Genomic DNA, 56,895 nt, shown 5'->3' with positions numbered 1-56,895 from the left:
GACAGCTTTGGACATCATGACAGATGGTCCTTTAGGTGGCGCTGCCTTTAACAATGAGTTTGGTCGTCCAAATATTTTGGGTTACTTCCGTACTTACGAAGAAAAAGTACCAAGCCACAATGGCGAAGAAGTACGTGGTTACCACAAGCCTATTATGATTGCCGGTGGTTTAGGCAATATCCGTGCTGAACATGTGCAAAAAGGTTTGTTACCTGTTGGCGCCAAACTGGTGGTGCTGGGTGGCCCGGCGATGAACATTGGTTTAGGTGGCGGAGCTGCTTCTTCTATGGCTTCAGGCCAGTCGGCTGAAGATTTAGATTTTGCGTCAGTGCAACGTGAAAACCCTGAAATTGAACGCCGTTGTCAGGAAGTGATCGACCGCTGCTGGCAGCTGGGCGATAAAAACCCTATTTGTTTTATCCATGACGTAGGCGCAGGTGGTTTATCCAACGCCTTCCCAGAGCTGGTGAATGACGGTGGTGTCGGTGGTAAGTTCGAATTACGCAACGTGCCAAACGACGAGCCGGGTATGTCACCACTGGAAATCTGGTGTAACGAATCACAAGAACGTTATGTGATGGCCATTCCTGCCGATCAAATGCCAGTGTTTGAAGAAATTTGTAAGCGTGAACGTGCACCTTATGCTGTAGTGGGTGAAGCCACTGCCGAACATCACCTGACCTTGTCCGATCAGCATTTTGGTAATACGCCTATTGATTTGCCACTGAACGTGCTGCTGGGCAAAGCGCCTAAAATGCACCGTGATGTGAAAACTCAAGTCACAGAAGGCAAAGCTTTAGATCTGAACGGCGTGACAGTAGCTGATGCGGCTGAGCGTTTGTTACGTTTACCTACTATTGCTGAAAAAACTTTCCTGATCACCATTGGCGATCGCACAGTCACAGGTTTAGTGGCCCGCGATCAAATGGTCGGTCCATGGCAGGTGCCAGTCGCGAACTGTGGTGTGACTGCAGCGTCCTACGATACTTACCATGGTGAAGCCATGTCGATGGGGGAACGTACCCCTGTGGCTTTACTGGACTTCGCAGCTTCTGCCCGTTTAGCTGTGGCTGAGTCTATTACTAACATTGCAGCGACTCAGATTGGTGATATCAAGCATATCAAACTGTCGGCGAACTGGATGTCGGCCGCAGGTCACCCTGGTGAAGATGCAGGTTTGTATCAGGCGGTGAAAGCTATAGGTGAAGAGTTATGTCCTGCTATGGGTTTAACTATCCCTGTAGGTAAAGATTCGATGTCGATGAAAACCAGCTGGCAACAGGATGGTGAACAGAAGACAGTGACCTCACCTTTATCTTTGATCATCACAGCTTTTGCCCGTGTTGAAGATGTACGCCGTACTGTGACACCACAGCTGCGCACTGACAAAGGCGCAAGCAGCCTGATCCTGTTGGATTTAGGTCAGGGCGCGAACCGTTTAGGTGCATCCTGTTTAGCTCAGGTCTATAAGCAGTTAGGCCAGACAGCACCAGATCTGGAAAGCCCGGAATTACTGATGAACTTCTATCAGGCGGTACAGGCTTTAGTGGCTCAGCAGAAATTACTGGCCTACCATGACAGGTCTGACGGTGGTTTATTTGTCACCCTGGCTGAAATGGCCTTTGCCGGTAAAGCTGGTGTCAAAGTGGATATCCAGAGCTTAGGCACAGATAACTTAGCTGTACTTTTCAGTGAAGAGTTAGGCGCTGTGCTGCAAGTAGCGAACAGCGATTTACCTGTAGTGCAGGCGATTTTAGCTCAGTATGATTTATCTGCTGTGGCGCATTTATTAGGTGAAGTGACAACTGACGATCAAATTCAGATCAGTCACGGTGATCAGTTGGTGTACAGCAACAGCCGTACGACCTTACGTACCATCTGGGCCGAAACCACCTATCAAATGCAGCTGATGCGTGATAACCCTGAAGGTGCTCGTCAGGAATTTGTGGCTAAAGCTGATGTGACGGATCCTGGCTTAAATGCAAAATTAAGCTTCGACCTGAACGAAGATGTGGCAGCCCCTTATATCCTGAAAGGCGTGTTGCCTAAAGTCGCTATTCTGCGCGAGCAGGGTGTCAACTCTCATGTCGAGATGGCAGCTGCTTACAACAGAGCTGGCTTTAATGCGGTTGACGTGCATATGAGCGACATCTTATCTGGTCGTCGTTCATTGGCTGAGTTTAATGGTTTAGTGGCGTGCGGTGGCTTCTCGTACGGTGACGTATTAGGTGCTGGTGAAGGCTGGGCAAAGTCAGTGCTCTTTAACGACAAAGCCCGTGCTGAGTTTGCGGCGTTTTTTGAACGTGAAACGACTTTCAGCTTAGGTGTCTGTAACGGTTGTCAGATGATGTCGAATCTGAAGAGCCTGATCCCTGGTGCTGATTTATGGCCACGTTTTGTTCGCAACAAGTCTGAGCGTTTTGAAGCCCGTTTCAGCCTGGTCGAAGTGCAGGAAAGCGCCTCTTTATTCTTTAAAGGTATGGCCGGTTCCCGTATGCCTATCGCCGTGTCCCACGGTGAAGGTCACGCAGAGTTTGCATCGCAAACAGCACTGCAGGCCGCCGATCAAAGTGGCACTGTGGCCTTACGTTTTGTCGATAACTACGGCAATGTGACGACACAATACCCGTCGAATCCAAACGGTTCGCCGCTGGGTATTACCTCGTTAACTACGACCGATGGCCGCGTCACTATTATGATGCCTCACCCTGAGCGGGTATTCCGCACTGTGGCGAACAGCTGGCATCCGGATGAATGGCAGGAAGACAGCCCATGGATGCGGATGTTCCGTAATGCCAGAGTCTGGTTAGGCTAATACTGTAAAAATGATATAAACAAGACCTGCTTCGGCAGGTTTTGTCATTTTTGTAGCGATATTTTTAAATTTTCATCGTAAATTTGTTTTGTTTGCAGATATTTTCATTTTCTTCTTGATCCCTGACACATTTTTTCACAAACTAGTTGTATCTCTTTTTATTCACCTGTTTGAGTGAGATGTCCGACATGAAGTCGGTGAAGCCTGAAGGATGAGGTATGCAAGTAGCTGTTAGTTCTGAACAACCTGACAATAAAGAATGGCTGTCGCATGTTAAAATTGGCCAGCGTTTTGATCTGGAATTGCTGGATCAGCGCAAAAGCCGCTGCAACTGTGAGCTGGTGGGATATAAAGCCGGTAAATATGTGTTGTTCAGAGTAGATGACGATTCTTTGCCTGATCGGTTTTTTATTAACGGTCTGGCTGTGGTCTGTCGTTTTTTAGTCGAAGATTCAGTCGGCGAATGTTTCGCTTTTCGATCTGAATTACTTCAGCTGAGCCGCTTTCCGGATAAATTGGCAGTGATCAGCTTTCCCTCTGTGATACAACGTCGTGCTTTACGTAACGAACGACGTAACAGTATTTTTATTCCTGCTTCGGTGCGGTTAAATCTGGAAGTAGTGCAGAATGCCCGTAGTTTTCAGGGCCATTTGATTGATGTATCCAGCGGTGGTTGTCGTTTTTTGTTTGACCCGTCGCATCAGGGCAGTAAGGTGAATTTGGCACCTGTAGTCCTGCATATCCAATGTGAAAAAATAGGCATTGATCAGAAAATTCAGGGTGAAGTGCGTAATTCCAGACTGGAAGAACGGGGTTTGTCTATTGGTATTCAGTTTAACTTACCTCAGCTGTATTTAGATAAATTAGCTGTGGCGTCCTGAACAAGCACCGGACAGCCATAAAAGCTGTCCGGAACTTAGTTATCTATTAAGTATTAGAAAGAGTAACGAGCACCGATCATCCAGACATAAGGATCGATAGTCACGTCCACAGACTGAATCGTGTTGCCATTCACCTGCACCCGACCTTCAGTGTCGATATTCATTTTGCTCAGCATCAGATGGGCGCTCCAGCTATCCGCTAGTTTGACATTGACACCGGCCTGTATAGCCAGACCCACTGAGTCTTTTAATTTCAGCTCTACTTTGTCATCGGCATCGGTCACATTCAGTGCTTGTAAGGTGCTGATCAACTCGCCTGATACTTCTTCCTGAAAGAAGTTGGTGTAATTGATGCCTAAACCTACAAAGGGGTCAAATCTGCTGTCACCCAAATCAAAATGATACTGAGCCACTAAAGTTGGTGGTAAATGCTTGGTGCTGCCTACAGACAAACCATCGATAGCTGAACCTTTCACCTTCACATCATGATTAAAGGGTGTGGCTGCAATCAGCTCAATGGTCCAGTTTTTAGTCAGTTGATAGTCGATAGTAATGCCCAACTGAGTATTGTTATTTACAGACACTTCAGTGGAATTCGCCGGTAAACCAGCAACAGTTTCCACTACATTCAGGTGGCTGCTGGAATCTTGTGGTGCCACAGTAATAGCGCCTATATTGACTGACCAGTTCGCCAGAGCCGGGGCAGCAGAGACTGCTAATAACAGAGATGCGATGGTTTTATAACTTGTTTTCATCAGAATGATCCTTAGCTTAAGAAACTGGCGTCATTCTGCGCTTCTGCTGTGGTGAAACTTTGCCCCAGATCAATAATGCACAAGGCTGAGCTCTGGCTTTGCTTGTTTTATTGATTTAAAACAACAAATGCAGAGTTCAAAAACAAAAAGCCTGAATGAACAGGCTGCTTTGTCTAAAACAGAGCGCTGGAAATCAGGAGATATAACGGGCCTTTTTATTGTCTTTCAGCATAGTCATATCCACCAGTACTAAACCATCCACACAATCAGCAAAGTCCGGGTCAACACCAAAAGCCAGAAAACGTACACCACCAGGTTCGGTCAGTTCGCTGTATTGCTTATACAAGGTAGGAATACTGACGCCCATATTGGCCAGTAAGTGCTTTAACTGTACAAAATCCTGACTGTAGTTATCACCGCTAAAATGTTGCTGTAGCTGACTTAACGTATCCATTGGTAATTCATAGGGAATATTTGGTACGGCACTTTGTTCAGGGCAGCGGAAATACAGGCTGTAAAAATACACCATCAGATCCCGTGCTGCTTTAGGGTAACTGTTGGATAAACTGACGCCACCAAATAAATACCGGATATCCGGGTTTTGTTTTAAGTAGGCACCTATGCCATACCATAAATAATCCAGACTACGTTTGCCCCAATACCGAGGTTGCACGAAGCTGCGGCCCAGTTCCAGGCCTTGGTCTAAATAAGGTGTCATCTGTGAATTAAACTGGAATAAAGAGGCTGTATACAAGCCAGCCAGGCCCTTTTCTGCCATCACTTTGGCGGTATTGGCAAAACGGTAGGCACCTACTATTTCCAGGTCTTCCTTGTCCCATAAGATCAGTTGCTCGTAGTAGCTGTCGTACTGATCGATATCACGGCGCTGACCACTGCCTTCACCTACAGCTCTGAAGGCGATTTCGCGTAAGCGGCCAATTTCACGCAGCACAGGTGAGCTCTGTTGGTACTGGTATAAATAAATTTGTTTACCATCACTGGTTTCACCCAACAGAGGGCAGGCTTCGACGGCCTTTTTCAGCAAAATACGATCTTCAGGATGCGCTATAGCAGTTTGAGTCTTAAACAGCGGCGATTTGTCTTTGGCGAGCCGGTACAAGTGTTTTTTAAAGAGTTTTACCTTGGCCTGAGTTTCCAGCGCCAAATGAGCGAAGCTGTCGTAAGGAATTTGTTCACCAATACGCATCGCAATGTTTTTATGCTTCTGGTTAAACATTTCCTGCACCAGCAGCATAGTGGCCAGAGGCTTGTAAATCATCGAAGCACCATAAAACATGGCTGAGTTACGGCCATCGATATAAATAGGCAGAATAGGGGCTTTGGCATTCATCGCAAAACGTAAAAAACCACCATGCCATTTGCCATCACGAATACCGTTTGGTTTTAAGCGTGACACTTCACCGGCTGGAAATAAAATCAGTGCACCTTCTGCTGCTAAGTGATCACTGATGCGATCGATGCGGCTACGTTCAGTGCCACCACTCATATTATTCACAGGTAGCAATAAAGAATGCAGAGGTTCAACCGCCATTAATAGCTGGTTAGCTATGACTTTCACATCAGGCCGGATATCCCGCACCAGTTTAATCAGAGCTAAACCGTCTAACGAACCAATAGGGTGGTTGGCAATAATCACAACACGGCCAGTGCTTGGGATACGTTCTACTTCGTTATCACGCACCGCATAGGCAAAATTAAAGTAATCCAGTACTTGTTCTACAAATTCAATCCCTTGCAAATGCGGATAACGTTTAGCGAAGGCAATAAATTCCTGTTCGTGCAAAAGTTGGCGTAAGGCCCCTTTGACCGGTTTGGCTAACCAGGGTTTTTGTTCGAGTTTTGGCAGATGCGTTTGCATCATTTGGTCAACACTGATCATAGCGATACCTCTGTAAGGACCTTTGTCCGTACAGAGAGTAGGGGGTTAACATGACAAAAATGCGTCAGATTTATGGCTTTTTGTAGAAGTTTTAACCGGCTCAGGCAACTTTGCTTTGAGCTGGTTGTTCTTCCGCCGGCACGGCTATTGGCATTGCGGCTAAGGTATGGCTTTGTTCTGTCCAGTGGTACAGCGTTAATGAGCCATCTTGTTGCTCTATCAGGGCTGTGCAGTTATCAATCCAGTCACCATCGTTGCAGTAAATAATGCCATCCTGCAAGCTGATTTCCGGATGATGGATATGACCACAAACCACGCCATCAAAACCTGACCTTTTGGCTTTCGCCACAGCTGCATCCCGGTAACGGGCAATGGCTTGCTGAGCGCCTGGTACTTTGCTTTTAATATAAGCGGCTAAACTGAAATAACGCCCACCTAAAGCACGGCGAATGCGGTTGCTCCAGCGATTTAAAAACAATAAAAAATCATACAGATTGTCGCCCAGCCAGGCGTGAAAGCGGCCAAAGTTCACTTCTTTATCAAATTCATCGCCATGCAACAGCAGCAATTTTTTGCCTAAAGCCGTGGTATGGCAGCCACGTAATTGCAGTTTGATAGTGCCAAACTGGCGACCTGCCCAGTGGCGGAACTCTTCATCATGATTGCCGGGTATATAAATCACTTCAGTGCCCTGATCGGCTTTCGCCAGCAGCGTTTGGATCACGGCATTTTGCTCCGGACTCCAGCACACTTGTTTTTGCATAGCCCACAGGTCAAGGATATCGCCCAGCAGGTAAATGGTGTCGGCTTTGGTTTGATTGAGGAAGTTCAGCAGATAGGTGGCCTGACAGTCTTTATTTCCTAAATGAATGTCAGACAAGAAGATCGTTCGACAATGCAGCATACAAAGCTCCTGCGAATTGTTGGCCTTGGTTCTTCAGGCTCGGGTAGAATGTAGTTTGCCCATGTCAGAGATATGACGAAAACTTGAAACTTTGGTGAACAGATGTCGATAGCTTTGGTGATCCCCGATCGTAAGTTAGATTCTTTAGTTGAAAAATTAACGGCCTTATTGCCTGGAGTTTTAATCCAACAATGGCCGGATTACAGTGCACCTGAACAGGTGCAAATGGCTGTGGTCTGGAAGCAACCCCATGGTTCGTTAGCGGCGTTAAGTCATTTAAAAAGCCTGCAGTCTTTTGGCGCTGGTGTGGATAGTATTGTGTCGGATCCAACTTTGCCTGACTTGCCGTTAAGCCGTATTGTCGACCCTGCTTTGGCGTCTTCTATGGTGAATTATCTGGCCGGTATAGTGCTGCATTACCAATTGCGGCTGGATTTATTTCAGCGCCAGCAGCAACAGAAGCTATGGAAACCCAAAAGCCCTCGCACTATTCAACAAATTTGTGTGTTGGGTTTAGGTGAATTGGGGCAGGCGGCGGCGCAGTATTTTTTACAACAGGGTTATCAGGTTAATGGCTGGTCACGCAGTTTAAAAAAGCTGGATGGGGTTCAGTGCTACGCCGGCGATCCAGGGTTTAAACAGGCTGTTGCTGGCGCCGATGTAGTGATTTGTTTATTGCCTCTGACGCCAGACACCACTAATTTCTTAAGTACAGAGCGTCTTAATGCTTTTAAACGAGGGGCGATTCTGGTCAACGTGGCTCGTGGTGCCATAGTCGATGACGCCGCATTATTAGCTGCTTTGGACTCTGGCCAGTTACAAGCCGCTTGTCTGGATGTATTCCGTGAGGAGCCTTTGCCTGCCTCTGATCCTTATTGGCAGCACCCGGCTGTATTGGTCACTCCCCATTGTTCTGCTGTGACCAATGTGGACACTGCTATTCATCAGATTGTTGAAAACTATCAACGCACCATAAATGGGCTACCTTTAAAGCATCTGGTCAACAGGGAAAGGGGCTACTGATGAGTAGTTTTACTATTGAAAAACAGGGTCATGTTGCTGTATTGCAGCTGACCGCAGCTGAAAAACGTAATTTATTAACGCCTGAAATTGCCTTACAAATTGCAGCCGCTGTGCATCAACTGAGTTTAGATCCAGAGCTGAAAGTCTTATGTGTAATAGGAACTGAACGGGCTTTTTGTGCTGGTGCTGATTTAGCCGTGTTGCAACATGCAGTGGATGGGGACGGTTCTGAACTGAAACAGTTGTATCAGGCTTTTAGTCAAGTGGCAGATTGCCCACTTTTAACTATAGCTTTAGTAAATGGCCCGGCCGTAGGTGCAGGCATGAATCTGGCGATGGTGTGTGATATTCGTTTAGCCAGCAAAGACGCCTGGTTTGATAGTCGTTTTTTCCAGTTGGCTTTGCATCCAGGCGGTGGGCATGGCTGGTTATTACCGCAATTGATCGGCTGGCAACAAGCGATGGCCATGTTATTTTGTGGTGAAAAACTCAATGCAGAACAAGCATGGCAATATGGTTTAGTCAAAGAAGTGTTGGCTGCTGATCAATTATTACCCCGGGCTTTGACAATGACAGCCGATTTAGCTACGGTTCCCACAGAGTTAGTGCGGCAAACCAAAAGCTCGATGCGACAATTGTTGCAATGCAAAGAGCATAGTCAGGCTGTTGAATTTGAATATCAGCAACAATTTTACAGTCTGCAACAGGACGCAGCCCGTCAGGCGATTGCCGCTTTACAGCATAAACTCGCCACAAAAAGCTAAAACTCACCACAAAAAACCTAAAAGCGGGGACTATTTTGCGTCTCTGCTTGTCTCTCTATCAGAAAATTAGCTGTAATTGATTGTAAATCTTGTAACTAAACAACAAGTTGTCTACACTGGTTTTGGATTGCTCAAGATCCACAAAAAAGCAAGAACAATAACAATATTTTTTTAGCCTGAGGTTTTATATGCGTAAAGCGTCCAGTCGCGGTCTTGGCTTTACAGCAATCGCCATTTTGGTGTTATTAATGGCATTGTCGGCTTTTTTAACAAAAGCTGAAGCTACACAAGTGACTTATAGCTCACAAGGACAGCAGTCGGTCGATGGATTGCACTGATCAGGTACCCCCGCAGTTTGGGGGTATTTGTATACAGCCTCCTAACCTGAATATTGGCTATCTGATCTTCTGAAAAGAAGTTCGCCGCAGCAGTAATTCAAATGCAAAACGGGCAGGGATAAACCCAGCCCTTACCTGACCCAATTAATTTGGGTACAGTTGTTATTTCTTCTGATGCCGCTCACGGTTTTCCCGCTTTTGTTCCGCATTTTTCTGCAACAACACGTAAGTCGCAGCGTAACCGCCATGAGGTTTTAAGGCGGTATGGCAGGCCAGAACTTCTGGTAGTTGTGGTAACCATTTAAAACAGTAACTTTTTAAGATCGCCGGATGAGGTTTGCTATCGCGTCCCATGCCATGATGGATCAATACAGTCCTGATGCCACGCTGATGGCAATCAGCGATGAAGCTATATAAAGCAGCACGGGCCTCAACCAGGGTTTTTCCCAGCAGATTCAGAGTGGCATCCATTTGGTATTTACCCAGTCGCAGGTTTTTGTATACACCATCCTGCACTCCATCTTTTTTATAGGCAATCACATCGTCAGGCGCAACCAGATCTACGTACTCCATACTCAGATAGTTAGGGTCGTATTCCATTTCTTGTTCTGCAGCTTTACGCCGTGCCAGTTGAGCCAGACTCGGATTGTGTTCACCATTAGGGTCGGCAATAGCATCGGCATTTAAGCGTTTTACTCCTGCCATTTCCTGTAAAAATAAGTCCAGATCTTCATCATGCATTATTACTACTCCGCCTTAAGCTGACCGGGAATTGCCGCATTATATACCCGTCTTATTTGAAGCCGCAGTGCTTTGCATCGGGTTTTTTACATCCAGGCCAGTGCATCACTCTGGGCTTTTCTACCTTATCTGAATTGATATCCAAGGGTTGAGAAAATTGATTAATTAAAATGCAATTTGTTTAACAACTATTTTACTTTGCTCTATGCTTAAACTGACTTTCATTCCAGCAAGGAGAGCATCATGATCCCCGAACGGCTTTATGAAACTTTGCCTTATCTTTATGTGATCAGTGGTTCACAAAGCGTGTTATGGCTACCACATTGGACAGCTGCTTTATTTGGTGTGGTACTGATATTTGTCGGTGCAGTGGTATGGGTTATACGCACCGACAAACGCCGCAGCCCATACGGTATTAAATTTAAAGAGCAGGGTGTTTTGCCATTTTGGTGTTATGAATTGCAGCCTTTTATTTATCTGAGCTGTGGTGTGTTGCTATTTAGCTATGCGCAGAGTTTCCTGTTGTATCCATCGGCCGTTATTCTGCTGGTGCTGGGCATACAACTTTGGTTATGCCGCATTTGCTGGCGCAGCCATTCCTGAATGCAGAGCTCTGTATTAGGGTCGTGATGAGTACCAGAAGATCGCTGCGGCAATAAAGCCTTGTTGTTTACGTAGGCGGTATTTCGCACATTGCTCATTGCTTTGGCCTTCAAAACACAAATATAAGCTTTGCTCTTCTTCTGCCAATACTGCGCGTTGGTTGGTGTCAAGAATGACACCAGGCTTACCAAACCAGCCTGGCATATAGACACTTTGAGTGGTCAATCCTGCACTTTGGTATTCAATTAATTGGGGTTTAGGGGCCAGAATAAACGCAACTAAAAGGACCATACTGATACCTGCCCACACTTTGAAACTTTTGGCAGTTGAAGTGCTTGTCTGTTCCTCATTATTTGACCGTGTTGCTGAGCGCGTCACGGTGCGCGCAGCCGGAATTGCAGTGGTTGTAGTCTGAGCTTGAGTGAGCGGCTTTTTGTTGCCGGCTTTTTTTAGTAGTTTTTGCTTGTCGGCCTCGCTTAAAAGCGAGGCCTTTTTGAGTTGTTTGGCCATTAGTGACGTAAGTTAACTGAACTGTTAGCAACAGTTTCGGTCATGATGAGCCAGGCTTGCAAGTTTTGTTTTAATGAATCGGGATCTATTTTGTCCAGCGTATCATTGGGTGTATGGTGATAATCAAAATAGTCTGTACCATCTTGCGATAAAGCCAGCACTGGCACTCCGGCAGCAGCCAATACCGAAACATCAGGGCCGCCGTAGGTTGTATTGCCACCTAAGCCAATATTCAGATGCGCCAGTTTTTGCTGTAACTCTTTAGCAAAAGGCAGTGATTTATCACCAAAACGACTTTCGATTTGCCAGATGCGACCTGCACCAAAGTCAGACTCTGCAGCTAAAATGTGCTTCCCTAATTCCTTATGATATTTAGCAGCATAAGCCCGGGCTCCAATCAGTCCACCTTCTTCGTTACCAAAAAGCACAACCCGGATGGTGCGTTTAGGTTTGGCTTTTTGTTGGATTAAAGCACCTGTTGCCATCACCAAAGCCACACCAGCACCGTCATCCAAAGCGCCTGTGCCCTGATCCCATGAATCAAGGTGACCGCTGATCAGCACTATTTCATCCGGCTTTTCTGTTCCGGTGATTTCTGCGATGACATTGTGGCTGGTGGCAGTTTGCAGCTGGTTGTCCATTTGTAGTTTTAATTCTACTTTTGGCGAGCGTTCCAGCATTTTCGCCAGATTCTGCGCATCTGGCACTGAAATGGCCACGGCAGGAATTTTGGTGATGGCTTCGTCGTACTTCATGGTGCCAGTATGAGCAAATCTGTTGTTACTGGTGCCGACAGAACGAATCACTATAGCTACAGCACCCAACTTCGCAGCTTCTACAGCACCACGCGAGCGTGCTGCAACCACCTGCCCATAAAAAGATCCTGATTTGTCTTTAGCCATTGGCTTATTAATAAAGACAATCTTGCCTTTAACTAAAGCCGGGTCGGCCTTTTCCAAAGCTTCAATACTGTCAAACATCACGACAGAGCTGGTGATGCCTGCTGCAGGTGTTCCGACTGAGCCACCTAATGAAGTTAATACAAAAGGCTGAGCGAAAGGGGAAACGACTTCAAGGCTTGCCTGCCCCCGGGTCCAGCCTGGCATTTCAAACTCTTCAGTCCAGACTTTGTCATAACCCAGTTGCTTTAAATTGGTAACAGCCCATTGCACGGCGCGGCGATCCGCTTCACTGCCTGCAATGCGTGGGCCCACTTCAACTGTTAAAGACTCCACCAGCTTATAAGCTAAATCCTGGTCCAAGGTGCTGGGCATTGTGGCCGCCCATACCGAAGGAGCTAATAAAGCACCGGAAATTATACTCAACCAAAACTTCATATATAACATGCTCCTTTTTTTGATTATTTGGCCAATGTAGCACGACAGCGCCAGACTAATTTGGCAGATTGCGACCAAAAGCCAAAGCAAGCAGTCTGTTGTGTACTTGAATCATAAAGATTTTGTTTTTATGTAAGCACTCCACCTTTTGTTTCCGCTCTATGAGTCAGGTACAGCTTGAAACACGACAGATGAGAATAGATCGTATTGTGTAAGCGAATGACCCGACGGCATAATGCTGTTTTTTAGATCAAAGAAGCAACAAAATGAAATTGGAAGAAATGCTGAAAAACTCGGCGCAGGCAGCCAAGCTGCTGAAGGCGGTTTCCAATGAACGCCGTTTGCTGATTTTGTGTTATTTATTAGAGTCTGAATTATCAGTCACAGAGATGAATGACAAACTGGGTTTAAGCCAGTCGGCTTTGTCTCAGCACTTAGCTGTACTCAGACGACAAAAACTGGTGAAAACCCGCAAAGAAGCTCAAACCGTGTTTTATCGTATCCATAGTGAAGAGGCCGTCGCTTTAATTGGACTGCTGCATAAACTTTATTGTGAGAAGAAATAAAGAAGGTTCTGTGGCTTATTGCACCAAGGATGGCCCTTAAGGGTGAGCACCATGGATGTTAGCGAATACAAAATTGCCAGGAGCAATTTTGAACAACGCAACGCGTTGGCCCGGAGGGTGAGCGTCATGGATGACGGCGAATAAAAAAACCACCTTGCGGTGGTTTTTTTATTGCACTGTCACAATAAGCTGTTGCGAACAACAGCGAATTGAAATTAAGCGGCTTTAGTAGCTAAAGCTTTAACATGTGCATTTAAGCGTGACTTATGACGGGCAGCTTTGTTCTTATGGATCAGACCTTTGTCTGCCATACGATCCAAAATTGGAACCATCTTTTTGAACGCTTCTTGTGAAGCAGCCAGATCAGCAGTTAACACTGCAGCGTATGTTTTCTTCATGAAAGTACGCATCATTGAGCGCTGACTTGCGTTTTGCTGACGACGCTTTTCTGATTGAATAGCGCGCTTCTTAGCAGACTTGATGTTAGCCAAGGTAACACTCCTAAAAACTAAACCGGGACCTTTAAAGGCCGCATAATATGCCTATTTTGTAGGCCCTTGTCAAATGGTTTCCTTGACAGATTACAGAATAAAATTAGCCCTTCGCTGGTAATCCACTCTGACTCGGGTGAAAATAGCAGAAATGTCGTTGCAGGAGCAGTCTGTGTCAGGAAAATTATTAAAATCAGGCATGATCGTAAGCTTTATGACCCTTATTTCACGGGTATTGGGCTTGGTACGTGATGTGATTGTTGCCAACGTACTGGGCGCAGGTGCTATGGCCGACGTTTTTTTTATGGCCAATCGAATTCCTAATTTTTTGCGCCGTTTATTTGCTGAAGGCGCATTTTCACAAGCTTTTGTGCCTGTACTGGCTGAAGTAAAAGAAAAACATGGCGATGATGCGGTGCGGGAGCTGATTGCCAAAGCAGCGGGGACCTTAGGTTTTATTGTCACTGGAGTCACTTTACTGGCGGTGATTGGCTCACCTGTGTTGATGATGTTATTTGGTGCTGGCTGGTTTAACGCTTATTTAGACGGTGCACCAGAGGGTGATAAATACATTCAGGCCAGTTTCCTGTTAAAAATCACCTTTCCTTATTTATGGTTTATCACTTTTGTCGCTTTATCTGGTGCTGTGCTGAACACCTATAACAAATTTGCCGTAGCGGCTTTTACTCCGGTATTTTTAAATATTGCCATGATAGGGGCTGCTATTTATCTGGCGCCGCAAATGCAAAACCCGGCTGAAGCCATTGCCTGGGGGGTATTTTTAGGCGGCTTAATTCAGTTTTTGTTCCAACTACCGTTTTTAGCTAAAGCCGGATTATTGGTGATGCCACGCTGGGGCTGGAAAGACCCCAACGTGACGAAAATCCGCACTTTGATGATCCCTGCTTTATTTGGTGTTTCCGTCAGTCAGATTAACTTATTACTGGATGCCATTATCGCATCCTTTTTAGTCACAGGTGCTGTCAGCTGGTTGTATTACTCTGACCGTTTACTGGAATTTCCTTTAGGTTTATTTGGTATCGCCATTGCCACTGTGATTTTGCCTGGCTTGTCACGTCATTACGCATCCGCCAGCGAAGAAGCTTTTAAATACACCCTCGACTGGGCTGTGCGTTTTATTTGCCTGTTTGGTATTCCATCCATGATGGGTTTAATAGTGCTGGCAGAACCTATTATTGCTTCGGTCTTTATGCGTGGTGAATTCAGCGCCGATGATGTAGTGAAAACCTCTTACAGCCTGATCGCTTATAACACTGGTTTGGTTGCGCTTATGTTGATTAAAGTGCTGGCACCTGCTTTTTATGCACGCCAGGATATTAAAACCCCGGTGCGCATCGCCATTATCGCTATGGTCGCCAATATGGCGTTTAACCTGATGCTGGCGCCTTTTTTAAGTTATGTTGGTCTGGCGTTAGCCACAGCTATGTCCGGTACTTTAAATGCATATTTACTTTATCGTGGCTTAAAGCAGCGCGATATTTATAGTTTCAGCAACAAAACCAGCTGGTTTATCGCCAAAGCTTTTATCGCCGCCGCTGTGATGGCAGGCTGTATTTTTTATGTGATGCCTGACCTCACTGGCTGGATTGCTTTAGGTTTATCAGGTCAGGTGCTGCATTTATTGGCTTATTTTGCTTTTGCTATTGCGGCCTACTTTGTTTTACTTTTTGTGTTTGGTGTGCGTTTGAACGATTTTAAACGCCAGACAAATGCTGAAAGCAAATGATTATGCGGTTATAATCGGGCACTTTTCGCAGCAGCAGAGTAAGAATACCGAATGGAGTTAATTCGCGGCTTACATACAATTCAACCCAGACATCAGGGCTGCGTCTTAACTATTGGCAATTTTGATGGCGTGCATCTGGGACATCAGGCAGTACTGACGCAATTAAAAGCTATTGCGGCAGAGTTGAATTTACCTGCAGTGGTGATGGTGTTTGAACCCCAACCACTGGAGCTGTTTAACCCTGAAGCTGCACCAGCGCGTTTATGCCGTTTTCGGGAAAAATACCATTGGCTGGCGCAACAAGGTGTGGATCGCATGCTTTGCGTGCCTTTTACCCGTGACTTTGCCAGTCAGCAGCCAGAGCAATTTATTCAGGACTTATTGCTGAATAAACTCGGTGTAAAGCATCTGATTGTCGGTGATGATTTTTGTTTTGGTAAAAACCGTGCCGGAAATTTTGCTTTGCTACAACAAGCTGCAGTGCAGCATGGTTTTGGTTTGAGCAGCACCGCCAGCCTGAAACAAAATGATCAACGGGTTAGCAGTACGTTAATTCGCCAGGCGTTGGAGCAGGATCAGTTAGAGCTGGCAGCACAAATGTTAGGCCGGCCATTCTCATTAATGGGGCGGGTGCGGCATGGCCAGAAAGTAGGGCGTCAGTTGGGTTTTCCAACAGCCAATGTCTGGCTTTACCGTAAGAATTTACCTGTGCATGGTGTTTATGCCATTGAAGCTGTAACCCAAATGGGCCGTTACCATGGTGTCGCCAATATTGGTTCCAGACCGACTTTGCAGGGTAAAAAAGAGCAGCTTGAAGCTCATTTTTTTGATTTTAACGGCGACTTATACGGCCAGCAGATTGAAGTGATTTTAAAAAAGAAAATCAGGCCCGAGCGACGTTTTGACGGCCTTGCGCAATTGCAGCAACAAATTGCTTTAGATGCGCAGCAGGCACGCGGCTATTTTGGCTTGCCATCGGCTTAAGTCACTGGCAACACGATAACGAATTTAAACTTAAAGAAGACGGAACAACAACGGATGACTGACTACAAGCAGACTTTGAATTTACCGGACACGGCTTTTGCCATGCGCGCCAACCTTGCGCAGCGTGAGCCACAGATGTTAGCCAGTTGGACAGAAAAAAATCTGTACCAGAAAATTCGTCAGGCCAAACAAGGTAAAAAAACCTTTATCCTGCACGATGGCCCTCCATACGCCAACGGTAACATTCACATTGGTCACGCGGTCAATAAAATCCTCAAGGATATGATTGTTAAAGCCAAGACCTTGTCTGACTTCGATGCCCCTTATGTACCGGGTTGGGACTGTCATGGTTTGCCTATTGAGCTGGTCGTTGAAAAGAAATACGGCAAGCCAGGCGTGAAGCTGAGCGCCGCTGAATTCCGTCAAAAATGCCGTGATTATGCATTGACGCAAATCGAAGCACAGAAAGTCGACTTTATCCGTTTAGGTGTTTTAGGCGATTGGGACAATCCATACCGCACTATGGATTTCACCACCGAAGCCAATATCATCCGCTCTTTAGGTCGTATCATCGACAATGGTCATTTGCAGCAAGGCTTTAAGCCAGTGCACTGGTGTACAGACTGTGGTTCTGCTTTGGCTGAAGCTGAAGTGGAATATCAGGATAAAGTATCACCGGCCATTGATGTTCGTTTTACGCTGGTGAACGAAGCTGATGTGAATAAATTCGATCACCCTGAAGGTCATACCGGTTCTGGTCCTGTGTCGGTAGTGATCTGGACGACCACACCCTGGACTATTCCGGCCAACCGTGCTGTGGCCCTGAATGCCAAAATTGATTACAGCCTGGTGCAAGTCGAACAAGGACCAAACGGCCCTGAGCGTTTAATTGTAGCCACAGATTTAGTCACTGCTGTAATGGCTCGCGCTGGTGTGGAGCATTACCATAATCTTGGATTCTGCAAAGGTCAGGCTCTGGAGCTGGTGAAATTAAAACACCCGTTGTATGACTTTGAAGTGCCGGTGATTTTAGGTGATCACGTCACAACAGATTCTGGTACCGGTGCTGTGCATACGGCGCCAGGTCATGGCCCGGAAGATTTTACTGTCGGTAAGTTATACAACTTAGAAGTCGCTAACCCTGTAGGCGCGAACGGCGTCTATCTGCCGGATACGCCACTTTTTGCAGGTCAGCACGTATTTAAAGCCAACGACTCTGTGGTGGAAGCTTTAAAAGATGCTGGCAAGCTGCTGGTGCATAAAGCCTTAACGCACAGCTACCCACATTGCTGGCGCCATAAAACCCCTATTATTTTCCGTGCTACGCCGCAGTGGTTTATCAGCATGGAACAAAAAGGCCTGCGCAGTACCTCACTGCAAGAAATTGGCAAAACCCGCTGGATCCCGGACTGGGGTCAGCAGCGTATTGAAAACATGGTGGCAGGTCGTCCGGACTGGTGTATTTCCCGTCAACGGACCTGGGGCGTGCCTATCGCGCTTTTTGTCGACAAAGACACCAGTGCGCTGCACCCAAATACTCAGGCTTTGATGGAGCAAGTTGCTAAGTTAGTGGAGCAGTCTGGTATTCAGGCCTGGTTTGATTTAGAGGCTGAAACTTTGTTGGGCGCTGATGCAGCTCAATATGTCAAAGTGACAGACACGCTGGATGTCTGGTTTGACTCAGGTGTGACTCACGCTTGTGTGATTGAGCCTCGTGCTGAGTTCCATGGTGCCACTCAGGCGGATCTCTATTTAGAAGGTTCGGATCAGCACCGTGGCTGGTTTATGTCCTCCCTGATGACTGGTGTGGCAATTAAACACCACGCGCCATACAAACAAGTACTGACCCATGGTTTTACTGTGGATGGTGAAGGCCGCAAAATGTCCAAGTCGTTGGGCAATGTGGTGTCGCCGCAGGACGTGATGAACAAGTTAGGTGCCGATATCCTGCGTTTATGGGTAGCGACTACGGATTACACCTCAGAGATGACTGTCTCTGATGAAATCCTAAACCGTGCTGCCGACAAATACCGTCGTATTCGTAACACAGCCCGTTTCCTTTTAGCGAACTTAAAAGGTTTTGAGCCAGAGACGCAACTGGTGCCATTTGAAGAGATGGTGCAGCTGGATTTGTGGCTGGTGCAACGTGCTGCCAAATTACAGCAGGAAATTGTCGATGCCTATGAGAACTACCAGTTCCATCAGGTCAGCCAGAAGTTAATGAATTTCTGTACTGTGGAGCTGGGTAGTTTCTACTTAGACGTGATTAAAGACCGTCAATACACAGCCAAAACCGATGGCTTAGCCCGTCGCTCCTGCCAGACTGCTTTATTCCATGTTGTACAGGCCATGGTGCGCTGGATGGCGCCTATTATGAGCTTCACAGCGCAGGAAATCTGGGAAGTGATGCCAGGTCAGCACAGTGAGTTTGTCTTTACTGAAGTCTGGTATCAGGGTTTAGACACCGTGCCTGCAGGTCAGTTTGATGATGCCTTCTGGCAACAACTGCTGGAAGTGCGTGATGCAGTCAACAAGGTGCTGGAAGTAGGCCGTCGTGATGGCAAAATTGGTGCTTCATTACAAGCTGAAGTGACCTTGTATGCTAAAGGCCAACTGGCAACAGACCTGACCTCTATCGGTGATGAGTTACGTTTTGCCTTGCTCACCTCCACTGCTGTGGTATCCGCTGAAGCTGCTCCTGCTGATGCAGTAGCGACCGAAATGGATAACCTCTTTGTGGTATTGAACGCATCTACTGCGCCTAAGTGTGATCGTTGCTGGCACCACAGACACGATGTGGGTTTGAATCCGGCGCATCCGCTGATTTGTATCCGCTGTGTGGATAACGTCGAAGGTGCTGGTGAAGTAAGGAAGTTTGCCTGATGCGTTTATTTGAGGGGTCGTTATTGAAAGCGGGTTTATTCAGAGAAACAGGCTGGCGCTGGTGGTGGCTGGTGCTGTTGGTGCTGGTCGCTGACCAGCTTAGCAAAGTATGGGTCATTCAGAACTTCAGCTTAGGCGAATCCGTGTCCTTATTGCCGGTATTTAATTTCACTTATGCCCGTAACTATGGCGCTGCTTTTTCATTTTTAGGTGATGCTGGTGGTTGGCAACGCTGGTTATTTACAGTGATCGCCGTAGTCGTCAGTATCGTATTAGCGATCTGGTTAAGCCGTTTACCGAAAGCTCAGGTGAAGTTGTCTTTAGCCTTGAGTCTGATTATCAGCGGTGCTATTGGTAATTTAATTGACCGTAGCCTCTATGGTTATGTGGTTGATTTTCTGCATGTGTTTTATCAGAGCTGGCAGTACCCTATTTTTAATATCGCCGATTGTGCTATCAGTATTGGCGCAGTTTTACTGATTTGGGATAGCTTTACTAACGAAAGCGAAAGCCAAAAAGTGACTTCAGGAGACAAGCAGTGATCATAGGTCCAGGCAGTACTGTGATATTTCACTTTGATATTAAATTATCCGATGGCAGCGCCGCCGAAAGCACCCGTGTGCATAACAAACCCGCCAAACTGCAAATGGGGGACGGCAGCTTGTCGCCCGCTTTTGAAGCTCAGTTAGGCGGTATGGCTGCTGGCGACAAACGTACTTTTACGCTGGCGCCGGAGGATGCCTACGGTATGCCAAACCCCGACAATATTTATTATGTCGACCGCAGTAAGTTCTCTGCAGACGCGCCGGCAACAGTCGGCATGATCGTAGGTTTTGCTATGCCAGATGGTTCTGAGCTGCCGGGTCTTATTCGTGAAGTGGTAGGAGAGTCTGTGACTGTGGATTTTAACCATCCGCTGGCAGGCCAGACTCTGACCTTTAATGTTGAAATCGTACAGGTTATCAATTAATTATGGATATCTTACTCGCCAATCCACGTGGTTTTTGTGCTGGTGTAGACCGTGCTATCAGCATCGTCTCCCGCGCGCTTGAAATTTATGAGCCGCCTATTTATGTGCGTCATGAAGTGGTGCATAACAAATTTGTGGTGGACGGCTTACGTCGTGCCGGTGCAGTTTTTGTTGACGAGCTGGACGAAGTGCCGGATGACGCCATCGTCATTTTCAGTGCTCATGGTGTGTCGCAGGCGGTGCGTGAAAATGCGAAGCAACGTGGGTTGAAAGTGTTTGATGCCACTTGTCCTTTGGTCACTAAAGTGCATATGGAAGTCACCCGCGCAAGTCGTAAAGGTATTGAATGTATTCTGATTGGTCATGCCGGACACCCTGAGGTGGAAGGCACTATGGGCCAATACGACAACGCTGAAGGTGGTATTTACCTGGTCGAGTCGGTCGAAGACGTTGAAAAGCTGCAGGTGAAAAACCCTGCAGTGTTATGCTTCAGCAGCCAGACCACTTTATCTGTCGATGATACCGCTGATGTGATTGATGCGCTGCGCAAACGTTTCCCTGATATCGAAGGGCCACGTAAAGACGATATCTGTTATGCCACACAAAATCGTCAGGATGCGGTGCGTGAACTTTCTGCTAAAACAGAATTGTTACTGGTGGTCGGTGCAAAAAACAGCAGCAACTCGAACCGCTTGCGAGAACTCGCTGAAAAAATGGGTTGTCGCTCTTACCTGATTGATACCGCTGCTGATATTCAGCAGGACTGGCTAAAAGATGTCAAATCTGTGGGGGTAACAGCTGGTGCTTCAGCACCTGAAGTACTGGTGCAGCAGGTCGTACAGCGTTTGACTGAATGGGGTGGCAAACAAGTGATTGAGCACCCAGGCCGTGAAGAAAACGTTATTTTTGCTGTGCCGGCAGAGCTTCGATAATAGTCTGTTTTCAAATAATTTTCCCTCTGTTAACCAGCGATGCCTGAAGCCTGCACTTCAGGCATCGCTGTGCTGTTGAGCTCCTAGCGTCCTGCCGATCTTTTGCTATGCTTAAACCCTTGGTCCATATCAGCAGGTGGCCTATGGGAGTAGTAAACAAATGGATGATCGTCCTTTGTTGCAGCGGCAAAAAGCTTTTACCCTGATTGAACTGATGATTTCCCTTCTGGTGCTGTTGGTGCTTGTGGCTGTTGCTGTGCCGTCTTTTACTGATTTATTAGCCCGAAACCGTTTGTCCGGGCAAGCCAATGAACTGCTTTCTGTGATCCAACTGGCGCGCTCTGAAGCCATTAAACAAAATCAAACTATACGTTTATGCAAAGCCAATGCCGAACTGAGTGACTGTTCGGCTGCAAGTGGTTCCTGGCAAGGCTGGGTGCTGGTCGATACCGCTTCACCCCCTACAGTGATCCGGGCCGGACGTTTTGACGGGCGGCTGATCATCAGTGCCGGTTTTACAGAGCTGCGTTTTAGTGGTCAGGGCTTGATCCGCAGTCAAACCAATCAACCGCTGAATTCAAGTTTTAGCTTGTGTGCTGATGGCCCGGAGTTTGCCGATAATGGCAGAACTTTGGCGTTTTTATCCGGTGGACGCAGCCGTATTCAACTGTCCCAATGCGGCGCTGGATAAGGAATGCAGATGCACAGCCTCTATAGCAACAATCACCATGGCTCCAGCTTCAGGCAACAAGGCATAGCCTTGATTGAAATCCTGATTTCGGTATTAGTACTGGCTATTGGTTTATTGGGTATAGCCGCTTTGCAAAGCAGCTCGGTGCGCTATAGCCAAAGTGCGCAGGAACGCACCACTGCGCTGATTATGGCTGGTACTTTAACTGAAATAATCCGATCCAACCCTGTTGTCGCCAGGGCCGGTTCTTACGCGGGGAATTGCGAGTCTCAACTGCTGGCCGACTGGGCACTGCAGTTACAACTCGCCACAGGAACTACAAGTTGCCCAGAAATAGAGTGGGATGCAGGCGCAGGTGTTTATACCATCAGTATTAGCTGGCAGGACGAAAAGGTAGCAGGTTCCAGTAATTTCGAAATTCAGGTGAGGCCATGAAACAGCAGCAGGGTTTTACTTTATCTGAACTGATGATCGCTATGCTGCTTGGCTTATTACTGACAGGCTCTGTCATTGGCGTGTATTTATCCAACAGTAAAACGGCTGAACTGAATGTGGTGTTGGGCGAGTTACAAAATGCCAGTCGTACTACGTTTGAACTCATGGCTAATGATATCCGCCGCTCCGGTTATATAGGTTGTGGCAATGCGTCTCGAGTGGTGAATGTGCTTAATGCTGCCAATGTGGCAGGCTCAGCCTGGGCGGTCTGGAACGGCGGCATTGAAGGTTTTCAGCAGCCTGCTCCAGCGATCAATGGAGTGACTCCGCTGGCCGGTACCGATGCTATCCGGTTGATGTTTGGCTCTGGTCGTAGCTACAGCGTGGAATCACATGATGCAGCATTAAATCAGTTAGTACTCAGCACGGAACACCAGATCCAAAATGGCGATTTATTGATCCTCTGTGATGAAACTTTAAGCAGTATCTTTAGTGCCAGTGGTACCGATCTGACCGGAGTTTCTCATCAGGCGAATGCCAGTAACTGCACTTCAGGTTTGGGCTTTCCCTTGTTGTGTGATGGTGCAACTGGCACAGCAAAACAATATGCAGTCAATGCCATGCTGATGAACTTTGATTCGATCAGCTGGTATATAGCCCCCAGCACAGATCAACAAAGTACCTCTTTATTTCGGGTCAGAAATAACAGCACTGCTGAAGAAATTCTATATGGTGTCAGTGATTTACAACTGGAGTTTATGGACGAGCGCAGCAGAAGCTGGCGAGACGCCAATCTGGTGCCGGATTGGATGGATATTATTTCGGTGCGTATCTCATTGCAGTTTGCAGCTACTGGTGCTTCGGATCTGCAGTTACCTGAACAAATGAGCCGGATGAATTATCAGGTCAGTATCAGGAACAGGATTTAGCGATGAAACCAGCCACAGCACAGTCAGCTTATCCCATATCTCAACAGCAAGGCATTGTGCTGGTGATCAGCCTGTTGCTGCTATTGGCTATTACGCTGGTGGCTGTCAGCAGTATGCAATCGAGTTTGTTACAGGAACGTATGAGTGCCAATTTGTACGATCGGCAATCGTCCTACCAACAAGTGGAAGCGGCGTTGCTGGAGGCTGAGGTTATACTGAATGTGAATGATCCTGTGGCCTTGATTGACGGCGCAGGGGTTTATGATTTGCCTGTGGTTGGCGCAGAAGATCGCTGGAATGACAATGGCCTGCTTTGGCTGACCGCTACAGCACTCAATGGCAACAGCGACACCGGTGCTCAATATCTGATTGAATATATGGGCGACTGGCCTTATCCGCCTGAATGCGCTGACGTGGCCAGCAAAGATAAAATTTCTGTGGGTTGTTTATCACCTACTTTTCGTATTACGGCACGTACAGTGTCGGACAACGGCAGGGCTTCAGTCATGCTGCAAAGTTTGTTCAGGCGCTAATCTGCAAAGGCTGATGTGATGAAACTACAAACATCCTGCACAAAATCAATGGCATTGAGTTTGATGCTGACCAGCTTTTACAGTGCCGCCGCGCTGGATCTAACCTCACCGCCCCTGCAAACCGGCAGCTCGGTAGAGCCCAATATCATGTTTATGATCGATGACTCAGGTTCTATGCACTGGGAGATCACACCGGATCTTTATGCAGATAATCCGCACTATGTTTACCCTATAGTGGCTGGTATTTATGGTGATTCGGATGCCACACATCAGGTGGTGTCGTTTCGGGATGAAAGTAATGCGACGAATCTGAACGCTACGAATAATAACGAAGCCTTGTATGCCAGAGCCATGCGCTCTTATGCGCTGAATAAATCCTATTACAATCCGTCTGTGACGTATAAACCCTGGATTAAAGCCGACGGTACGTCCTATCCAAACTCTAATCCGGTTGCTGCTTATCATCATCCATTCCGGACTTTTAAAGGCAGCCGTAACCTGACCGTGAATGAAACGTCCAGCGCGGGCTGGCGCTATTGCACTATTACGGCAACAACAAAAAGCAATTGTCAGAACGTGACTGCCAGCCGGACTTTTTACCCGGCGGTCTACTACAACCATACGGGCGGCAGTTTATTTACTTATACCAATTACCAACGTGTAGAAATTAATGCTGCCACTTTAAGCTACAGCGGCGAAGGGCGAATTAATCGCACTGATTGCACGGCAGGAACCTGCAGTTATGCGCAAGAAATGCAGAACTTTGCCAACTGGTACACTTATTACCGCTCTCGCTTATTGGCTTCTCAGGCCGGTATAGGCCGGGCTTTTTCTACTCAGACCGAAGCCCTAAGAGTTGGTTTTGGTGCCATTAACAAAGGCAGCAGTACTGTGGATGGTGTCAGTGTCAGTACCATTATCAACGGCGTGCGGCCTTTTACCGGTAATGCCAAACAGAATTTTTACGATCAGCTGTACGAGCGGGTGTACGATTACAACGGCACCCCACTGCGCAAAGCTTTAAATGACGCAGGTTTGTACTACTCCAGAACCGACAATAAAGGGCCTTGGGGCGAAAATCCGGGTTCTGACGATGATAGCCAGCATATTATGTGTCGCCAGAGCTACAGCATTTTGATGACAGACGGCTACTGGAGCGAAGACAGTGCCTCTCAAGCCCAAACTGCAGCTGCACGCAGTAACAACGACGGCAGTACCACCAATAACCAAAACATCAGCAAACCCGGCGGCACTTCATATGTCTATGCGCCAGCAGGGCCATTTTCAGATAATCGCAGTAATACGCTGGCCGACGTGGCTATGTACTATTGGAAACGGGATTTACGTACCGATTTGGATAACCTGGTTCCGACCAGCCCAATCAACCCTGCGTTCTGGCAACATATGGTGACTTTTGGTGTGGGGCTTGGGGTTGAAGGCACTATCAGTTCCGCTACAGCTTTTAACGCTATTGGCTCGGCCAGTGCTATTTCATGGCCTGATCCTTTAGCCACCCAACCAGCAAAAATTGATGATTTGTTACATGCGGCTGTGAACAGCAGAGGGGGCTTTTTCAGTGCCGCCGACCCTGATGCTTTTGCTACAGGATTATCCAATACCTTATCCGCTATTATTGCCCGGGTCGCGTCGGGGTCAAATTTAGCGGGTACCACCACGTCATTGCAGGCCGAACAAAGTGTCTATCAGGGCCGCTTTAACAGCGGTGACTGGAGTGGTGATCTGGTGAATTACAACATCGAAGATACCACCAGTTATGTCTGGAGCGCAGCTGAAGAAATGCCAGACTGGGACGACAGAGTGATTTATTTTGGCAAAACAGAAACAGCTGCAGATGTGTTTGTCTGGGCCAACTTAACCAGTGGTGTTGGCAGTCAGCAGGCCGCTTTGGGCAGCAGTAATGTGGTGGATTATTTACGGGGTAACAGCGCGCTGGAGCAACAAAATGGTGGCGGTTATCGCAACAGATCCACAGCTTTAGGGGATATCGCCAACTCCTCTCCTGTGTATGTTGGTGCACCTGTCAATTTTAACTACCATGCCTATAGCTGGCCCGAAGCCAGCAGTTACAAAGCGCATATCGCGGCTTATAAAAACCGGCAGCCACTGATTTATGTCGGTGCCAATGACGGTATGTTACACGCTTTTAACGCCACAACCGGTGCTGAAGCTTTTGCTTATGTGCCAAAGCAGATGCTGACGGCTGCTACAAACCTGAAAGCCCTGAGTGAACCCAATGTCAGCGGTGTGATCCAAAAAGATTATTTTGTTGATGGCACAGCAGTGTCGGCCGATGTGTATTTTGATGGCAGTTGGCGTACTGTACTGGTTGGCAGCACTGGCCGGGGTGGTAATAGTTTGTTTGCCCTTGATATCACCAACCCGGGGCAAATCAGCGAAGCCAGCTTGTTATGGGATAAAAGCTTTCCACAGTTAGGGATCACCACTGCCAAACCTGTGATCACTCGCTTAAATAACGGCAAATGGGCTGTGGTGATTGGCTATGGTTACAACAACAGCACAGGACGGCCAGGCTTGTTAGTGCTGGATATTGAAACCGGTGTTGTTATGGCAGGCGGCAATGATCTGGAGGTAACAACGGGGTCAGGCGATACAGGTTTAGGCCAGATTGAAGGTTGGGATTACAGTAAAAATGGTAATACCGATTGGTTTTTTGCCGGAGATTTACAAGGCAATGTCTGGAAGTTTGATTTATCGTCAAACAACCCGGGCAACTGGGCCATCGCTTATGGCGGAGAGCCTTTGTATCAGGCTGAAGATGCAGCCGGAGATCCACAATCTATTACCGGCGGCATAGCCCTTGGCTCTGAACCTAAGACCGGCAAGTTGTGGCTGTTTTTTGGCACAGGCCGTTATCTGGAAACACCAGACCCGCAACTGGATGACGAACAAAGCTGGTATGGCATTATGGATGGCACCGCTTTGTCTGGCCGCACTTTACTGAAAGAGCGCACTTTAACCAATGTCAGCCACAGCAATGGCACCGAAGGCCGCACTATATCGCCTTCGGCACCCAACGATATGGCTGGGTTTCAAGGCTGGTTTATCGACTTGCCCGATGTTCGCGAACGTATTGTGTCGTCACCACGTTTAGTCGGCACTACCTTAGTGGTAAACAGCATTATCCCGGACAGCAATGTCTGTAATCCGGAGGGGGATGGTTATGTGATGGCGATCGATCCTTTTCATGGTGGCCGTTTGAAGTACCATTTTTTCGATATTTCAGGCGATGAAGGTTTTAATCAGGACGACGGCGTGGCTGAAGGAGATGACATAGCGGAATTGTCCGGCGTGCGTTTTAACAGCATGCCAACTGAGCCGCTGTTTTTTGAAGACAAAATGGCGGTAGGTTTAGCTGACACTAATGTGGTGAACTTAGACGTAAACACCCAAATCAGGCGTGGCCGTGTGTCATGGCGCGAGGTAGACAACTAATGCAAAGTACCAAAGCCCTTGGCTTTTCCCTGATTGAGCTGCTGATCGCTATTACGATCATAGGCACCTTAACAGCTATAGCTGTACCTTCGTACCAGGGCTATATGTTAGGCAGTGCCCGCGCCAGTGCTACTGCCTGTTTATTGGAATACGCCCAGTTTATGGAAAGGGTGTACACCACCAATATGACCTACGCTACCAATAATGGCGCAGCAACAGAGTTGCCAACTTTGCAATGCAGCAACGACTTATCTGACCGGTATAACTTTGAGCTTAGTAATTTAGCCAGCCGCACTTTTACTCTGACCGCAACGGCTAAAGGTGCGCAGGCCGATGACGACTGTACTTCGTTAAGTTACAACCAGGCGGGTATCAAAGGCGCTAACGGTGGCACTGGTGCGACCATTGTAAAAAAGTGCTGGTAAGATTTGACCTTTTAAGGAACGCAGGTAAATTTAAAGTAAACGGACTTTCACAGGCGCAAGGATATGCCGACTGCCTCTGGTTTTACCTTAACCGAAGTTCTGATCAGTTTATTATTACTGTGCCTGACAGGGCTTGGCGCTTTAAGTGCGTCTTTGTTTGCCCGCCAGCAAGTGATTATGGCGACTCAACAAACCATCGCTTTGTCCTTAACCTCTGAGCTTGCCAGCCGTATGGCAAGTCATGAAAGTTCAGCCGGGTATTACGACGGAATTCATCCGCTCTGGGCTACAGCCGAATCAGCAGAGTGCACAGAAAACCACTCTTGTGATGCAGAACAGCTGAGTCAGTTTCATTTATACAGCACCTTAAGTGCTTCTGGTCACCCCCAAAGTTTGAAACTATTGCAACAACCTGCGCTTTGCATTCGTCAGCAAGCGGATCAGAAATTGGTGCAGTTAAGTTGGCGCTCTCAGGCCAAAGTGCAAATTCAGCGTCCGACATCTGTTTGTGATTTATCGCCCAACCGGCTGCAACTTTCTGTGGTGGTGCCTTGAGATGCGCGGTTTCACTTTGTTGGAAGTGCTGGTCAGTCTGACTTTAGGCTTAGTGCTGATGACCTTTTTGATTGGGACTTTGTTTGCCACTCAGCAATCCAACCGACAAACCCAGCAGCTGGTGCAATTGCAGCAAAATAGCCAGATGTTGTTGAGTTTGTTTCAGTCTGAGTTGCCAAATATGATGTTTTTCGCAGGCCGCAGTTTGGCTGATGTGGCCTCAGCCTCACATCAGTTGCCTCCGGTATTAGGGGACTGTGTTGCAGAGTTTGATGCGGGCAGTTTCCCGCTGAAAGACCTGCCTTACCTGACTCTTTATGCAGAACAAGTGCAGCAAAAAAAGCATCTGAACTGTTTAAATCAGCCCAAAGCCGGATCCGAGCTGTTGCAGTTTAAACGTATAGTTGGCAGCAATGTATTAGCCACCCAAATGCGCACAAACCGATTTTATTTTGAAACTTCAGCGGCCAGCAACCGTTTTGTCAGCAGCTCCAGTGCAGAGCTGATCCCCGACTCGCTGTATTGGCCATACAGCCATCAGGTGTTTTATATCAGCGAACAAAAACATGCTGGCGATGTAGTGCCGGTGTTAATGCGCAAGCGATTGATCCGTAATGCGGCAGGACAAGCAGTGATGGATACCGATTCAATTATGGATGGGGTCGAGAGGATGCATTTTGAATTCGGTCTGGACGCTAATTTAGATGGCCAGGTGGATTATTACTTAAGCACAGTTCAAATGCAGCAACAGCATTGGCAGCAACAAAAACACCGTATTATTAATATTAAGTTTTATCTGCTGTTACGTAGTTTAGATCAAGACTTTAGTTACCAAAACAACCAGCTTTACCAGATGGGCCAACAATGGTTTAAGGCTCCTTCTGATCCGTTTCGACGCCTGTTAGTCAGCAGTTCTGTGGCATTTAGCAACACACGCTTATAAAAGGAGGTCGTTATGATGTTAAGTTCTAAAGGTTTTATTCTGGTTACTACCCTGGTGTTAATGCTGATTTTAAGCTGCATTACTATACCCATGCTGGTGCAAACCAGTTTAAGTAAAAAGTTGGCGGGTAGCGCCACTTTGTCTGTGCAGTTAAAGCTGCAAACCCAAAGCAAGCATGCGCAGCAATTACAGCAACTGAAACAAGGTGATATCGAGTCCGGTGTTTTTGTGGTGGCTCCCTGTCCTGCGCAGTATGCCGCCTGGAGTGAACTGTCAACGCAATGTGAGTGGCATCAGCTTCGCACTACTGGAGGTATGTCTCATGAGCAACATAGTGTCACCAGTTTTTTAGTCAGGCAATCTTTGCCTGAAGGAGGCAGGGATGGGCTTTTCTAGGTTTGGACTCTGCCTGTTGTTATGCAGTTACCCATTGTCAGCAGACAGCTACTGGAGTCATGTTCCAGGTGTGGGCTCAGTGCAACTGACAGCATTGAACCAGGATCAGCACAATGCACTGTCGACCCATTTAAAACTGAGTCATCAGGATACAACGCAATGGCTGGAGCATTTGCCTGCGAAGTTAGAGGAATTGTCCTGCACTAGACTGGATGTGCAAAGCCAGTCGTTGCCTGCCTATGTTGATAGCGGATACCAGGTGGTCAGCTATGCGGGTGTGTTGAAATTCAAAGCTAATGACCAGAGCAAAAAAACGCTCTGGTGGTTACCCTGGCCTTTACTTCCCTTCTTGTCGCAGATCAGAGCTGAACTTGAGGATTTAGCTGCGCAGGTGCATCAGCCTCTGCTGATCACAGAGCAAGAGCTTAAACAAAACGACCAGTTTATTCTTGTCAGTGGCAGCAGTAATCAAAGCCCGTCGTATTTTGCCTTAAAGCTCAATCCTCTGCATGTACCTGAGCTATTGTGGTCTGTCAGCGCTGCAGAGGCTGATTTTGAAGACCTATCAGGAGCTATGGCTCAGCCCGTATTAATGGAAGAGCAGGGGCCAGGCATGTCAGCGTTGTCGATTTTTTTACCGAATATCGGATCGGCAGAGCCGAAAACTTTGTTTTATAAAGTAGATGCCCTGACAGGTAAGGTGAGAGCCAGGTTGGCAGCACAACAAAACATTTCTGAGTTATCCGGTGCTGTGGCTGTTTATGATCAAAACAGAGATTCAGTTTCAGACAGTCTGGTTTTCAGTACCAAAACAGGTTTGGTCTGGCAGGCTCAAATGGAATATGACCAGTTTTATACTATCCAGCCGGTCGCCGATTTGTCTGCTCTTGGCCTCAGCGATATTCAGTTTATCCGTACCTTATATGCAGCAGTTCCGGTGGGGGGATCAGGTCGTGATTTCCATTCCAGGCGCAGCCAATGGCTGATTCTGTTGAGTGCTTTGCGACAACAGCAAAGTGTCGTTGTGCTGCTGAAACAACAAGACGAGCCAGTTCCCGGGTTAGCAGATTTAGTAGACCGAACCTTGCCAGCCACGCCTGACCTTGCAGTGTTAACCGATCAGGAGTGGCTGCAAATCCAACAGAAAAATGGCTGGTACAGCCATATTGCAGGTCGCCTGACTCAGCCTCCTGTTGTAGCTGCTGGTGTGGTGTACCTGGCTGTATTGCAGCAGGACCCAACGCAGATTTGCAGTATCGAGCAGAGCTCTTCAGCTTTAATGGCTTTGCATTTACATCATGCGTCTTCAGTTTATCGGCAGCAGCTTTTACCTTTAGAAAAAGCTGCAGGAGCCATGATGGTTAAAGCGAATGCACAAGGCGGCTTCGCTCTAATCGAGCAGAAGCATCAGCAGGTGCTGATTAACAATCTGCTGGAGATCAGCCCCGATTGCACCTATTGCAGTAACCCTATGCAACATGGCAGTTTCCCGCGTTGGCAACTGATGGGGACTTACCATAGCGAAGAAGGATCCTTTGAATGAAAACCAGAGTGCGGGGTATCGGCTTAATTGAACTGCTGGTGGTTCTGGCCATTATGGGCATTCTGGCGTCTGTGTTATTACCGGGTTATCAGGACCATGTGTTAAAAAGCTATAGATCGGAAGCGATGCAAATACTGTTGAAAGTGGCAGGTTTGCAGGAGATGTTACTGGTTGATCAACAGAGATATAGCGCCGATCTGACTGAACTGGGTTTTGCAGCGAAGCAGTTTGTTACCGAATCTGGCCGTTATAAAGTCAGTGCTGTGGTGACAGAGCAAGGTTATCAGCTGAAAGCTCAGGCACAGCAGGCTCAGAGCGAGGATAAAAGTTGTCAGATATTTTTGCTGAATAATTATGGCCAAAAAGACAGTGAACCTGGTTCGTCATGCTGGAGTTATTAAAGGGTTCAGCTTAATAAGGGCAGGGGCTATTCTCCTGCCATAAACGGCTACGCCCGGCCTGACTGACGCTCAATCTGAAATGCCAGTGATAAGGCTCTTTGCTGCAATACACAAAAGTACCTGACTCTAATAAATCCAGACTACCGTCACTGCGAAACTGCAGTGACGGTCTGTTGTAAAACAACTGATGGCTATTCACCGGATGTTTAAGTTCGCGTAGCAATAGATCTTGCCAGTTTTTTAAACCTTTTTGGTGTAGTTGAATAGGTGCAGAATTCCAGTCTGAACTGCATATCAGGCCATGACGAGGGCAAATTTGAACGGGCTTTTGCAGAGCTACAGCATGCACTCTGGCATAGGCCAAATGCTGACTGAGTTTGCGCATAAAGTGGTCCGCCTGCAAGCGTTGCCAGACTTCCCGTAGATTAGGCATGCCTATAGCTGAAAGTATCGCAACAATAGCCAATACAATTAAAAGCTCTATCAGACTAAAAGCCGATGCTTTTTTGATCATATGCTGATGTCGCATAAGCTTGACCATCCTTGCAGTGTGTCTGCTTAAGTTTAGTTGCATTTATGTTAAATATCTAAATGGCGAGTGAAATACAGCTTCTGCAGCAGCTTGATTGAGTCCGGCGGCAAAAATCGCTACCATAGCGGCAGTTTTTTCATCCTTTAGTGCAGGTTCAGATGTCCTCTGCTGTCTCTATTACCCTGGTGCAACAGCCTTTTGTTGTGGCTGCTGTGGCGCAAAACACCGCAAAAGTGCTGGAGATTGCCACAAGCAGTCAAAGCGATTTGTTGTTATTTCCTGAGCTGACCTTAACAGGCTACCCGCCCGAAGATTTATTGTTGCGCGGCGACTTTCAATTGCTGGTCGAACAAAGCCTGCAGCAGATTTGTGCGGCTAAGCTGCCGAATACATTGGTGATTGGCCACCCCTGGCGTGACGGTGAAGCTTTGTATAACGCCGCTTCTGTGATTCAAAATGGTGAAGTGATAGCCCGTTATTACAAACAGGCATTGCCAAATCACGGCGTCTTTGATGAAAAACGTTATTTTACTGAAGGCACTGACGCTTGTAGTTTTGAGCTAAAGGGCCAACGTTTTGCTGTACTGATTTGCGAAGATGTCTGGCAAGGTAGTCCGGCTGCTTTAGCCAAAGAGCAGGGCGCCGATTGGGCTTTGGTACTGAACGCTTCCCCTTACGAAATAGGCAAAGCGACGCGGCGCGAAGAATTATTGCAAACTTTAGCTAAGCATCTGCATTTAGGTTTTGTTTATGTCAATAATGTGATTGGTCAGGACGAGCTGGTATTTGATGGTCAGTCTCTGGTGGTCAGCCCGGATGCGCAGTTGCTGTTTCGTGGTAAGGCTTGTGAACCAGAACTGGCGACAGTCAATTTAGCCGCCCGTGGTCAGCATTATGGTCATATTGAGCTTGCGCCACGCTTATCTGTTGAGGCTGAAGTCTATGCCGCTTTAGTGATGGCGACCCGCGATTATATTCAGCACAACGGTTTCCCTGGCGCAGTGCTTGGGTTATCCGGTGGTATTGATTCAGCCTTAACGCTGGCGATTGCTGCAGATGCGATAGGTGCGGATAAAGTGCAAGCCCTGATGCTGCCTTTTGCTTATACCTCGTCGATGAGTGTGGAAGATGCCAAAGCACAGGCAGAGGTGATGGGCGTTGAGTTTGATTCAGTGTCTATTGAGCCTATGTACAACAGCTTTATGCAGCAACTGACGCCGCTGTTTAACGGCCGGGCAAAAGACACCACAGAAGAAAACCTGCAAGCACGTATTCGCGGTGTGTTATTAATGGCGATGTCGAATAAAACTGGCCGTATGCTGTTAACTACAGGCAATAAAAGCGAAAACGCTGTAGGCTACTGTACCTTGTACGGCGATATGTGTGGTGGTTTTGCTGTTATTAAAGATGTGCCTAAGACATTAGTGTATCGACTATCCGAGTACCGCAACAGCATTTCGCCTGTGATCCCACAACGGGTGATCGACAGGCCGCCATCCGCTGAGCTGGCGCCGGATCAAACCGATCAGGACAATTTGCCGCCTTATGATGATTTAGATGCGATGATTGAAGCTTATGTTGAGCACGACAAGTCACTGCCTGAGATAGTGGCGATGGGCTATGATGAAACGACAGTTCGCCGGGTTTTGAATTTAATCGACATCAACGAATACAAAAGACGCCAGTCGGCCGTAGGTCCAAAAGTGACCAGCCGCAACTTTGGTAAAGACAGAAGATACCCCATCACATCGTGGATGCGGAAACAGCGCTGAGGAAGTCATGAAAAAAGTTGAAGCTATTATTAAGCCTTTTAAATTAGACGACGTACGGGAAGCTCTGGCCGAAATTAATATCACCGGCATGACAGTGACTGAGGTCAAAGGTTTTGGTCGTCAGAAAGGCCATACCGAACTGTACCGTGGTGCTGAGTATATGGTCGACTTTTTACCTAAGGTAAAAATTGAACTGGTACTGCCTGACGATCAGGTCGAACGTTGTATTGATGTGATTATCAAAACTGCCCAGACAGGCCGCATTGGTGATGGCAAAATTTTTGTGTTTGATGTGGAACGTGTGATCCGTATCCGCACAGGCGAAGAAAACGAAGACGCAGTGTAAAACTGAAAATGGGGTCAGATCACATTATTTGCCAGGCAAATAATGTGATCTGACCCCATTTTAATTTTCGGCCCTAAACCACCTACTTCAGTAGGTGGTTATCATCCAAAAGGCTTTGCCTGAAACTCTGTTTGTATTTTTCTTATGAGCTATACCAAGCTGGGATTAGGCATCAAGTTCTTTGGCACAGACTAAATAAAAAAGTAACGGACGCTGCAGTTGCTCAGTTACTCGACAAAGGGCCCCTTTTAGGGGCTTAACACAAAGCCACCTTCTTCAGAAGGTGGATTCTTTACTCTTAGATCTTTTTGTATTTAATGCGGTGCGGTTGCATGGCGTCTGAGCCGTAAGTGGCTTTCATCCAGCTCTCGTAGTCTGAGTAGTTACCTTCAAAGAAGTTTACTTTGCCTTCGTCGCGGTAATCCAGAATATGCGTGGCAATACGGTCAAGGAACCAACGGTCGTGCGAGATCACCATGGCGCAGCCAGGGAAGTCGAGGATAGCGTTTTCCAGAGCCCGTAAAGTCTCAACGTCCAAATCGTTGGTTGGTTCATCGAGTAACAGCATGTTGCCGCCGGCTTTTAACAGCGCCGCTAAATGCACACGGTTACGCTCACCACCGGATAAGTCACCAATAAACTTCTGCTGATCGTTGCCTTTAAAGTTAAAGCGACCGACATAAGCACGGCTTGGAATTTGGAAGTTACCAATTTGCAGAATATCCTGACCGTTGGAAATTTCCTGCCATACGGTATTTTTCGGATTCATGCTGTCACGGAACTGATCAACGCTGGCAATTTGAACTGTATCGCCCACTTCGATAGTGCCGCCGTCCGCTTGTTCCATGCCGGTGATCATCTTAAACAGCGTTGATTTACCAGCACCGTTCGGGCCGATAATACCGACTATCGCGCCTTTTGGAATGCTGAAGCTTAAATCGTCAATCAAGACGCGATCGCCAAAGGTTTTACGCAGGTTTTTCACTTCCAGCACTTTGTCGCCTAAACGTGGTCCTGGCGGAATAAACAGCTCGTTGGTTTCGTTACGTTTCTGGAAGTCCTGGCTTTGCAGTTCTTCAAAACGTGCCATACGGGCTTTGCTTTTGGCATGGCGGCCTTTTGGATTGGTACGAACCCATTCCAATTCTTGTTTGATAGAGCGCTGACGCGCATTTTCGCTGCGTTCTTCCTGCTCAAGACGAGCATCTTTTTGCTCTAACCAGGACGAGTAGTTACCTTCCCACGGAATACCTTCACCGCGGTCCAGCTCTAAAATCCAGCCAGCTACGTTGTCGAGGAAATAACGGTCGTGGGTAATAGCCACAACAGTGCCTGTGTAATCGTGCAGGAAACGTTCTAACCAAGCCACAGATTCAGCGTCTAAGTGGTTAGTAGGTTCGTCCAGCAGCAGCATGTCTGGTTTTTCTAACAGCAAACGGCAAATCGCCACACGGCGGCGTTCACCACCTGATAAGTGTTTAATCATCGCATCCCAGGCCGGCAGACGCAGCGCATCGGCAGCACGGTCAAGGATATTGTCGAGGTTATGACCTTCTTTGGCCTGAATAATAGCTTCCAGCTCACCTTGTTCACGGGCTAATGCGTCAAAGTCTGCATTTTCTTCGGCATAGGCGGCGTAGACCTGATCCAAACGGGTTAAGGCGTTTTTCACATCGGAAACTGCTTCTTCGACCACTTCACGCACAGTTTTTTCCGGGTCAAGCTGAGGCTCCTGTGGCAAATAACCAATGTTGATCCCAGCTAAAGGACGGGCTTCACCGTCAAACTCTGTGTCCACGCCTGCCATAATGCGCAGCAAGCTGGATTTACCTGAACCGTTTAAACCCAAAACACCAATTTTTGCACCAGGGAAAAACGACAGCGAAATGTCTTTTAAAATAGTGCGTTTTGGCGGCACTACTTTCGACATGCGGTACATGCTGTAAATATACTGAGCCATAAGAGTCACTCATCTTGTTGTTTAGAATGCGGCAATTGTACGTTATTTTTAAAAAACAGGGGAACAGCACCAGACAGGAAAGGGCATTTTAATTCGTCTTTAATCTGGTTTTCTGCTCTAATAGTGGCAATTAAACTAATAGTTCATATAAAGGTGGTTGCCATGGGCGAATATTCACATGATCCGGTGTTTCAAAATTTTATTGCGGAAGCCAAAACCCATGGTGTGGTTTGGACTTTAGCAAACGGCGAAGATTTGCTGGTGGTGGAATCTGTTGATTTTGAAGACACAGACGTGATGCCATTCTGGTCCAGCCAGGAAGCGGCTTTAGTGCATTGCTCAGAAGAATGGTCTGACTACAAACCTGAAGCTATTCCACTGGATGTATTCTGTGAAGGCTGGTTACAAGAAATGTACGACGACGGCGTTTTGATCGGCACCAACTGGGATGAATCTTTAAATGGCCCTGAAGTTGAGCCGCGTGAAATTTTAGAAGCTTTGGCTTTAGTTCAGTAAAGAAAAGCGAATGAAAAGGCGACTCAGGTCGCCTTTTTTGTATCTGTATGAATTTTATATCGGTATGAAACAATAGGCTCTGATGCGCGGTCTGTTGTTACAGCTCAGATCCAATATCTGACTTGGCCCGTAACGGTTCACATCATCTACTAACAGGAGCTAATAATGAAAACAATGAAGAAAATGCTGACCGCAGCACTGCTGCTCAGCGCAAGCGGCGTGGCTTTTGCCAATAGCTGTGGCGAAATCCTTGGCCATTCACTGCCGCAGTTACGTAAAAAAGAAACTCTGGATTTATGCGAGACCTACAAAGGTAAAACCTTATTGATCGTCAATACCGCCAGCAAATGTGGTTTTACTCCTCAATTTACGGCGTTGCAGTCCTTGTACGAAAAATACAAAGACGACGGCTTAGTGGTGTTGGGTTTCCCTTCTGACGACTTTATGCAAGAACATGATGATGAGGAAAAAACCGCTGAAGTTTGTTATATCAACTACGGCGTGACTTTCCCCATGTTTGCCACCAGTGCTGTACGTGGCAGTGATGTGAACCCTGTATTTAAAGCTTTGATTGCTAAAACAGGTGAAAAGCCGTCCTGGAATTTTAACAAGTACCTGGTCAGCAAAGATGAGCAACAGGTCAAACACTTTGGCAGTAAAGTCTCGCCAGACGATGCTGATTTTGTCAAAGAAGTGGAAGCTTTATTAAAAGCTGAATAAGCCGTCTGTTGTGTGAATAAAAAGCCAGCTGATGCTGGTTTTTTTGTCTGCATTTGAATGTAAGCTGCGCTTGCTTATTCCTTTAGTGAAGCTTAATATTTCTTTTAGTTATTAAGCTTTGTGGTTTTTTATGTCTGCTCTGGTACTGATTTCAGCCTTAATTATTGGCTTAAGTGTTGGTCTGTTGGGATCGGGGGGGTCTATTCTGACCGTTCCAGTACTGGTGCATTTAGTACAGTTGCCGGAAAAAATCGCCATAGTCTCGTCTTTAGGTGTCGTGGCTCAAATCAGCTTTATCGCTTTATTGCCTTATCTGTGGCGACGTCATCTGGATTTCGCATTATTTAAACGTTTTGCTGTGCCGGCTTTTTTTGGAACTTTGCTTGGGGTTGCTTTAGCTCAATGGCTGCACTCTTCTGTGCAGTTGTTGATCCTGGCCGTCTTAATGCTGGGCAGTGCAGCTAATATGTGGCGTCAACGCATCTGGCAGTGGCAAATCCATTCTGCTTTACTGTTGGCTTTGCTGGCGATGGCTTTAGGTATGCTGACTGGTTTGGTTGGGGTGGGCGGCGGTTTTTTAATAGTGCCCTTGCTGCTTGCGGTAACAACAATCCCTATGTCGGGCGCTATTGCCTGTAGCCTGGCGCTCATTTTCCTGCAAAGCAGCACAGGTTTTATCAGCCATTACTGGCTGATGTCTGTTCAGGGAGAAACTTTGCCGCTGGAACTGATTGGCTGGCTGGGCTTAATTGGTGCTTGTGGCAGTTTGGGTGGCATTGTTTTATCGGCTTATATTCCACAGTTATGGGTGCGGAAAAGCTTTTCTGTATTGCTGATTGGTACTGCGGTTTCATTACTTTGGCCTGTCTTCTCTTTATGACGAGGCCTGGAAACCCGTGTCCACTTCTGTGGCATTGTGGGTCGCCGCGACTCTTGCTAACTCATCACAGCGTTCGTTTTCCGGATGCCCGGCATGACCTTTTACCCAATGCCAATTCACTTTATGCCCCTGACAAGCTGCATCTAAACGGCGCCATAAGTCCTGATTTTTCACAGGTTCCCGCTGACTGGTTTTCCAGTTGTTTTTTTTCCAGTTGGCCAGCCACTGCGTAATACCTAAGCGCACATACTGACTGTCTGTGGTTAAGTCCACATCGCAGGGCTGTTTTAAACTCTCCAGACCCACAATAGCAGCCAGTAATTCCATGCGGTTGTTGGTGGTTTGTTGATAGCCACCAGACATTTCTTTTTGGTGCTCCTGATAGCGCAAAACCACACCATAACCGCCTGGTCCGGGGTTTCCAAGGCAAGACCCGTCTGTATAGATTGCTACTGTTTTACGCATCGATGCTTCCCACAACTGAAATCGGCGTATAATCTAACGTAAAAGCGCTAAGAACACGAATCAGAATGCTGAAAAGACAGATAGTACTCGACACCGAAACCACAGGTTTAAGCCCGCAGGAAGGCCATCGCATCATCGAAATTGGTTGTGTGGAGCTGATTAACCGTCGGCTGACCGGCAATAATTTCCATGTCTATTTGCAACCCGATCGGCTGATTGATCAGGAAGCCATAGCAGTCCACGGTATTACCAATGAGTTTTTGATTGGCAAACCTCGTTTTGCCGAAATAGCCCAGCAATTTTGCCAGTATATAGCTGGTGCTGAACTGGTGATCCATAATGCAGCGTTTGACGTCGGCTTTATCAACCACGAGTTTAATCTGCTGCGTCCTGCACTTGCCCCGGTGACGGATATCTGTGGCGTGCTGGATACGTTAAAAATGGCGCGTGAAGCGCATCCAGGGCAGAAAAATAACCTGGATGCCCTGTGCCGACGCTACGACATCAACAACAGCCACCGTACCTTACACGGCGCCTTATTGGATGCTGAAATTCTGGCTGATGTTTATCTGGCGATGACAGGTGGGCAGGTTAGCCTGAACTTAGCCAATGACGAGCAAGCCGCTGCCCAGCAAAATGTGGTGGTAGGGCAACTTAAACGCACCAGTCGTTTACCTGTGGTGTTTGCCTCTGAAACCGAATTACAGTCGCACGAGCAACGTTTGGATCTGGTGCAGAAAAAAGGAGGAAGTTGCTTGTGGCGAAATTAATTTATCTGCTGTTGTTATGTTTTAGTCTGCAACTAGTGGCGCAGGAAACTGCCACCAATGTTGACGCGAAAGAAAACGTTGAAGATCCAACAGGCTTAAGTTTGTTACCTGATTTACCCGCTAAAAACCAAATCCCTTTGTTTGATAACAGATTCCGCATTGATTACGAAGTGGAAGAAATCACAATGGTTTTTTTTCGCAAACGAGGTTCGGCTTCGGTCATTTTAGTCAAACCTGATGGCAGCAAAGTAAATGTCATTAACGCCGATGATCAGGATATTCAATGGTACGACGATAAAACCTACGACTTGATCAAAATTAAGAAACCAACACCAGGACCCTGGCAGGCTATTGGCCAGATTTTGCCAGAAAGCAAAATTATGGTGCTGACAGATATTGAATTAAACGTGCCTCCTTTGCCTGATCATCTGATGGTAGGGGAAACTATTAAAGTAACTGCAACACTGAGCAACGGCGGCCAGCCTATAGTTGCAAAAGACTTCCGTGATTTGCTGCGGCTCGATGTACTTTTTATCAGCAGTAATAATGCTGAATTCGAGAATTTTGGTGCAGGCGTGATTGAACTCACGACTCTGGCTGATGATGGCCGCAATTTCGATGAAAAACCAAGGGACGGTATTTTTACCGGTGAGTTTAAACTGGATATGAGACCAGGCCAGTGGCAACCCAAATTTGTCGTAAAAACCCCTTTGTATACCCGTGAGGTAGTGCAGGAGCCGGTGATCTTACATAAAAGCCCGATCAGCTATGAAGTGGCGCTGGCGACAAAAGCGGAAGATTTGCATTGGCTAACCTTTAAAGTGACAGATCCGATGATTAACCCAAAGTCTGTGGCTTTGCAGGGCAAAGTCCGTTTCCCGAACAATGAAATACAAAGTTTTACTTTGGGCGAAAGTGCTGAAGTGGATAAAAAGCTGAAAATTGTCAATTACGCCAGCGGTACATACAAAGTCGACAGCATTTTGTTTGCCCAGACTGTCACAGGGCGTGATGTCGTGATCAGCTTACCGCAAGCGTCTTTTGTCGCTGAAGTGGTAGAGCCAGAACCTGTGGCTCCTGCTGCGGCCGACTCAGAGAATGCAGGCCTGACGACAGCAGCCTCTGAAATGCCAGCCAGTGCTGTGGTGAATGAGCCTGTTGTTGAAGAAGAAAAACCTTTTCCATGGTTATTAGTGATCCTGAGCAACATTATTATTTTAGGTGGTGGTGGTTTTGCGATTTGGATGGTCGCCACAGATCGCTCTTTTAAGACCTTGTTTGCGAAAAAGAACAACTCAATGGATTTGGATAGCCTGGTGATGCCGGGAGCTTCTGAAGCAAAAACGAGCAGCGCGGCACAAAAAAACAGCAAGAAAAACGACATTATGGAACTTTCTTTACCGGATGATTAAGGAATAAACAAAAGCGGCAAAAAAGTCGTTGACGGCCCACCGGTGAATCCGTATTATTCCCGCCGCACAGCAGCATACCCAATTGAAAATGCTGCAGTGTATTGGCGCGGAGCGGTAGTTCAGTCGGTTAGAATACCGGCCTGTCACGCCGGGGGTCGCGGGTTCGAGTCCCGTCCGCTCCGCCAATTTAATAAATGCTTCTTCGGAGCGGTAGTTCAGTCGGTTAGAATACCGGCCTGTCACGCCGGGGGTCGCGGGTTCGAGTCCCGTCCGCTCCGCCACTTAAGCATTTATCGTTTGTCTGATTCCGGAGCGGTAGTTCAGTCGGTTAGAATACCGGCCTGTCACGCCGGGGGTCGCGGGTTCGAGTCCCGTCCGCTCCGCCAATTCAGCAAACAAGCCATTAGAGCGCAAGCTCACTCCAGCGCGGAGCGGTAGTTCAGTCGGTTAGAATACCGGCCTGTCACGCCGGGGGTCGCGGGTTCGAGTCCCGTCCGCTCCGCCATTTTACTGGGTTTGTCACTCAGTAAACAAATCAACCAGCCTTGAGCTGGTTTTTTTACGACTACAATTTGGAAGGCTGTTTGGCTACAGCAGTTCAGTCGGTTGCTCTCTGTTAAAGCGTTGCCAGCCTGTCACGCTCAAGGTTGAAAGATGCGCGGGTTCGCGTCCCGGCAGCGAAGCCATTTTACTGGGTTTGTCACTCAGTAAACAAATCAACCAGCCTTGAGCTGGTTTTTTTGGTGGTCATCTGACGACGACGGTTCAGTCGGTTACTATCTATTAAAGCATGGTCGGCCTGTCTTTATTGGAGCCTGTAAGAATCTCTATTTTGAGACTCGACAGGAATTAATACCCAGCAGGCTGTACAGCGGGCAAACTCCTACAACTCCAGTCAACACGGGTATTACACCAAGCCAGCCCCATGGACCAATCATATTTAGTACAGCTAAAGTGATCAGCACTACCCCAACACTTACCCGAACTATTTTGTCCAGACCACCCACATTTTTTTGCATCATTGTTTTCCTTATGAATTCAATAAAACAGCGATAAAGGCTTTTGCATTTCAGTAGTATCTAATCTAGTGAGTCCCGAAAATTTAAGTTTGATGTACATCAAACAAAGAGTGATTTGCCAAAATTAATTAGCTTTATCTAATATGTTTATCTCTTTTTGGTATATGCTTATGCTTAATTTGAATTAATGGCTGTGGTTTGGGTAACACAGCGGGTCGATGCACTGTGTCAGCATCAGGGTCTTAGTATTCAGAACTTTTAGTTCAGTAATGACGGAGCGCTTTGCGCTTCCAGAGGAGCAAATAATGAAAGATATTCAGGTTCAGGCTTTTTTGGATAACGACAGTGAAACCTTTAGTTATGTTGTCTCTGATGTTGCCACTAGACAAGCCGTAGTGATCGATCCTGTGCTGGATTTTGATTACAAATCCGGACGCACCTCGACTGCAGGTGCAGAGTCGATACTGGCTTATATTCAGCAAAACCAGATGACAGTGGGTTGGGTTCTTGAGACTCATGCTCACGCCGATCATCTGTCAGCAGCACCATTTTTCAGGGAAAAACTGGCTGCAAAAGTGGGCATAGGTGCACAGATCAGGCAAGTGCAGGCCATTTTTAAAGAGGTTTTTAATCTGGAAAAAGAGTTTTTACCTAATGGTGCCCAATTTGACCATTTATTTGAAGAAGGTGATCTGCTGCAGGTCGGGACAATGCAAATTCGGGTGATGCATACACCTGGTCATACGCCTGCGGATTTAACCTATCTGATTAATGACAAAGCAGCTTTTGTTGGCGATACCCTGTTTATGCCAGATGTCGGCACAGCACGTTGTGATTTCCCCGGCGGTGATGCTTCCACCTTATTTCAGTCGATCAATAAACTATTAGCCTTACCTAAATCCACCCAAATTTATGTCTGCCACGACTACCCAACTCAGGGGCGTGAACATGAATATGTCACTACGGTAGGCGAACAGCGTGAGCGGAATATTCATGTACAAGACGGGGTCTCAGAGCAGCAGTTTGTTGCCAAAAGGGAAGCCCGTGATGCCACTCTCGAGATGCCACGGCTTATTCTGCCTTCGATTCAGGTCAATATCAGGGCCGGGCATATGCCTCCGGCTGACGAGACCGGAAAAGTGTACTTAAAAATCCCTCTGAATCAGCTTTGAGTTGTTGCGCTTTTTAGTGGTTATTAGAGGGAGTCACTTATGATCCATGCCATTTTGGGTGCTGTGCTGATAGGCATCAGTCTGGGAGTTTTTGGCTCAGGTGGTTCTATTCTGACAGTTCCTGTGTTGATGTATCTGGTGGATATGCCCGCTTCTATGGCGATAGCGTCATCCTTATTGATAGTCGCAGGCATCAGTTTGTTGGGCAGTATCCCGAATATAAGAAATAAAAAAGTGTCCTGGCCCCATGTGTTGCTGTTTGGCTTTCCGGGCATGGCTGGTACTTATGGTGGAGCCTGGCTTGGCACTTTAGTGGACAGCGTGGTTCAGTTATCCGTTTTTGTGATCCTGATGATTGTGGCTGCGGTGATGATGTGGCGTGGCAATCAAACACCTCAGCTTCAGGGCAAAATTAACAGGGCTAAAGTAGTGCTGGATGGATTGGTCGTTGGGCTGATCACAGGCTTTGTGGGTGTCGGGGGAGGTTTCCTTATTGTACCGGCACTGGTGTTGCTGGGCGGTGTTCCAATGGCGATGGCGGTCAGCACCAGTTTGCTGATTATTGCGCTGAAGTCTTTTGTTGGTTTTGCCAAATACTATGAAGTGCTAACGATGCAGCATCAGTCTTTCGATTGGCTGGTGATTTCTATCATGATCGCGGGTGGTGTGGCAGGCAGTTTTTTAGGTGTATGGATTGGACATTTGTTACCCAAAGAAAAATTGCAAAAATCCTTTTCAGTGTTTTTAGTGATCATGGCCAGTCTGGTTCTTACTCAATCCGTTTTGTAATTGATAAAAGGAAAGCTATGAAAAGTGCACAACAGCTGGTCAATGAAGCAAAAAGCAGAATTGTCGAAGTCTCAGTACAGGAGTTAGCTTTGGCTTTGCAGGATCACCAGACTATTCTGGTTGATGTGCGGGAGCCAGACGAGGTTGTTCAGGGTTATATCGACCATTCAGTGAATTATCCACGTGGTGTGTTAGAAATGCGTATCCATCAGCATCCCAGCATTGGTTCACACTGTGACAGCAAGGCCGCACTGGAATTGTTGGCAACAAAACCCATTTATTTGATCTGTCGATCGGGGGCTCGTTCAGCATTGGCGGCTGACTCGTTAAACAACATGGGCTTTAGTACAGTCTATTCTGTAGCTGGTGGTTTTCAGGCCTGGTTGGACGCAGGTTATCCGGTGCAGTCTTAGTCTTGCCGCGGCAAAGTAGGCAACAAGGCTGGCATCTGATAGCTTAGCGTTATTTTTCGATGCGTCTGATAGCAAAGCCAGTCGTTGTCTTTTTGCAGGAGATCTGATGATCAAAACCGCTGTTATTGGTTATGGCTTATCTGCCAAAACCTTTCATTTACCTTTTATTGTGCAGCAACCAGAGCTGGAACTGGTGGCTATCAGCAGCAGTCAGCCTGAACTCACATCAGATTACCCACAGGTACAGCATTATCAAAATGGCGATGAGCTGATCCGTTTATCAGATGCTGAGCTGGTGGTGATCACCTCACCCAATGACAGTCATTACCCACTGGCAAAACAGGCGTTACTGGCCGGAAAGCATGTGCTGGTGGAAAAACCTTTTGTGCTGACGGAGGCACAAGGGCAGGAGTTGTTTGAGCTGGCAGACCAGCAGCAACGCCAGCTTTTTGTTTACCATAACAGGCGTTTTGATGGGAATTTTCTGACACTACAGCAACTGCTTGAGTCCGGTGAGCTCGGTGTGATCCGTTATTTTGAATCGCATTTTGATCGTTTCCGGCCTGTGCCAAGACCACGCTGGCGTGAACAACAAGGCGCTGGCACAGGTATTCTGTATGACTTAGGCCCTCATCTGATTGACCAGGCCATCGCATTATTTGGTGCACCAGAGGCTTTAACTACCCGTTGTCGGGCTTTACGGCAGGGCAGTGAGACAGTAGATTATTTTCATTTGATGCTGCATTACGCTGATAAAGAAGTGGTGCTGCATTCCAGTCCTTTTTGTGCCTTGCCGACCACGAGATTTATTCTGCAGGGCGATTTGGGCTCTTATCATAAAACAGGCTTAGATCCGCAGGAAGACGCATTAAGAGCAGGACAAAAACCTTTTGGGGAAAACTGGGGGCTGGAGCCTGAAGCTCTGTATGGTGTGGTGGCTAAAGCCGACGGACAAAGAACTTATCCCACCTTAGCTGGCAATTATCAGCTGTTTTATCAGCATCTGGTGGCCGCTTTGCAACAAGGCAAAGCCAGCCCGGTTTCTTCAATACAAGCTTTGCAAGGGATCCGGCTGATTGAACTGGCACAACAAAGCCAGCAGCTTGGCCGCACAGTGGAGTTCTGACGGATGTTATCTGCTGTGGGCAAATGGCTGATTCAAGGCGCTGTGCTGTGTTGTGTTTTTTCACCTGCTTTGGCGCAGAGCACACCACCACAGGACAAAATCCAGTTTCATCAGCACAACACGCCAGACCCGGCTTTGCCTGTGCACAGGCCTGCGGCTAAAGGCTTGAATGAGCAAGTTTTGCATCAGCTGTTATTACAGCTGCAGGACAAAACAGCAAGCGGCTATCAGCAGGTGCATAGCCTGCTGTTGTATAAATCCGGTGCTTTGGTGCTGGAGCAGTATCAAAAGGGTAATAACGACTTTATCAACTTTGAACAAGGGGTAAAGTTAGTGAAGGGCCAGCAGGATTTTGTCTGGACTGCGGATAAACCCCATTATGTGGCATCAGTCACCAAAGCCGTGACCGCCACTTTGACTGGCATTGCGTTAAAGCAAACAGGCCTGACTGTTGATGCCACTTTGGCACAGTTGTTACCACAAGATGCTGTGATCAAAGCGGACCCGTTAAAAGCCAGTATTAGCATGCATCAGCTGTTGTCGATGCAGGCAGGTTTTGTCTGGGATGAATGGGCAGGGCAGGATTTGGTGAAGCTGTGGCAGCAACAGAATTTTGTCGATTACCTGCTGCAACAGCCCAATACCGGGCCGGGCAAAAGCTGGGCGTACAACAGTGCTTTACCGAATCTGGTATTGAAGCTGCTACAGCAGCAGTTACAACAGCCACTGCAGCCTTGGGCCAAAAAACAGCTATTTGATAAGTTAGGTTTTACGAATTACCGCTGGGACACTCAACCCGACGGTGTGCCCGAAGGTTCGGCCCGTTTATGGCTCACACCGCGTGACATGCTCAAATTAGGCATGTTGTATTTGCAGCAAGGCCAGTGGCAGGGGGAACAGCTGTTGCCAGATGGCTGGGTGCAGCAGATGACCAGTCCTCACGCCAAAAGTCCGGCCGGAGACTATGGCTACTACTTCTGGCTACGACAGCAAGATGGCGTGTCTTATTACACAGCCGAAGGCGATGGAGGCCAGTACATTGCTGTGTTTCCAACTCTGGATATGGTGTTGGTACTGACACAAGGCAATTATCTGCAATGGGCGCTCTACAAAACTCAGGCGGATCGTATTATTCAGCAACTGATTTTAAGTAGTAAAGTCTCACCAGACCAAGACAGAAGCTAAGTTGCTAACTAATAACTGCAGCGCAGGCTTTATTACGACCTTCAGCTTTCGCCTGATACATGGCGTGGTCTGCCAGTGTCAACAGATGTTCAGCTTTAGCACCAGGGTAGACAGTGACATAACCCAGACTGGCGCTGAGTTCTATGGGATTGTTTTGCCAAATCAACTGACAGCCTGACAGAGTGCTACGGATTTTTTCGGCGATCAGAGGCAACTCAGTGGCAGAGACTCCGGGAAACATTAATAAAAACTCTTCGCCACCATAACGGCTGACCAGATCCTGAGTACGCACCACAGCAGATAAAGTGGTCGCGCAGCGGCGTAAAGCTGCATCACCAGCGTCATGGCCCAGGCTGTCATTGATCAATTTAAAGTGGTCTAAATCCAACAATATCAGGCTGTAGCTCTGTTGTTGTTTCTGCCATTGTTCATGCATTTCCTGCAGTTTTTTTAATGCGGCCCTTCTGTTCCATAAACCTGTTAACTGGTCCCGCTCGGCAAACTGGCGGATTTTGGCAACCAGCCGCGCTAACGCGCCTCCGACCATCACTATGTTGATGGCCAGCGTCAGAATGACATAAGACCATAATAACGGTATAGCTTCATCTGTGTAAGTAGCAACAAAAGCATCAGCCTGGGGGTCAGGCCACAACAGGATTAAGCTGCGGGTGAAGAAAATAGCTGCCATGACAAATAATGGCGCGGACATCAGGCAAGCTGCAGCAAAACCAAAATCTTTTTGTATGGCCTGAAAATTATTGCGGCTGGCTGAAAACGAAAACACAGTAGCCGTAACTGAAAACACCACGCCTAAAAAGATCGGATGCAGTTGTTGTAACTGACCTGCCAGCATCAATACAGCAGTGAGCAACAGGATCAGGCAATCCCGCTTCACGCTTGATTGCAGTTTAAACAACTGCTGAATCCCCCAGCCCATCAACATAAAACTGCTCAGTATCGCCATATCGGCAAGAAACCAGTTCAGTAAATTGGCGTCTGCTGTGCGTAAGGTCAGCAAATAAATGCCAACACCTAATGCCAGATTGGCGGCAAAAAACCGAAAACTGGCTTTGGGGGCGACACGCAGTGGATGGGCCATTAAGCACCAGGCTATACTGGCAACTAATGCCAATAGCCAGATAAATGACAGCAGTAACTCTGATGGAGGATGATCAATCATAAATTTTTAGTTCTGTCCGGCGGGCAATAAAATCAATTTATTGAACGCTTTACGTCATCTGCAACATGCAGTATAAAAATTCAGCTTAATACATCCTGACAGCTGATAAGAGGTTTGTACACAGCCACTTAACAAAGGTTTTGTAACTGGTCTGACATTATAGAGGTAAATACCAGGCTATCGTAGCTGAATATCCAACTCGACCAGCTAAGCATGCTGAAGCTTATGACTTTATTCAGTTTTTTTGTTGTACAAAATAACTGACCTGAGCACGTGGATTTAAATAAGCAAAAACTTCAGGTGGCAGGGCTTTAGGTTTAACCACTTTTTCAACCGATAGCTTATTGGCTTCCAGCGTGACTATAGCGGCTTCAAGGCGGGGAACATCGGCATCATAAATCAGCACATCGGGGTAGAGCATAGAGTCTGAGTTCACCGCCATCACTATGCCCACTCTTTTGTCGGACAGCAGTACCACTGTGCCCGGCGGATAAATTCCCATCATCTTGATCATGACTCTCATTTCCAGATCGCCAAGTTTGCCTTTCATTGTTTTATACATTAGCGACAAAGCATGGTGAGGTGAGCGGGCCTGCGACATATCAAGCGGATGGCAGAGGTTATCAAATTCATTCACTACAGCAACAATGCGGGCCAGTTTATTAATTTGTTCTGCTTTTAAAGCCGCAGGATAACCGCTGCCATCCAGATACTCATGATGTTGTTCGACTATGGCTTTGGCTTGTGCCGGAAATTGTTGAGTCAGGCCCAGCAGCTCCAATCCCAGCTTGGGGTGCAATTTCAGAAAGTTTTGCTCAGGAGTGGTTAAAGTCGTGGTTTTACGCAAAATCTGGCTGGGGATTTTCAGTTTTCCTATGTCATGGAACATGGCACCTAAACCTGTCCATTTCACTTCGTCTGCACTGTAGTTTAAGTTTTTTGCCAGCATCATCGCCAGGATAGACACGTTCAGGACATGAAAATACATTGACTCCTGTTCTTTGCCTGCCTGTGATATCAGGTGCAACACCAAAGCGTCTTCACTCAGAATGGTATCGGCCAGATTACTGATCAGTTGGGTTGCATCTTCAATGGCATTGAGTGGACGGCCTTGTACTTTGGTCATCAGATTACGAACTTGCGCCATGGACTGGGCAAAGGCTTTTTCAGTTTTTTGCAGCTCACGTCTGTGGGCTTTGGCTTGCTCTATACGCTGTTCTTTTTCCAGTTGCATTTCATTGCGAACTTGTAAGTCTTCGATATCCCGACTGACACAAGCATCGCTGTTGGTTGCTGCAGGAGCATCAACAACTGAACTACGTTCCGGATAAAAATACACATAGTCCAGTTCCAGTGACTGAATGATGCGGATCTGCTGCAAAGACTCCACCACCAGTTTGTTGGTCAGAAATGGATGCTTCATCCAGCCGACCGGCAGCTTAATGGCATAACCCAGCTTGATATCTTTTGGCGCTATTTTGACGGGCACTTGTACGGCAACCTCTGCTGAGTTTTGCCTTGTGGCAAAACGGATAGATTTATAAAGAATAACCAGTATAAATGCAATATCGAATTACAGTTTTTATCAATTTTCTCTCTCATCTGTTGTCTTGCAAAAAATAAATTATCCAATGCTGACAGGCTGAACAGTATGGTTTTTGTATTGCTATTTAGTGCGGTACTGCCTATGATTTTTTCGCGCTTATCATGAAAAACTAATGAAATCAGACTGCTGTTAGGCTTTTTAACAGTAAATCGGTTAACATAAATCCTATTGTAGTAAGAATTTGGTTTTGGCCTGAATTGCAGGTCGATGTTTAGGGGATCTGCATGGCAAATCAGTTAAAAAGCCGGCCTCAGAGTATTCATGGCTGGGTGGCGGAAGAATTAGGCACTCGTATTGTCAGTGGCATTTATTCACCAGGTGAATATATTCCTAACGAAACCACTATAGGTGAAGAGTTAGGCGTGTCCCGCACTGCGCTGCGCGAAGCTTTTAAAATTCTGACCTCCAAAGGTTTACTGGAATCGCGGCCTAAATTGGGTACCCGCATTCGTCCGCGTAAACACTGGAATATGTTTGACAGCGAAATTTTAAGCTGGTGTTTTGAATCCAAACCATCACCGCAGTTTTTTATCTCTTTATTTGAAATTCGCGAGATTTTTGAACCAGCAGCTGCTGAGTTGGCAGCAAAAAACCGCAGCGAAGAACAATCAGCCACTTTAGGCGCTGCCTACGATGCGATGGAAAAAGCTGAAATTGGCACTGATGCAGTGTTCTCCAGCGATTTAGAATTTCATATGGCGGTGTTGGATGCCACCAACAATGAATTTATGATTTCTTTGGGCATGACAATACAAACGGCCTTGATGGGCTTGTTCCGTTTAAGTAGTGCTATCGCGGAAGAGTATGTCGATTCATTGCCGGGCCACAAAGCTGTGTACCAGGCAATAGCGACGGGTGATGCGGCTAAAGCAAAAATTGAGATGTTCCAGTTGCTGGCTAAGTCGAAAGAGAATTTAGAGTACGCACTGAAAAATCTGGCAAAACAGCCGGAGTGACAATAAAGAGGCAGAGTCAGAGACTCTGCCTGTTTATTGTTTTAAAGCGCCTTCACTTTCAAAGGTTGTTTGCTATCTACAGCTAAGGTATTCCGCAGCGGCAAACCAAAGACAGGTGCTTCAATTTCAAATACATCACCAGAGCGAGTTTCAATACCATCGCCGACACTTAAAGTGGCTGTGCCGAAGTAATGCAGGTGGGCATCACCAGGGCGGCAAAACAAACCGTATTTAAAGTGGTGATGTTCCAGATTACTGATGCTGTGCGACATATTGTCTTCGCCACTGACAAAAGCTTTTTGCCACAGCAATTTACCATCACGGTAGATACGTGAGGTGCCTTCAATATGAGCAGGCAAATCGCCCAGCAATAATTCAGGGCCTACAGCACAAGGCCGTAATTTGGAATGCGCCAGGTATAAATAATTTAGCCGCTCAGTTTTGTGATCGGAGAACTCGTTGCCTAAAGCAAAACCAATACGCCAGGGCTGACCTTCAGCGTCATTGATATAAACCCCAACAATTTCAGGTTCTTCGCCGCCATCTAAGGCAAAAGAAGGAGACAGCAGCGCAGCTCCGGGGGGGACCACTATGCTGCCATCTCCTTTATAAAACCACTCGGGTTGTACACCGGTTTCACCTGCAGCAGGTTTACCGCCATCCAAACCCAACTTAAACATTTTCATGGTATCAGTCAGTTCAGCCACTGCTTTACCGCTGGTTTGAGCATGCATAGTGGCGCGGGTATCAGCGCTGCCTAAATGCGTCAGACCTGTGCCTGTCACCAGTAAATGCGCATTGTCCGGATGATCAAAAGGCGCCAGTAAGCGGCCTTCAGAGACTATCGCCTGATAATCCAGTCGCTGGTCACTGACCAGTTCGGTCACCAGTTGTTGCAATGGCTTTTTGGCAGCTAAAGCCTGATTTGCCAGCTGATAGACAGTCTGGACACCACTTAAAAGCTGAACTTCTGTGCTGGATAACACCATAGCCACAGCACGTTGCTGTTGTGGTGTCACAAATTGAATTAAACGCATCGCACATCCTCGTTAATTTCTTATTTGTACTACAATAAGATTAATATCTGTTTTCTACTTTCTGTTGTCAAGCAGAACTGTAGGGGCGGGGGCTTATTCCCGCCCGTTCATTGATCAGTTCTGCTCTTTATCCAAACCTTCACTGGTCATAATGACCCTTTTTAAAGTGCCATCTTTGTTGTAATAAAGCCGGTCAACTGCGACTGAGCGGCGGAATTCGCCACCATCAGGCTGAGCTGCACCTGTGTGATAAAAAAAGTAATCTTTGCCTTTAAATTCAATAATGGCCTGATGGTTAGTCGGGGAATTGCCCGCTACTTCATTCAGAATGTCCTGATAGACCCAAGGCCCAGTGATTTTTTTGCTGGTGGCGTAGACAATTTTTTCCGGGAAACCCGAAGCATAAGACAGGTAATATAAATCGCCTTTTTTATGCACCCAAATGGCTTCGGTAAAATTCGGCAGATCCAAATTCTGAATAGGGCCATCCAGCTCTGTCATATTGGCTTTGAGTTTGGCGTAGCGTGGTTTGGTATTACCCCAAAACAAATAGGCCTGACCATCGTCGTCAATAAACACCGATGGGTCTATATCATCCCAGTCGATTTCAGTGTCAGTCGTCATATCGTTGGTAATAAGCGCAGTGCCACGGGCATCTTTAAAAGGCCCAAGTGGTGTGTCACCCACAGCAACACCAATGGCAAAACCATTGATCGTGGCGTGACGCACTGTCACATACCAATAAAACTTACCGTCCTTTTCAATCACCTGAGAAGCCCAGGCATCGCCCTTAGCCCAACTGAAATCTTTGGCTTTAAGTTTAGCGCCATGCGCCTGCCAGTTTTTCATGTCTTTGGAGGAAAACACCAACCAGTCATGCATCACAAAAAAGGTCTTATTGTCTTTGGCTTCATCATGGCCAGTGTACAAATAGACGGTATCACCCACCACTAAAGCGGCCGGATCTGCAGTACGTACATCGGTAAATAACGGATTGGCAGCCCACAGGCTGAAGCTCACCAGACTCAATAATCCGGTGAACAGTAAAATGGTAAAAATCTGAACGTTTTTCATAATACCCCTGTCGTGATTTAATAATAATTATCTTATAGTATTACTAATTGAGCCAGATGTGCAAAAGTTGCACAAATCAGGGGCAGAGAAAAAATTCTAGTTAAATCAATGCAGAGTGAATAAATCTGCACAGCTTTGGTGAAAATTTTTTACGAACTGCTTGAACTTTGGCTTCAGCTTGATGTATTAGTAATACAATATTATTAAATCAATTTGCTTTAGGATTCAACTATGGCCCAAGACGAAAAGAAAAAAGTGCAGCTTCGCTCTGCCAGCTGGTTTGGTACTAACGACAAAAACGGTTTTATGTATCGCAGCTGGATGAAAAATCAGGGTATTCCTGATCATCACTTTCAGGGCAAGCCAGTGATTGGGGTTTGTAATACCTGGTCTGAGTTGACGCCTTGTAATGCACATTTTCGTCAAATCGCTGAACGGGTCAAAAACGGTATTCGTGAAGCCGGTGGTATTCCGGTTGAGTTTCCTGTGTTCTCAAACGGTGAATCTAATTTACGTCCAACCGCCATGTTAACGCGCAACCTGGCTGCTATGGACACTGAAGAAGCTATTCGTGGTAACCCTATAGATGGTGTGGTGCTGCTGGTGGGCTGCGACAAAACCACTCCAGCCTTATTGATGGGCGCTGCCAGTTGTGACTTACCGACCATAGTAGTTACAGGCGGCCCTATGTTAAACGGCAAACACCACGGCAAAGATGTGGGTTCAGGCACGCTAGTCTGGCAGGCACATGAAGAATATAAGGCTGGTCGTATTACGCTGGAACAGTTTATGGATATGGAGGCCAGCATGTCGCGTTCTGCCGGTACCTGTAACACCATGGGCACAGCTTCTACTATGGCCTGTATGGCTGAGTCCTTAGGCACCAGCTTGCCTCACAATGCCGCTATTCCTGCTGTGGATTCACGTCGTTATGTATTGGCGCATTTATCCGGTATGCGTATTGTCGATATGGTGCATGAAGATTTAAAGCTGTCAAAAATCCTGACCAAAGATGCCTTTATTAATGCCATTCGAACTAACGCTGCTATAGGCGGTTCCACGAATGCGGTGATCCACTTAAAAGCCATAGCAGGTCGAATTGGTGTGGATTTATCTTTGGATGACTGGTCGCATGGTAAAGGTGTTCCGACTCTGGTAAACCTGCAACCGTCTGGTAAATACCTGATGGAAGAGTTTTATTACTCAGGTGGTTTACCGGCGGTGCTGCGCCGTTTAGGTGAAAGCGGCATGCTGAATAATGATGCGTTAACGGCCAATGGCAGAAGTATTTGGGACAACGTCAAAGACTCTGAATGCTACAACGACGATGTGATCCGCACTATGGACAATCCGTTGGTGGCCAGTGGTGGCATTTGTATTTTACGCGGCAACTTAGCACCTCGTGGTGCCGTGTTAAAACCTTCAGCTGCCAGCCCGCATTTATTAAAACACCGTGGTAAAGCAGTGGTGTTTGAAAACTTCGATATGTACAAAGCCCGCATTAATGATCCAGAGCTGGATATTGATGAAAATAGCATCATGGTGCTGAAAAACTGTGGACCAAAAGGCTACCCAGGTATGGCCGAAGTCGGCAATATGGGTTTACCTCCTAAGGTGCTGCAAAAAGGCATTAAAGATATGGTGCGTATTTCAGATGCCCGCATGAGTGGCACAGCTTTTGGTACTGTGGTATTGCATGTCACACCTGAGGCTATGGAATTAGGGCCTTTAGCTGCAGTGCAGGAAGGCGATTATATTCAGCTGGATGCTCACAATGGCGTGCTGCATTTGGAAGTGTCGGACGAAGAAATCGCCGCACGTTTAGAGAAATTAAAAGCGACACAAGTGATTATGCGCACTGGTGGTTATATGGAAATTTATCGCGAGCGGGTTTTACAGGCCGATGAAGGCTGCGACTTCGACTTCTTAGTCGGTTGTCGTGGTGCTGATGTGCCGGCTCATTCGCATTAGTTTAGGCTTTACGCCGGATCGGCCCTGTGGGTGGTGCCAGCTGGGCCGATTATTTTATTTAGAAAGGACACCTTATGACGTTAAGCAATCAGTATCCAAGTCTGCGCCATAAAACCGTATTTATCAGTGGCGGTGGTTCAGGCATTGGTGCTTGCATGGTAGAGGCTTTTATCGCTCAGGGCGCTAAAGTGGCTTTTGTCGATATTTTAGAAGCCGAATCCAAGGCTTTAGTCGCTGATTTAACAGCCAAATATCCGGAAGCAGAGCTGAAGTTTTATGCCTGTGATTTGCTGAATATTGATGACTTAAAGCAGGTGATAGATCAGGTAAAGCAGCAGCTTGGCGCTATCAGTGTATTAATTAATAACGCAGCCAGTGATACCAGACACAACTTCCTTGAAGTGACGCCAGAGTATTGGGATCAGCGGGTGAATATCAATTTACGCCATCAGTTTTTTGCCATTCAGGCGGTCTATCCGCAGATGAAAGAGCTGGGTGGTGGTTCCATTATCAATTTAGGTTCGATGAGCTGGTATGAAAGTCAGGGCGGTATGCCGGGTTACACCAGTTCTAAAGCGGCAGTGCTGGGACTTACCCGTGGTTTAGCCCGTGATTTAGGGCCGGATAAAATCCGCGTCAATACCTTAACGCCGGGCTGGGTGATGACAGAACGTCAGCTGAAGTACTGGGTTAATGAAGAAACGGCACGGGATATTGAAAAAAATCAATGCGTCAAAGACAGCCTGATGCCGGAAGATGTGGCAGCTATGGCGCTGTTTCTGGCATCCGACGACAGCAAGCTGTGTACAGCACAAAACTTTATTGTGGACGGTGGCTGGATTTAACTGCCTGCGCAGTGATTCAGCGGCTTTTTTACCACCACTTTTTATGACTTAAGAGTAAACAAGGGTTTAGCAATGATGATTACAGGCCAACAACTGATTAACGGGCAATGGGTGCAAGGCGAAGCGGGTCAGTACCAGGCGGTCAATCCAGCTGCTGCCGCTTTTATTGAACCTGTGATGAGTTACGCCAGCAAAGCTCAGGTGCATCAGGCGGTGGCTGCGGCTGCAGCAGCTGCACCAGTTTTTGCGGCCACTTCACTGAAACAGCGTGCTGAGTTTTTAGAATTATGCGCTGATGAAATTATGGCCTTAGGTGATGTATTGCCAGAGCGTGTGGCACTGGAAACAGGTTATCCAAAAGCCCGTGGTGAGGGCGAGCGTGCCCGTACTGTCAATCAGCTGCGTTTATTTGCATCTTCTATCCGCTCTGGTGAATACCTGAATATCCGTATTGATACGGCTTTACCTGATCGTCAGCCTTTGCCTAGGCCAGATTTACGTTATACCAATCAGCCTATAGGTCCAGTGGTGGTGTTTGGTGCCAGTAACTTTCCATTAGCCTTTTCTGTAGCTGGTGGTGATACAGCAGCTGCTTTAGCAGCGGGTTGCCCTGTGATTGTCAAAGGTCATAACTCACACCCTGGGACTTGTGAGTTGGTAGCTCGTGCTTTACATAAAGCGGTGCAAAAAGCGGGTTTACCTGCTGGTGTGTTTTCTTTGATTATGGGTTCTGGCCGAGAAGTTGGTTCTGAACTTGTGGTTGCGCCAGAAGTAAAAGCTGTAGGTTTTACCGGCTCTTTAGCGGGTGGCATGGCATTGTTTCAACTGGCCAATAACAGACCTGAACCTATTCCTGTGTTTGCCGAAATGGGCAGCGTGAACCCTGTGGTGTTATTGCCGCAGGCGCTGGAGCAAAATGCTGAAGGGATAGCTGCTGGTTTTGTTGGTTCTTTAACTTTGGGTGTGGGCCAGTTCTGCGTCAATCCAGGTGTGGCAGTGGCTATTCAAAGCCCAGCGCTGGACAAATTCTGCGCTGCAGCATCAATTGCTTTAGCCAAGGTACCAGCTGGTGTCATGCTGAACGAAGGCATAGCTGCTGCTTATCAAAAAGGCACAGCGCATTTGTCGGATCAGGCCGGTGTTGAATTAGTGGGTAGCGGCGAAGCTGTGGGCGAAAAAGCAGGCTTCTGCACTCAAGCCAAACTATTTAAAGTCACAGCCGAAGCCTTTTTAGCCAATCCACATTTGCAGGAAGAAGTCTTTGGWCATGTCTCTGTGCTGGTGAGTTGTGCCGACCAGGCGCAATTGCTGGCCGTAGTACGCACTTTAAAAGGTCAGCTGACCGGTACTTTACAGGCCACAGCAGCTGAGCTTGCCACTCAGGCCGAATTGATTAGCCTACTGCGGCAAAAAGTAGGCCGTCTGGTGGTGAATAACTTCCCGACTGGTGTTGAAGTCTGTGATGCCATGATGCACGGCGGACCTTTCCCTGCGGCCACTGATGCACGTTTTACTTCGGTAGGCACAGCTTCTATTGCCCGTTTTGTCCGTCCTATTTGTTTCCAGAATTACCCGGCTGAGCTATTACCACCAGAGCTGCAAAACGCCAATCCTTGGGCCTTGCCTCGTCTGGTCAATGGCGTAAAAACCAGCGCAGCGGTTGACGCTTAACATGAGCTT

Annotated in this window: 56 protein-coding genes and 4 tRNA genes (2 of these 60 running past the window's edge); 45 read left to right on the top strand and 15 right to left on the bottom strand. The window is 47.1% G+C overall.

The features are described from left to right. A protein-coding gene (gene purL, locus P3C17_RS05430; RefSeq protein ID WP_300928458.1) for a phosphoribosylformylglycinamidine synthase crosses the window boundary here: on the top strand, positions 1-2,815 show its 3' portion. The gene continues 1,079 nt to the left of window position 1, outside the view; 2,815 of the gene's 3,894 nt are visible here — the last part of the coding sequence; its start codon lies off the left edge, out of view; its stop codon occupies positions 2,813-2,815. A gap of 218 nt (positions 2,816-3,033) precedes the next feature. Then, positions 3,034-3,696, top strand: coding sequence for a PilZ domain-containing protein (locus P3C17_RS05425; RefSeq protein ID WP_300928457.1), 663 nt, complete (start codon positions 3,034-3,036; stop codon positions 3,694-3,696). A gap of 53 nt (positions 3,697-3,749) precedes the next feature. On the opposite strand, the gene P3C17_RS05420 is transcribed toward P3C17_RS05425, so the two are convergent. From P3C17_RS05420 to P3C17_RS05410, 3 genes are all read right to left on the bottom strand, one after another. Beyond that, positions 3,750-4,451 (bottom strand): OmpW family outer membrane protein, encoded by a 702-nt coding sequence (locus P3C17_RS05420; RefSeq protein WP_300928456.1) that lies wholly within the window; start codon positions 4,449-4,451, stop codon positions 3,750-3,752. A gap of 193 nt (positions 4,452-4,644) precedes the next feature. Further along, positions 4,645-6,351, bottom strand: a complete 1,707-nt coding sequence (locus P3C17_RS05415) for a lysophospholipid acyltransferase family protein (RefSeq protein WP_300928455.1) — start codon at positions 6,349-6,351, stop codon at positions 4,645-4,647. 100 nt (positions 6,352-6,451) lie between these two features. Continuing rightward, positions 6,452-7,255, bottom strand: coding sequence for a UDP-2,3-diacylglucosamine diphosphatase (locus P3C17_RS05410; RefSeq protein ID WP_300928454.1), 804 nt, complete (start codon positions 7,253-7,255; stop codon positions 6,452-6,454). Between the two features lie 102 nt (positions 7,256-7,357). Here P3C17_RS05410 and P3C17_RS05405 point away from each other — a divergent pair, with 102 nt between their 5' ends. The 3 genes from P3C17_RS05405 (at position 7,358) to P3C17_RS05395 (ending at position 9,380) form a co-directional block, all read left to right on the top strand. Next, positions 7,358-8,278 carry a glyoxylate/hydroxypyruvate reductase A gene (locus tag P3C17_RS05405; protein WP_300928453.1) on the top strand — a complete coding sequence of 307 codons (921 nt, stop codon included), beginning with the start codon at positions 7,358-7,360 and terminating at the stop codon, positions 8,276-8,278. Beyond that, a complete protein-coding gene (locus P3C17_RS05400) occupies positions 8,278-9,042 on the top strand; it encodes an enoyl-CoA hydratase-related protein (protein ID WP_300928452.1) in 765 nt (254 codons plus the stop codon). The genes P3C17_RS05405 and P3C17_RS05400 overlap by 1 nt, the downstream gene beginning before the upstream one ends. A 188-nt stretch (positions 9,043-9,230) precedes the next feature. After that, on the top strand, positions 9,231-9,380 hold the full coding sequence (locus tag P3C17_RS05395) for a hypothetical protein (RefSeq protein WP_300928451.1): 150 nt from the start codon (positions 9,231-9,233) through the stop codon (positions 9,378-9,380). 162 nt (positions 9,381-9,542) lie between these two features. On the opposite strand, the gene smrA is transcribed toward P3C17_RS05395, so the two are convergent. After that, positions 9,543-10,121 carry a DNA endonuclease SmrA gene (gene smrA, locus P3C17_RS05390; protein ID WP_300928450.1) on the bottom strand — a complete coding sequence of 193 codons (579 nt, stop codon included), beginning with the start codon at positions 10,119-10,121 and terminating at the stop codon, positions 9,543-9,545. A 243-nt stretch (positions 10,122-10,364) separates the two neighbouring features. Between smrA and P3C17_RS05385 the strand changes: the two genes are divergently transcribed. Further along, positions 10,365-10,724: a hypothetical protein gene (locus tag P3C17_RS05385; protein WP_300928449.1), complete on the top strand. Its 360-nt coding sequence runs from the start codon at positions 10,365-10,367 to the stop codon at positions 10,722-10,724. A gap of 15 nt (positions 10,725-10,739) precedes the next feature. Here P3C17_RS05385 and P3C17_RS05380 read toward each other — a convergent pair whose 3' ends face one another. After that, complete coding sequence (locus P3C17_RS05380) at positions 10,740-11,234, bottom strand: hypothetical protein (RefSeq protein WP_300928448.1); 495 nt, start codon at positions 11,232-11,234, stop codon at positions 10,740-10,742. Then, positions 11,234-12,571 carry a M20/M25/M40 family metallo-hydrolase gene (locus tag P3C17_RS05375; protein WP_300928447.1) on the bottom strand — a complete coding sequence of 446 codons (1,338 nt, stop codon included), beginning with the start codon at positions 12,569-12,571 and terminating at the stop codon, positions 11,234-11,236. Before P3C17_RS05375 ends, P3C17_RS05380 begins: the two co-directional genes overlap by 1 nt. 266 nt (positions 12,572-12,837) lie before the next feature. Between P3C17_RS05375 and P3C17_RS05370 the strand changes: the two genes are divergently transcribed. Then, positions 12,838-13,137 (top strand): metalloregulator ArsR/SmtB family transcription factor, encoded by a 300-nt coding sequence (locus P3C17_RS05370; protein ID WP_053425924.1) that lies wholly within the window; start codon positions 12,838-12,840, stop codon positions 13,135-13,137. A 215-nt stretch (positions 13,138-13,352) separates the two neighbouring features. Here P3C17_RS05370 and rpsT read toward each other — a convergent pair whose 3' ends face one another. After that, the gene (gene rpsT / locus P3C17_RS05365) at positions 13,353-13,628 is read right to left on the bottom strand and encodes a 30S ribosomal protein S20 (RefSeq protein WP_008900529.1); all 276 of its coding nucleotides are present in this window, start codon (positions 13,626-13,628) and stop codon (positions 13,353-13,355) included. Between the two features lie 172 nt (positions 13,629-13,800). Here rpsT and murJ point away from each other — a divergent pair, with 172 nt between their 5' ends. From murJ to P3C17_RS05280, 17 genes are all read left to right on the top strand, one after another. Then, a complete protein-coding gene (murJ, locus tag P3C17_RS05360) occupies positions 13,801-15,375 on the top strand; it encodes a murein biosynthesis integral membrane protein MurJ (protein ID WP_300928446.1) in 1,575 nt (524 codons plus the stop codon). 51 nt (positions 15,376-15,426) lie between these two features. Next, positions 15,427-16,359, top strand: a complete 933-nt coding sequence (ribF, locus tag P3C17_RS05355; RefSeq protein WP_300928445.1) for a bifunctional riboflavin kinase/FAD synthetase — start codon at positions 15,427-15,429, stop codon at positions 16,357-16,359. A 54-nt stretch (positions 16,360-16,413) separates the two neighbouring features. Next, the gene (gene ileS / locus P3C17_RS05350; RefSeq protein WP_300928444.1) at positions 16,414-19,242 is read left to right on the top strand and encodes an isoleucine--tRNA ligase; all 2,829 of its coding nucleotides are present in this window, start codon (positions 16,414-16,416) and stop codon (positions 19,240-19,242) included. Continuing rightward, positions 19,242-19,784: a signal peptidase II gene (gene lspA, locus P3C17_RS05345; protein WP_300928443.1), complete on the top strand. Its 543-nt coding sequence runs from the start codon at positions 19,242-19,244 to the stop codon at positions 19,782-19,784. The genes ileS and lspA overlap by 1 nt, the downstream gene beginning before the upstream one ends. Continuing rightward, entirely contained in the window at positions 19,781-20,212 is a 432-nt protein-coding gene (gene fkpB / locus P3C17_RS05340; RefSeq protein ID WP_300928442.1) for an FKBP-type peptidyl-prolyl cis-trans isomerase, read from the top strand. The genes lspA and fkpB overlap by 4 nt, the downstream gene beginning before the upstream one ends. Positions 20,213-20,214: 2 nt before the next feature. Continuing rightward, positions 20,215-21,144, top strand: coding sequence for a 4-hydroxy-3-methylbut-2-enyl diphosphate reductase (gene ispH / locus P3C17_RS05335; protein ID WP_300928441.1), 930 nt, complete (start codon positions 20,215-20,217; stop codon positions 21,142-21,144). Between the two features lie 160 nt (positions 21,145-21,304). Then, entirely contained in the window at positions 21,305-21,835 is a 531-nt protein-coding gene (locus P3C17_RS05330; RefSeq protein WP_300928440.1) for a GspH/FimT family pseudopilin, read from the top strand. Between the two features lie 9 nt (positions 21,836-21,844). Continuing rightward, positions 21,845-22,270, top strand: a complete 426-nt coding sequence (gene pilV / locus P3C17_RS05325; RefSeq protein ID WP_300928439.1) for a type IV pilus modification protein PilV — start codon at positions 21,845-21,847, stop codon at positions 22,268-22,270. Continuing rightward, positions 22,267-23,199: a prepilin-type N-terminal cleavage/methylation domain-containing protein gene (locus tag P3C17_RS05320; protein WP_300928438.1), complete on the top strand. Its 933-nt coding sequence runs from the start codon at positions 22,267-22,269 to the stop codon at positions 23,197-23,199. The genes pilV and P3C17_RS05320 overlap by 4 nt, the downstream gene beginning before the upstream one ends. Before the next feature lie 2 nt (positions 23,200-23,201). Beyond that, positions 23,202-23,732 carry a PilX N-terminal domain-containing pilus assembly protein gene (locus tag P3C17_RS05315; protein WP_300928437.1) on the top strand — a complete coding sequence of 177 codons (531 nt, stop codon included), beginning with the start codon at positions 23,202-23,204 and terminating at the stop codon, positions 23,730-23,732. 18 nt (positions 23,733-23,750) lie between these two features. Then, positions 23,751-27,206 carry a PilC/PilY family type IV pilus protein gene (locus P3C17_RS05310; protein WP_300928436.1) on the top strand — a complete coding sequence of 1,152 codons (3,456 nt, stop codon included), beginning with the start codon at positions 23,751-23,753 and terminating at the stop codon, positions 27,204-27,206. Next, a complete protein-coding gene (locus P3C17_RS05305; RefSeq protein ID WP_300928435.1) occupies positions 27,206-27,631 on the top strand; it encodes a type IV pilin protein in 426 nt (141 codons plus the stop codon). The genes P3C17_RS05310 and P3C17_RS05305 overlap by 1 nt, the downstream gene beginning before the upstream one ends. Positions 27,632-27,694: 63 nt before the next feature. Next, positions 27,695-28,186 carry a prepilin-type N-terminal cleavage/methylation domain-containing protein gene (locus tag P3C17_RS05300; protein ID WP_300928434.1) on the top strand — a complete coding sequence of 164 codons (492 nt, stop codon included), beginning with the start codon at positions 27,695-27,697 and terminating at the stop codon, positions 28,184-28,186. A 1-nt stretch (position 28,187) separates the two neighbouring features. Beyond that, positions 28,188-29,129 (top strand): PilW family protein, encoded by a 942-nt coding sequence (locus P3C17_RS05295; protein WP_300928433.1) that lies wholly within the window; start codon positions 28,188-28,190, stop codon positions 29,127-29,129. Between the two features lie 12 nt (positions 29,130-29,141). Further along, positions 29,142-29,525: a hypothetical protein gene (locus P3C17_RS05290; protein ID WP_300928432.1), complete on the top strand. Its 384-nt coding sequence runs from the start codon at positions 29,142-29,144 to the stop codon at positions 29,523-29,525. Further along, positions 29,512-31,068: a hypothetical protein gene (locus P3C17_RS05285; protein WP_300928431.1), complete on the top strand. Its 1,557-nt coding sequence runs from the start codon at positions 29,512-29,514 to the stop codon at positions 31,066-31,068. The genes P3C17_RS05290 and P3C17_RS05285 overlap by 14 nt, the downstream gene beginning before the upstream one ends. Continuing rightward, a complete protein-coding gene (locus P3C17_RS05280; RefSeq protein WP_300928430.1) occupies positions 31,065-31,469 on the top strand; it encodes a type IV pilin protein in 405 nt (134 codons plus the stop codon). Before P3C17_RS05285 ends, P3C17_RS05280 begins: the two co-directional genes overlap by 4 nt. 10 nt (positions 31,470-31,479) lie before the next feature. On the opposite strand, the gene P3C17_RS05275 is transcribed toward P3C17_RS05280, so the two are convergent. Continuing rightward, positions 31,480-31,998 carry a GspH/FimT family pseudopilin gene (locus P3C17_RS05275; protein WP_300928429.1) on the bottom strand — a complete coding sequence of 173 codons (519 nt, stop codon included), beginning with the start codon at positions 31,996-31,998 and terminating at the stop codon, positions 31,480-31,482. A 161-nt stretch (positions 31,999-32,159) separates the two neighbouring features. Here P3C17_RS05275 and P3C17_RS05270 point away from each other — a divergent pair, with 161 nt between their 5' ends. Together P3C17_RS05270 and glnB are read left to right on the top strand one after the other, a co-directional pair. After that, positions 32,160-33,773, top strand: a complete 1,614-nt coding sequence (locus P3C17_RS05270; RefSeq protein WP_300928428.1) for an NAD+ synthase — start codon at positions 32,160-32,162, stop codon at positions 33,771-33,773. A gap of 7 nt (positions 33,774-33,780) precedes the next feature. Beyond that, positions 33,781-34,119 carry a nitrogen regulatory protein P-II gene (gene glnB, locus P3C17_RS05265; protein WP_008900549.1) on the top strand — a complete coding sequence of 113 codons (339 nt, stop codon included), beginning with the start codon at positions 33,781-33,783 and terminating at the stop codon, positions 34,117-34,119. Positions 34,120-34,417: 298 nt separating this feature from the next. Here glnB and ettA read toward each other — a convergent pair whose 3' ends face one another. Beyond that, entirely contained in the window at positions 34,418-36,079 is a 1,662-nt protein-coding gene (gene ettA, locus P3C17_RS05260; RefSeq protein WP_300928427.1) for an energy-dependent translational throttle protein EttA, read from the bottom strand. A 162-nt stretch (positions 36,080-36,241) separates the two neighbouring features. On the opposite strand from ettA, the gene P3C17_RS05255 reads away from it, so the two are divergent. From P3C17_RS05255 to P3C17_RS05245, 3 genes are all read left to right on the top strand, one after another. After that, positions 36,242-36,595: a DUF2750 domain-containing protein gene (locus P3C17_RS05255; RefSeq protein WP_127025572.1), complete on the top strand. Its 354-nt coding sequence runs from the start codon at positions 36,242-36,244 to the stop codon at positions 36,593-36,595. A gap of 165 nt (positions 36,596-36,760) precedes the next feature. Beyond that, entirely contained in the window at positions 36,761-37,315 is a 555-nt protein-coding gene (locus P3C17_RS05250) for a glutathione peroxidase (protein WP_300928426.1), read from the top strand. Between the two features lie 130 nt (positions 37,316-37,445). Then, positions 37,446-38,195 (top strand): sulfite exporter TauE/SafE family protein, encoded by a 750-nt coding sequence (locus P3C17_RS05245; protein ID WP_300928425.1) that lies wholly within the window; start codon positions 37,446-37,448, stop codon positions 38,193-38,195. On the opposite strand, the gene rnhA is transcribed toward P3C17_RS05245, so the two are convergent. Further along, positions 38,190-38,660, bottom strand: a complete 471-nt coding sequence (gene rnhA, locus P3C17_RS05240) for a ribonuclease HI (RefSeq protein WP_233081232.1) — start codon at positions 38,658-38,660, stop codon at positions 38,190-38,192. The two genes, P3C17_RS05245 and rnhA, sit on opposite strands and share 6 nt — an antisense overlap. Positions 38,661-38,725: 65 nt before the next feature. Here rnhA and dnaQ point away from each other — a divergent pair, with 65 nt between their 5' ends. From dnaQ to P3C17_RS05210, 6 genes are all read left to right on the top strand, one after another. Next, positions 38,726-39,430 carry a DNA polymerase III subunit epsilon gene (dnaQ, locus tag P3C17_RS05235; RefSeq protein ID WP_300928424.1) on the top strand — a complete coding sequence of 235 codons (705 nt, stop codon included), beginning with the start codon at positions 38,726-38,728 and terminating at the stop codon, positions 39,428-39,430. Then, positions 39,418-40,842, top strand: coding sequence for a TIGR03503 family protein (locus P3C17_RS05230; protein ID WP_300928423.1), 1,425 nt, complete (start codon positions 39,418-39,420; stop codon positions 40,840-40,842). The genes dnaQ and P3C17_RS05230 overlap by 13 nt, the downstream gene beginning before the upstream one ends. A 108-nt stretch (positions 40,843-40,950) precedes the next feature. Further along, positions 40,951-41,027 (top strand) — tRNA-Asp (locus P3C17_RS05225). A gap of 19 nt (positions 41,028-41,046) precedes the next feature. After that, positions 41,047-41,123, top strand: a tRNA-Asp gene (locus P3C17_RS05220). A gap of 28 nt (positions 41,124-41,151) precedes the next feature. Then, positions 41,152-41,228: transfer RNA gene (locus tag P3C17_RS05215), tRNA-Asp, on the top strand. Between the two features lie 42 nt (positions 41,229-41,270). Next, positions 41,271-41,347: transfer RNA gene (locus tag P3C17_RS05210), tRNA-Asp, on the top strand. A 322-nt stretch (positions 41,348-41,669) separates the two neighbouring features. On the opposite strand, the gene P3C17_RS05205 is transcribed toward P3C17_RS05210, so the two are convergent. Next, positions 41,670-41,864: a DUF2892 domain-containing protein gene (locus P3C17_RS05205; RefSeq protein ID WP_300928422.1), complete on the bottom strand. Its 195-nt coding sequence runs from the start codon at positions 41,862-41,864 to the stop codon at positions 41,670-41,672. A gap of 302 nt (positions 41,865-42,166) precedes the next feature. On the opposite strand from P3C17_RS05205, the gene P3C17_RS05200 reads away from it, so the two are divergent. From P3C17_RS05200 to P3C17_RS05180, 5 genes are all read left to right on the top strand, one after another. Beyond that, positions 42,167-43,033 (top strand): MBL fold metallo-hydrolase, encoded by an 867-nt coding sequence (locus P3C17_RS05200; protein WP_300928421.1) that lies wholly within the window; start codon positions 42,167-42,169, stop codon positions 43,031-43,033. A gap of 39 nt (positions 43,034-43,072) precedes the next feature. Continuing rightward, entirely contained in the window at positions 43,073-43,822 is a 750-nt protein-coding gene (locus P3C17_RS05195; protein ID WP_300928420.1) for a sulfite exporter TauE/SafE family protein, read from the top strand. A 17-nt stretch (positions 43,823-43,839) separates the two neighbouring features. Continuing rightward, entirely contained in the window at positions 43,840-44,235 is a 396-nt protein-coding gene (locus tag P3C17_RS05190) for a rhodanese-like domain-containing protein (RefSeq protein WP_300928419.1), read from the top strand. Between the two features lie 106 nt (positions 44,236-44,341). Then, positions 44,342-45,361 carry an oxidoreductase gene (locus P3C17_RS05185; RefSeq protein WP_300928418.1) on the top strand — a complete coding sequence of 340 codons (1,020 nt, stop codon included), beginning with the start codon at positions 44,342-44,344 and terminating at the stop codon, positions 45,359-45,361. 3 nt (positions 45,362-45,364) lie between these two features. Further along, the gene (locus tag P3C17_RS05180; protein ID WP_300928417.1) at positions 45,365-46,546 is read left to right on the top strand and encodes a serine hydrolase; all 1,182 of its coding nucleotides are present in this window, start codon (positions 45,365-45,367) and stop codon (positions 46,544-46,546) included. A 4-nt stretch (positions 46,547-46,550) separates the two neighbouring features. Here P3C17_RS05180 and P3C17_RS05175 read toward each other — a convergent pair whose 3' ends face one another. Together P3C17_RS05175 and P3C17_RS05170 are read right to left on the bottom strand one after the other, a co-directional pair. Further along, entirely contained in the window at positions 46,551-47,726 is a 1,176-nt protein-coding gene (locus P3C17_RS05175; RefSeq protein WP_300928416.1) for a GGDEF domain-containing protein, read from the bottom strand. Positions 47,727-47,961: 235 nt separating this feature from the next. Further along, positions 47,962-49,215: an HD-GYP domain-containing protein gene (locus P3C17_RS05170; protein WP_300928415.1), complete on the bottom strand. Its 1,254-nt coding sequence runs from the start codon at positions 49,213-49,215 to the stop codon at positions 47,962-47,964. Positions 49,216-49,556: 341 nt separating this feature from the next. Between P3C17_RS05170 and P3C17_RS05165 the strand changes: the two genes are divergently transcribed. Beyond that, positions 49,557-50,288: a FadR/GntR family transcriptional regulator gene (locus P3C17_RS05165; protein ID WP_300928414.1), complete on the top strand. Its 732-nt coding sequence runs from the start codon at positions 49,557-49,559 to the stop codon at positions 50,286-50,288. Positions 50,289-50,329: 41 nt separating this feature from the next. On the opposite strand, the gene araD1 is transcribed toward P3C17_RS05165, so the two are convergent. Together araD1 and P3C17_RS05155 are read right to left on the bottom strand one after the other, a co-directional pair. Next, positions 50,330-51,325 (bottom strand): AraD1 family protein, encoded by a 996-nt coding sequence (gene araD1 / locus P3C17_RS05160; protein WP_300928413.1) that lies wholly within the window; start codon positions 51,323-51,325, stop codon positions 50,330-50,332. Positions 51,326-51,439: 114 nt separating this feature from the next. Beyond that, positions 51,440-52,399, bottom strand: a complete 960-nt coding sequence (locus P3C17_RS05155) for a glycoside hydrolase family 43 protein (protein ID WP_300928412.1) — start codon at positions 52,397-52,399, stop codon at positions 51,440-51,442. A gap of 231 nt (positions 52,400-52,630) precedes the next feature. Between P3C17_RS05155 and P3C17_RS05150 the strand changes: the two genes are divergently transcribed. The 4 genes from P3C17_RS05150 to P3C17_RS05135 form a co-directional block, all read left to right on the top strand. After that, positions 52,631-54,370, top strand: a complete 1,740-nt coding sequence (locus tag P3C17_RS05150; RefSeq protein WP_300928411.1) for an IlvD/Edd family dehydratase — start codon at positions 52,631-52,633, stop codon at positions 54,368-54,370. 74 nt (positions 54,371-54,444) lie between these two features. Next, on the top strand, positions 54,445-55,215 hold the full coding sequence (locus P3C17_RS05145; protein WP_300928410.1) for an SDR family oxidoreductase: 771 nt from the start codon (positions 54,445-54,447) through the stop codon (positions 55,213-55,215). A 72-nt stretch (positions 55,216-55,287) separates the two neighbouring features. Beyond that, a complete protein-coding gene (locus P3C17_RS05140) occupies positions 55,288-56,886 on the top strand; it encodes an aldehyde dehydrogenase (NADP(+)) (RefSeq protein WP_300928409.1) in 1,599 nt (532 codons plus the stop codon). Between the two features lies 1 nt (position 56,887). Continuing rightward, positions 56,888-56,895: the beginning of an aldose epimerase family protein gene (locus P3C17_RS05135; protein WP_300928408.1), read on the top strand. The gene runs 1,051 nt beyond the window's last position; the window shows 8 of its 1,059 coding nt (coding positions 1-8); it begins with the start codon at positions 56,888-56,890; its stop codon lies beyond the right edge, outside the window.

Origin of the sequence: Rheinheimera sp. 1928-s, from assembly GCF_029269265.1 — a bacterium.
Lineage (GTDB): Bacteria > Pseudomonadota > Gammaproteobacteria > Enterobacterales > Alteromonadaceae > Pararheinheimera.
The sequence above is the reverse complement of the archived record's forward strand: the minus strand, read 5'-3'. Positions and strand labels throughout refer to the sequence as shown.

Excerpts from the sequence above, each read along its gene's own strand:
- rnhA (WP_233081232.1), bottom strand. The coding sequence starts at position 38,660 with ATGCGTAAAACAGTAGCAATCTATACAGACGGGTCTTGCCTTGGAAAC.
- P3C17_RS05330 (WP_300928440.1), top strand. The coding sequence starts at position 21,305 with ATGGATGATCGTCCTTTGTTGCAGCGGCAAAAAGCTTTTACCCTGATT.
- P3C17_RS05275 (WP_300928429.1), bottom strand. The coding sequence starts at position 31,998 with ATGCGACATCAGCATATGATCAAAAAAGCATCGGCTTTTAGTCTGATA.
- P3C17_RS05165 (WP_300928414.1), top strand. The coding sequence starts at position 49,557 with ATGGCAAATCAGTTAAAAAGCCGGCCTCAGAGTATTCATGGCTGGGTG.
- araD1 (WP_300928413.1), bottom strand. The coding sequence starts at position 51,325 with ATGCGTTTAATTCAATTTGTGACACCACAACAGCAACGTGCTGTGGCT.
- ileS (WP_300928444.1), top strand. The coding sequence starts at position 16,414 with ATGACTGACTACAAGCAGACTTTGAATTTACCGGACACGGCTTTTGCC.
- P3C17_RS05305 (WP_300928435.1), top strand. The coding sequence starts at position 27,206 with ATGCAAAGTACCAAAGCCCTTGGCTTTTCCCTGATTGAGCTGCTGATC.
- pilV (WP_300928439.1), top strand. The coding sequence starts at position 21,845 with ATGCACAGCCTCTATAGCAACAATCACCATGGCTCCAGCTTCAGGCAA.
- P3C17_RS05200 (WP_300928421.1), top strand. The coding sequence starts at position 42,167 with ATGAAAGATATTCAGGTTCAGGCTTTTTTGGATAACGACAGTGAAACC.
- P3C17_RS05375 (WP_300928447.1), bottom strand. The coding sequence starts at position 12,571 with ATGAAGTTTTGGTTGAGTATAATTTCCGGTGCTTTATTAGCTCCTTCG.
- P3C17_RS05175 (WP_300928416.1), bottom strand. The coding sequence starts at position 47,726 with ATGATTGATCATCCTCCATCAGAGTTACTGCTGTCATTTATCTGGCTA.
- P3C17_RS05280 (WP_300928430.1), top strand. The coding sequence starts at position 31,065 with ATGAAAACCAGAGTGCGGGGTATCGGCTTAATTGAACTGCTGGTGGTT.
- P3C17_RS05380 (WP_300928448.1), bottom strand. The coding sequence starts at position 11,234 with ATGGCCAAACAACTCAAAAAGGCCTCGCTTTTAAGCGAGGCCGACAAG.
- P3C17_RS05370 (WP_053425924.1), top strand. The coding sequence starts at position 12,838 with ATGAAATTGGAAGAAATGCTGAAAAACTCGGCGCAGGCAGCCAAGCTG.
- P3C17_RS05255 (WP_127025572.1), top strand. The coding sequence starts at position 36,242 with ATGGGCGAATATTCACATGATCCGGTGTTTCAAAATTTTATTGCGGAA.
- P3C17_RS05310 (WP_300928436.1), top strand. The coding sequence starts at position 23,751 with ATGAAACTACAAACATCCTGCACAAAATCAATGGCATTGAGTTTGATG.
- P3C17_RS05195 (WP_300928420.1), top strand. The coding sequence starts at position 43,073 with ATGATCCATGCCATTTTGGGTGCTGTGCTGATAGGCATCAGTCTGGGA.
- P3C17_RS05320 (WP_300928438.1), top strand. The coding sequence starts at position 22,267 with ATGAAACAGCAGCAGGGTTTTACTTTATCTGAACTGATGATCGCTATG.
- P3C17_RS05295 (WP_300928433.1), top strand. The coding sequence starts at position 28,188 with ATGCGCGGTTTCACTTTGTTGGAAGTGCTGGTCAGTCTGACTTTAGGC.
- P3C17_RS05150 (WP_300928411.1), top strand. The coding sequence starts at position 52,631 with ATGGCCCAAGACGAAAAGAAAAAAGTGCAGCTTCGCTCTGCCAGCTGG.
- P3C17_RS05410 (WP_300928454.1), bottom strand. The coding sequence starts at position 7,255 with ATGCTGCATTGTCGAACGATCTTCTTGTCTGACATTCATTTAGGAAAT.
- P3C17_RS05415 (WP_300928455.1), bottom strand. The coding sequence starts at position 6,351 with ATGATCAGTGTTGACCAAATGATGCAAACGCATCTGCCAAAACTCGAA.
- smrA (WP_300928450.1), bottom strand. The coding sequence starts at position 10,121 with ATGCATGATGAAGATCTGGACTTATTTTTACAGGAAATGGCAGGAGTA.
- P3C17_RS05250 (WP_300928426.1), top strand. The coding sequence starts at position 36,761 with ATGAAAACAATGAAGAAAATGCTGACCGCAGCACTGCTGCTCAGCGCA.
- P3C17_RS05385 (WP_300928449.1), top strand. The coding sequence starts at position 10,365 with ATGATCCCCGAACGGCTTTATGAAACTTTGCCTTATCTTTATGTGATC.
- P3C17_RS05400 (WP_300928452.1), top strand. The coding sequence starts at position 8,278 with ATGAGTAGTTTTACTATTGAAAAACAGGGTCATGTTGCTGTATTGCAG.
- P3C17_RS05420 (WP_300928456.1), bottom strand. The coding sequence starts at position 4,451 with ATGAAAACAAGTTATAAAACCATCGCATCTCTGTTATTAGCAGTCTCT.
- P3C17_RS05185 (WP_300928418.1), top strand. The coding sequence starts at position 44,342 with ATGATCAAAACCGCTGTTATTGGTTATGGCTTATCTGCCAAAACCTTT.
- ettA (WP_300928427.1), bottom strand. The coding sequence starts at position 36,079 with ATGGCTCAGTATATTTACAGCATGTACCGCATGTCGAAAGTAGTGCCG.
- P3C17_RS05205 (WP_300928422.1), bottom strand. The coding sequence starts at position 41,864 with ATGATGCAAAAAAATGTGGGTGGTCTGGACAAAATAGTTCGGGTAAGT.
- P3C17_RS05300 (WP_300928434.1), top strand. The coding sequence starts at position 27,695 with ATGCCGACTGCCTCTGGTTTTACCTTAACCGAAGTTCTGATCAGTTTA.
- P3C17_RS05190 (WP_300928419.1), top strand. The coding sequence starts at position 43,840 with ATGAAAAGTGCACAACAGCTGGTCAATGAAGCAAAAAGCAGAATTGTC.
- P3C17_RS05290 (WP_300928432.1), top strand. The coding sequence starts at position 29,142 with ATGATGTTAAGTTCTAAAGGTTTTATTCTGGTTACTACCCTGGTGTTA.
- P3C17_RS05270 (WP_300928428.1), top strand. The coding sequence starts at position 32,160 with ATGTCCTCTGCTGTCTCTATTACCCTGGTGCAACAGCCTTTTGTTGTG.
- P3C17_RS05155 (WP_300928412.1), bottom strand. The coding sequence starts at position 52,399 with ATGAAAAACGTTCAGATTTTTACCATTTTACTGTTCACCGGATTATTG.
- P3C17_RS05395 (WP_300928451.1), top strand. The coding sequence starts at position 9,231 with ATGCGTAAAGCGTCCAGTCGCGGTCTTGGCTTTACAGCAATCGCCATT.
- P3C17_RS05180 (WP_300928417.1), top strand. The coding sequence starts at position 45,365 with ATGTTATCTGCTGTGGGCAAATGGCTGATTCAAGGCGCTGTGCTGTGT.
- P3C17_RS05405 (WP_300928453.1), top strand. The coding sequence starts at position 7,358 with ATGTCGATAGCTTTGGTGATCCCCGATCGTAAGTTAGATTCTTTAGTT.
- P3C17_RS05145 (WP_300928410.1), top strand. The coding sequence starts at position 54,445 with ATGACGTTAAGCAATCAGTATCCAAGTCTGCGCCATAAAACCGTATTT.
- ribF (WP_300928445.1), top strand. The coding sequence starts at position 15,427 with ATGGAGTTAATTCGCGGCTTACATACAATTCAACCCAGACATCAGGGC.
- lspA (WP_300928443.1), top strand. The coding sequence starts at position 19,242 with ATGCGTTTATTTGAGGGGTCGTTATTGAAAGCGGGTTTATTCAGAGAA.
- ispH (WP_300928441.1), top strand. The coding sequence starts at position 20,215 with ATGGATATCTTACTCGCCAATCCACGTGGTTTTTGTGCTGGTGTAGAC.
- P3C17_RS05285 (WP_300928431.1), top strand. The coding sequence starts at position 29,512 with ATGGGCTTTTCTAGGTTTGGACTCTGCCTGTTGTTATGCAGTTACCCA.
- dnaQ (WP_300928424.1), top strand. The coding sequence starts at position 38,726 with ATGCTGAAAAGACAGATAGTACTCGACACCGAAACCACAGGTTTAAGC.
- glnB (WP_008900549.1), top strand. The coding sequence starts at position 33,781 with ATGAAAAAAGTTGAAGCTATTATTAAGCCTTTTAAATTAGACGACGTA.
- P3C17_RS05425 (WP_300928457.1), top strand. The coding sequence starts at position 3,034 with ATGCAAGTAGCTGTTAGTTCTGAACAACCTGACAATAAAGAATGGCTG.
- P3C17_RS05245 (WP_300928425.1), top strand. The coding sequence starts at position 37,446 with ATGTCTGCTCTGGTACTGATTTCAGCCTTAATTATTGGCTTAAGTGTT.
- P3C17_RS05315 (WP_300928437.1), top strand. The coding sequence starts at position 23,202 with ATGAAACCAGCCACAGCACAGTCAGCTTATCCCATATCTCAACAGCAA.